Raw genomic sequence first — 49169 nt, 5'->3', positions numbered from 1 at the left:
CTACTGTTAATGCGAACGCGTCGCAATAGCATTTATTCGACAAGAGGAATCAAGCGCGTGAATCGGCCTCGGCGAGCCAGCCCGCACATCAAGCGTCTGATCGTAGTCTGGCATCTCTGGCTTGGGGTGGGACTCGGCGGCCTCTGGGCCTTGCAGGGGCTCACCGGGGCGATGCTGGTGTTCCATCGCGACCTCGACCGCGCAGGGCTCGCGGCCGTGTCCGGGCCGCAGCGCCCGCTCGATGAACTCGTCGCCGTGGCCGCGCGCGCATTCGAGGGAGAACCCGAGGCGATCGGCCTCTATTATCCCGACGGCTCGATCCTCGGGGTCACCTTCGGCGATGCCGCGACAGGCAAGCGAACGGTGCTAATGGAGGCCACCTCGGGCAGAATCCTCGGCTTTCGAGAGCGCTCGCCGGTCAGACCGGTCGGCGGGAATTTCTGGCGCTGGGTCTATCATATCCACCACTCGCTTCTGCTCGGAGAGCGCGGCGAATGGCTGCTGGGCCTGTCGGGCCTGCTGCTGCTGACGATGGCGGTCAGCGGCGTATGGCTAGGATGGCCGCGCCGCGGCCGGTGGCGCGCGGCGTACTCTGCAGGGCGCTGGCGTACCCGGATGCAGAAGTTGTTCGGCTGGCATCGCGCCATCGGTCTGGCCGCAACATTGGCAGTCGTGCTCCTGGCTGCCAGCGGGGCAATGATGGATTTCGGCAAACCGCTGCGCGCCTGGGCGGAACGCTACGCCGGTTATCAGCCACCCTATCGCCCCAGGCCGGGAGCGTTGCCGGAACGGACGATCGGCGCGGACCGGGCGCTGGCGCTGGCGATGAACGCGCTTCCGGATGCGGCGCTCACCTCGATGACCTTCCCAACGCCTAAGTCCCCCGTCTATCAGGTGCGCTTGCGCCGTCCCGCCGAATGGCGGACGTGGTCCGGCACCAGCCTTGTTGTGGTCGACGCGGCTGATGGCAGCAACCTCGCAACGTACGATGCGCTAAGCGGTCCCTTGGCCAACCGCATTCTCGACAGCGCCTTTCCGGTGCACAGCGGAGAGGTCGCATGGCTCCCTGGGCGGATCCTCGTATTCCTGGCAGGCCTGTCGCTGCCTGTCCTATATCTGACCGGACTTTGGGCCTGGCTGCGCCGACGGCATCGTCTGCGCGACCAGATTGCGCGAGGTTCGCTGGATTGTCAGAGAGCCTACAAGACACCTGCGCGAACGAAGGACAATTTTGTATCCTAGGATTATAAAACCGGACAGCCACGACCGTCCAATGTAGCGGACATTCGGTACTGCCAGCACCGCGTCAGCAGCCAAAGCATTAGCGCGAGAAGACTGCCCCATGAGGGGCACCTTCCCCAAACCAGCCATGCGGCCACTGACGACTGGTAAAGCTAAAGCCGGCTTTGCCGTCAATATCTCGGAACGTTTCGTCGATGGTGAGCGCTCCAGTCTTGTCATCGAGCATGAGCAAATAGAGGCGATCATCTTTCCTGCCCGAGGTGACGACGAGGCGTTTCGCCTTCTTGTCCCAGCCGGTCCAGTGAGGGCTGAACGTGTCACTGATGGTAAGTCGCGACACTTCGCGAACGTTCGCCGGGTCGCCAATATCCAGCACAGCAAAACCATGGAAATTGGGCACGCTTTGCACGAGGTAACGTCCTACGATGGTTGGAACGCCGCAGAAATCGCCAGGAAACTTGTAGACCAGCTTGGCGATCGGCTGCGGTGTGTCGAGAGCGGTAATTCGCTGGATGCCGCATGACAAGGTCTGGACATAGACCGAGCCATCGGCCGCGACACGCGCTTCTTCGGGCGCCACATTGCCGTTGCCTGTCGGACCTGGATCAAGGCGATAGGTGCCGAGCAACTTGAGGTCCGACAGGCGGAACAACTGATAAGTGTTGCTGGACAACAAGTAGGGATTCTGCATTGGACTGTTGGTGACGAGGACGCGGTCGATTTTGGGCAAGATGGCAAGGCTGTAAGGCAAGAGGCCATCGTCGGGGAGTGACGGGTCCGAGTTGCTGATTGATCGGATGACTTTTCCGCTGTCGTCGATCTCGACCAGCCCGCCGGTCTTACCGCTCATCATCGCTGCATGATCGGCATGGCCGCCAGCGTCGGCGAACTGGAACGAGGCGAGCACGTTCCCATTGGGCAAGCGCAGGAAGCTGTGTGGCATGCTGTAGCCGCCCATGCTCTGGAAACGCACGGCTACCTTGGGCGTGAGCGGATCACGCAGGTCGAAGACTACTGACTGATTGGGGTCGTGGTCGTTGGCAAACAGCATGCCGCTCGCGGGCATTTCATATTCCGTATGATGGATGCGCACAGACTTTATGTCAGTGCCGACGCTGGCAACGAGCTTGCCATAGGCGGGTGAGGCTGGGTCGGCATCGATCACCGCCAGGAAGTCGTTGCCCTGCTTCGCCTGGTCAGCAGTCCAAACGAACAGATAATGACCAGACCTAATGGGCGGCGGGGCTTGCGCGACCGCGCTCAGCGACAAGCCGGCGAGAATGGCAACTAGCAAGGCACGAAGCATCTGGCTTCCCCCCCGGTGAATTGACGACTTAACCCCGTAAAGGCGATTACGCCTGACTCTGCGTGTTCACAATGATGGCGTGTGCGTGTGTCCGCAGTATTCAACAACTCTGCCGCTGAAGTGGCGATATCCTATGCCGATGGATGTCCGCTGAAACCATTTCAATTTCGCGTGTGAACGATTGGGAAAAGGGCGCAAACCCATCATTCGATCGCCCATACCGCAATCCCCATTTTGCGTGCCTTATCGACCAGGTTGGCATTGATGCCATTGCCCGGGCAGGCGACCACGGCCTTGGGCAAAACCTCGAGCATCTGATCGTTGCGACGGAATGGTGCCGCCTTCTTGAACCGCTCCCAGTCGGGCCGGAACGGAACATGGGTGATCTTGCGTGCGCGCGCCCAAAGCGAAGCGATATGCTCGCCGCCGGTGGGATTGCCGCCGTGGAACAGGACCATGTCGGGGTATTTGGCGAGCACCTTGTCGAGAGCGGCCCAGATGCGACCGTGATCCTGATAGGCGGGGCCGGAGGTGAACGCGATGCGGGTTCCGGCGGGCAGTATCGGCTCGGTTTCCGAGCGGCGCTTGGCGGCCAGGAAGTCGCGGCTGTCGATCATCGCGGCGGTCAGGGTGCGATGGTTGACCAGTGAGCCGGTGCGCGGGAACCATGCCTTGCGGAAATGCGCCTCGAACTGGTCGGCGGCGGCTTCGCGCATGAACTCCATGGCGTTGCGCCGTTCGATCAGGCCGATCCCTTCGCGGATCTGCCTCTCGAGTTCGACCGATTTGACCTCGGAGCCATCTTGCTCGCGCTGGCTGCGCCGCTGGGCATCCTCGTTGTCGTCGAGCTCGCGCTGGACCCGGCTCTCGGCGCGGTGGAACAGGTTGGCGAGCGACCAGCACAGATCCTCAAGGTCGGGTTCAAGCCTGGTGTCGATCATGGTGGCGATGAGGGCATCGAACATGTCGGCGACAGCGCCAGCGGCGATGCGTTCTTCGGGCAGTGGCCGCGGGTCGGCTTCGTCCGAGAAAGGGCGATAGCCGTAGAGGGCCAATTCATCGAGAAGATGGGCGGTGTGCGAGACTTCGTGGTCGGGCTCTGCATCGGGCATGTCGGTCATGGCGCGTGTCCTTGGGGCCTAGGAACCGGGCACCTTGCCCGGCCTTCATAGGCGTCCCTCTGACCGGCTGCCGGGAGGGCGCACCCCCCGGGGTCCCCAAAAAGTAATACTTTTTGGGGTGGGCCTTCGGGCCGAAGCGCAGCGGAGGATGGCGGCCGGGCGGCTATTTTGGGTCGCGATGGAACGGCGCGGGTGTTGTTGGCTGTCGCATTGCGTGACGCGATGCCTCCTGCGCCGCCGGAAAATAGCCGGCCGGCCGCCATTGCGGCCTCCCGGCAGCCGGTCTCCCGGACGCTACCTGAGAGAAGGCCGGGCTTGACCGGGGAGCTGGCGCAGGCCGGTACGCGCCGTCACAACCCGATCCTCCGACCCCGTATCGGCTCTGTCATCAACCAATGGCGACGTGTGTCCGATCTTGCTCGTGCAGGAGAAGGCGAACCCGCTGACCCAGTGCCATTGAACCATGCTGGCGGAGATCGTCGTTGAAGTCGCCGAGGTCCGGCAGGAGCGGCAGCAATTCGATCCCAGCCGACTGGGCCCGGTCGGTCAGGATGCCGAACGCCGCGTCGCCCGCCGCATCCCGGTCGCGCGCGACATAGATGCGCCGGAGTGTTGGCGGGAACAGGATGGCCGCGAGATGGGCCGACGAAGTCGCGGCCGCCATCGGCATGGTCGGCAAGACCTCGCGCAAGGACAGCACGGTTTCGATACCTTCGCCTGCGATCAGTACCTTATCCGTAGTTCCGAACCGCACTGCGTTGCCGAGGATATTGCCCATAGCCCGGCGCGGCGATGCAACTCTGGCTTTCATCTCGTCCGATGGATCGAGCCAGGTCCGATGTGTTCCCGTGTGCCCACCGTCATTATCGGTGATCGCTGAAATCAGCGCCGGGAAGGCTTCAGGTGTTCCGGGAACGTCAACCTCATTGGGCTTGTAGTAGCAGCGCGGATGAAAGCGCAGGGCTGGCAAGTCGGCGACACGTGTGATGCCGCGTGAGCGCAGATAGCTGGCAGCCAGCGATCCACTCAGTGGCTTCGAGGCAGCGAACAGCCGCCTGGCGGCAGTCGGCGACCCTGCTCGTGCCGGATTGGCGAAAGCTGCGCCAGTGCGGTCGACGTGCGATACCGATGGTGGCAGGCTGAGGAAGCGTTCGGCCTCGTCGATGGTCTCGGCCAATCGACCATGCCGCTGGTTAAGCCGGATGAGATCGACGAGATCGCCATGTTCGCCGGTGGCGGCATCGACCCAGTTGCCGATCGCGCCACGCTCGGTCTCGAACAGGCGGACGTAGAGGCTGCGCCCAGGCGTGCCGGCAACATCGCCGACCATCCAGTAGCGACCTTCGCGCCTGCCAGCGGGCAAGTAGTAGCGGCAAACTCCTAACGCGCTTTGCGCAAGCCGCTCCGACAGTTCCGCCGCGCGCGTTGAAATCCTGCTCATGTCAGGCCGCCTTCCGGTCGGCGATGCGCGCCAAGGGGTGCCGTTCGAACAGCCGCTCGATCACCGCCGAACCTGCCAGCACATCGTCAGGGACGAACAGACGCAGCTTCCAGCTGACGATTTCGGAGAACAACCCCATCGCCTTCAGCCGGTCCACCGCCGTCGATCCGAACCCGGTGAGTTCGATCCGGTTCACTTGCATCAGCCGCGAGCGGCGCAGTTGCAGGCCGTCAGCAAGGTCGAGGACAGCATGTCCCTCACGAAGCATGGCAAGTGCCTGCGACGGCGACAGCACCGGAGCTTCTGCTTTCGCGGTTGTGCTCGCTGCCCATGCCGGGGAGACCCGGCGCCCGATGATGCCGGTGCCGTCGTCGGTCTGGAGCCGGTAGACGCGGGTCGATTCCTCGGGGAGCTGCTTCCAAATCGGCAGCAGCAGTCCGGTCACGATGTGCAGTTCGCTTGCCGTGAACTCGTCGACCTGCGCGACTTCGGCTTGCCAGACTGCCGCGAACGACCGCTCGTCCACTTGCTCCCAGCTGGTCTCCGCCAGATGGTTCAGCGCGAAGTTCAGCTTCTCCATCGGTCGGATCAGACGGATGCGCCGCTCCACCTCGCCATCGTCGAGCATGACGCTGCGCGCGGGCAATTGGACCGCCGCGCGCTTCGAGCGGGCGTTAATCAGCAACCGCGCCCCGGGCTCGCGATGCAGGTCGAGCGCCTTGTCGAGCGAAACCGGCTGGTTGCGCTCGCGCATGGCGATGGTGAGCAGCCTGGTCTCCGCCCCTGTTGCCGGGTGGACGTAGATCGGCTCGCTGCCAGTAACGGTGAAGCTGTCGGCCACCAGCGTTTCGAGGCCGATGTCGTATGCTCCGCACGCAATCGCGCTCTCGACCTTGGCGCCGAGCAACTGCTCGAACGCAGTGAACAACACGTTCTGCATCGCAATTGTCAGTGCCAACAGCCGGTTGAGGAAGGTCGTGATCGGCGGCAGTTCATCCTTCAAGCAGCCGCTGCCCTCGGTCAGCGACAGCCCGGTCATGCTCTCGAATGTGCCAAGCGAGCAGTGTTCGACCTTGCCCGCATAGATCAGCACATAGAGCTGGCGCAGGGCATCGCGAGCGTAGGGGCTTTCGAGGTTGTCTTCCGGGCGAAATAGCCCCTGGCCGCCTGTCTGGCGCTGCCCCCGCGTGATCGCTCCCAGCGTGTCGAGCCGTCGCGCGATGGTCGAGAGGAAGCGCTTCTCGGCCTGGACGTTGGAGGCAACCGGCCGGAACAGCGGCGGCTGCGCCTGATTGGTGCGGTTGGTGCGACCTAGTCCCTGAATCGCAGCGTCGGCCTTCCAGCCTGCTTCGAGCAGGTAGTGGTGGCGCAGCCGCTGGTTCCGGCTGCCAAGATCCGCATGGTAGCTGCGCCCGGTGCCCCCGGCATCGGAGAAGACGAGGATTTGCTTCCTGTCCTCCATGAATGCCTCGGCTTCGGCGAGGTTGGCATGGGCAGGCCGGTTCTCCACGGCGAGACGGTCGCCATTAGCATCGATCTTGCGCACGATCCGGCGCGAGCGCCCGGTGACTTCGGCCACGATGTCGGTCCCGAACCGCTGGACGATCTGGTCAAGTGCGCCTTGCACCGGTTCCATTGAGGCGAGTTGCTCGATCAGCCGGTCGCGTCGCTCGATCGCCTCGCGGCACTGCACGACATTGCCCTCGTCGTCATAGGCCGGCCGCGAAGCGAGATTGCCATCGCCGTCGGTGTAGCTCTGATGGAGTTGGGTCGGGAAGCTGTGGAGGAGATAGTCCAGGACATACTCGCGCGGCGTGATGTCGACCTGAACGTCATTCCATTCGCCCGGATCGATGTCTGCGAGGCGCCGCGAAAGCAGGGCTTCGCCGGTCGAAACGATCTGCACCACGGCGGCGTGGCCGTCAGCCAGCCCTTGGTCGATCGCCGCGATCAGCGTTGGCGTCTTCATCGCGGTGATCAGGTGATTGAAGAAGCGTTGCTTGGCGGATTCGAAGACCGACCGGGCCGCCGACTTGGCCTGCGCGTTCAAAGTGCCCTCGCTGCTGGTCACACCCGAAGCCTCCAGCGCGGCATCGAGGTTGTTGTGAATGACCTGAAAGGCCCCGGCATAGGCATCGTAGATGCAGACCTGGTCGGGGGTCAGCTGATGCTCGACCAGCTCGTATTCGACGCCTTCGTAGGAGAGAGAGCGGGCGGCATAGAGGCCGAGTGCCTTGAGGTCGCGCGCCAGCACTTCCATTGCTGCGACACCGCCTGCCTCGATGGCCGCGACAAAATCGGTGCGTTTGTCGAACGGGAAGTCGTCACCGCCCCAGAGGCCAAGCCGCTGGGCATAGGCGAGGTTCTCGACGGTCGTTGCTCCGGTCGCCGAGACGTAGAGCACGCGGGCATCGGGCAGCGCGTGTTGCAGGCGAAGTCCGGCACGCCCCTGCTGTGAGGGAGTGGAATCGCCCCGGTCGGATTTGCCGCCACCGGCATTTTGCATGGCATGGCTTTCGTCGAAGACAATGACCCCGTCGAAGTCGGTCCCGAGCCAATCGACGATCTGCTGGACCCGCGAAACCCGGTTCTCGCGGGCATCGGAGCGTAGCGTGGCATAGGTCGTAAAAAGGATGCCCTGCTCGAGGCTGATCGGCGTGCCCTGGCGGAAGCGGGCGAGCGGAGTGACGAGCAAAGGCTCCTGACCCAGGGCTTTCCAGTCGCGCTGGGCATCCTCGAGCAGCTTGTCGGACTTGGAAATCCAGACCGCCCGTCTGCGGCCCTTGAGCCAGTTGTCGAGCACGATGCCCGCAACCTGCCGGCCCTTGCCCGCGCCCGTGCCATCGCCGAGGAACCAGCCCTTGCGGAACCGGACCGCGGTGTCGCAGTCGTCGGGCGCGGCTTCGACCTTGTCCCAGGTGGCATCGACTGACCATTTGCCCGCGATATGGTCGGTATGGGCTTCGCCCGCATAGATCACCGATTCCAGCTGGGCATCGGACAGCAGCCCCTGTTCGACCAGACCTTCGGGCAGATGCGGACGATAGCTCGGCTTGGGCGGCGCGACCGTCGACATCGCCGCCGATTGCACCAGGCGCGTCGGATGTGTCTGGGCACCGGGAATGTGAAGCGATTGGAGCTTGTAGGGCTCATAGAGCGTGTCGGAAAGCTTGCCGTCGCTGGGCGATCGCCAGTCGATCAAGTCGTAGTCGAGCGGCACGCCGGATGGCTCGACTCGCTGGACCGGAGCAGGTCGCGACTTCGGACCCGCTGTCCTGATAGCGGGTAAGCAGGCGGCTTTGCTCGGCGGCTGGATCGCAGATGCCGCAATGGGCTGACGCGGCGGAAGCCTGCCCGTCAGCCAACGCAGCAAGGTCGCGAGATCGGGGGCCATGCCCGGCGATGCCGGAAACTGGGCTGGAGCGTCCGCAGGCACTTTGTCGATTACGGTCAACCGGGTTTCGACCGAAGTGCCGTGCGGCGCGAACACGCTGCCAGCGATCGTCGCGGTGAACACGACGCGTGCGCTTTCCTGCAACCGGACGAAGCCATCGCGCCACGCCTTGTGATCGGGCGCGCAGTTCGCGCCGGTGATCGCGACGAGCCGCCCGCCATCGGCAAGCCGGGCTAGCGCCGATGACAGATGCCGGAAGGCTGCGTCGGCCACGCGGGTCTCGACATGCAGCGCGGTCGAGAAGGGCGGGTTCATGACGATGCAGCTCGGCACCAGGTCGGCGTCGAGGCGGTCGTGTATCTGCGCGGCGTCGTGCATCGACACCTGCGAGCCTTCGAACAGACTGCCCAGCAGCGCCGCTCGAACCTCGGCGACTTCGTTCACGGCCAGTCTGCACCCGGCGAGTTCGGCCTGCACCGCGAGCAACCCGGTGCCCCCCGAAGGCTCGAGCACCAGCTCACCCGGGTTGAAACCCGCTGCGAACCCGGCCACCCATGCGAGGCCCAACGGGGTCGAGAATTGCTGAAAGTTGATCATCTCCTCGCTGCGCCGGGTCTGGGTCGGGGCGAGCCGGGCAATGCGTTCTACAAGCTTCAGCCGTTCGAAGGTGTCGGTGGTCCTGGCGTGGATCGCCGGGCCATAGCGCCGCATGAACAGCAACTGCGTGACCTCGACCGCTTCGTAGGCGGCCTTCCAGTCCCAGGCCCCGCTGGCATCGCTCGCGCCGAATGCGGATTGCATGGCGGTGCGGATCGCGGGGGTTTCAATCCGGCGGCCCGCGGCAAGATGGGCGAGCAGGTCGTGCGCCGCCGCGATAATCGCGGCAGCAGTCTGCTCCGGGCAGGCGGAAGCAAGCGGGCGCACGGATGCACCCGCCAGAGGGGAGTAGGTCATGTCGAAATCCTTCGATTGGAGGTGGGTGAGGCGCGCGCAGCTCAGGCCGGCAGGATGTAGGCCTCGTAGGGATTGCCGGGAGCGAGATGGCCAAACGGGGTCATTACGTAGTCCTGGTTGTCGCGACCGACGGCGCAGAGGACGTAGCGGGTCTCGCCGCTTTGGGTCTCGGTGCATTCCATCAGCGCGAGATCGCCAGCACGGGCGGCCTTGAGCAGCGTCTCGAAATTTGCGCGGGCATGGTCGGGAATGGCCATGGCATGGCTCCTTTGCGAATAGGGGATGGAGGCTGACGGGGCGACCTGAGCCGCCCCGCGCGTCCGCTCATTCGGCGGCGATCGCCATCGGATCGTGACCTGCTGCGTCAAGATTGAGGAAGTCGGGCAGCTCGGCGGCGTCGGCATCCGGGTTCACTCCGAGATCGTCCTCCGGCTCGGCAACTGGCAGTCTCAGTGGCTCGGGGAGCCAGCCGGTGCCGTCGAGCAGCCGTTCGGCTTCGCGCGCCATGTCGCCCTTCTTGAGGTGCTCGATCAGCACCGCGGTTGCATCGCCCTTCGCCTCGCGGACCGCCTCGACGATCCGGGGCTTGGTGACGCGGCCAAGGTAGTTGTCGGCCGTCGGCGTCCAGCCCGCTTCGGCCATGTCGAGCCCGACCACCGAAGCGAGGGCATCGGCGGCGGCGATCCGCTGCGCCACACCGTGCGCCGAGGTGCGACCGTCATAACCCCTGACTGGCTCGAACAGGGCGTTGACCCCAAGCGAGACACAGTGCGCGAGCAGCATCATCTGCTCCTCGAGCGCGAGTTCAGTCAGGGCAGACCACAGCGCACCGGGTTCGTCGGGAAGGCGTGTAGCCCACTGCTCGTGCCGTTCCTGGATCGCGACGCTCCAGGGGGTTTCGCGCAGATCCGGGGCGACATTGCCAAGCCAGGCCTGGGTCACGCCGATCTGCACGCAGCCCGCCTGCCCATGCGGACGGAATACAGACAAGGCGAGCGCATGCAGCACCGCGATGAACGCAGCGTCGGGATCGCGCGCAAGGGCATTGCGCAGCGCAACCGTGCGCACCGCGGTCAGTTCGGAAACGAGCCGGTCGGGCAGCGGCCGTATGGCGTCGTCCTCGTCTTCCGGTGCCTTTCCATTCTGCGCCTGCCCGCAGACGGTGATGGCCGGGCCCGCAGCCGGCTGACCGCCCTCGGCGTCGTTCGGAGCATCGCTCGCCTCGGCAACCGGCTCGTCCTCGGGCCGGACATAGCCGCGGTCAATGCGCAGCCGCCCGTCGTGGGCGAGCGAGACGAACACCCCCGCGCGTGCCTGCTCCTCCGGTTCGTAGCTCACGGGACGGCAGTTGAGCGTGGTCAGCTCTGCGTCGATCTCGGTCAGCCGGGCATCGACCTCGTCGGGCAGGTCGCAGCAATCGCGATATTCCTCGCCAATGCCGTCGTATTCCTCGACCAGCGCATCGCGCCGCGCCAGTTCGTCATCGGTCAGCGGAACGGTCGTGCCGACGATCCGGCGCTTGCCGCGTTCGCAGCCGTAAGGCAGGTCGATCGCAGCCTCGACCCATTTCCAGCCCTCGGCGCCGATCTCAGCTGCGGCAGTCGCGAGCTTGTCATTGACGAGTTGCTCGACCAGCTCCGGATCCTGCAGCCAGCCGTCCTCGCCGTTCGAGAACAGGTCGCGCATCACATAGCCGCCGGCCTCGGTGTAGGCATCGATGCCGATGAATCGGACGCGCCGGTCATTGGCGGCAATCGCGTCCTCAGTGAGCAGGCGGCGAATGTTGTACGCGGGAACGTGCTGGCCTGCATTGACCTGCTCCCAGACCTGCTCCTGGCGTGCATGGTTTTCAGTGACCGAGAACGCCATGAGCTGTTCGAGCGTCATGCCATCCTCGCCGTAAACGTCGAGCAGCGTGGGCGAGACCGAGGCAAGCCGCAGACGCTGGCGCACGGTCGAGAGCGAGACGAAGAAGCGCGCCGCGATGTCCTCTTCCGACAGACCGGCCTCGATCAGCGCGCTGAAGGCGCGGAACTGGTCGAGCGGGTGCAGGCCAACACGCATGACATTCTCGGCGAGCGAGTCCTCCTCGGCGATCCCGGCGTCGCGCACCACGCAGGGGACCGGCTGGTCCTTGGCCATCCGCTTCGATTTCACTAGCAGTTCGAGCGCGCGGAACCGCCGGCCGCCGGCCGGGACCTCGAACAGGCCGGTCTCCTGGCCGTCCTCGCCCACCATGGCGCGGACGTTGAGGCTCTGGAGCAGGGTGCGGCGATAGATGTCCTCGGCGAGATCCTCGATCGAGAGGCCCGCCTTCACGCGCCGGACGTTCTTCTGGCTCAGCACGAGCTGGTCGAAGGGGATGTCGCGCGAGGAACTGAGCACGAGCTTGGGCAATGTCCCGGACGATTTCTTGGTCATGGCAATTCTCCATGACGGGCGGCCGGGAGACTCTCTCTCGGCCCCGACCCGTCACGAAGCGAAGCGCCGCCCTCTCACTCTGAGAAGGCAGCGCGACGCTTGAGACACATCCGGGACCGCCAGATCCGATCGGGATGCTCAGTGGACCCGGTCGAGCAGCTTCTTCGCTTTGCCCTCCATGTCGAGGCGGGCGTCCTGGTGCGCCTTGTCGCGCGCCAAAGCAGTGATGCCCTGGACGAAGTCGAAGATTGATTCGGGCGGACGACCTTCCTCGGCCAGGACGGTCTCGATGATCCTGCCGGTCTCGGCCTTGGAGAACCCGCGTGCCCGCAGGAAGTCTTGGCGATCCTCGTCGCTGCGCGCGACGATCCGCTCGCGCGCCGCCTTGATCCCGTTGACGAACGGCTGGGGCGAGGAGTTCGCAAAGCCTTCCAGTGCGGGTGCGGCCTCGTGGGCGAAGCGATTGGCGGCATATTTGCTGTGACGGATGCTGATTTCCTCGAAGTCCTCGACGCCCCACAGATTGCGGTTCTGGCAGACCGCGCGCAGGTAGAAGCTCGCCATGCCGAGCGTCTTGGCGCCGACCTCGGAGTTCCAGCAATAGAACCCGCGGAAGTAGAGGTCGGGCGATCCGTCGGGCAGGCGTCCCGCCTCGATCGGGTTGAGATCGTCGACCAGGAACAGGAAGACATCGCGGTCCGAGGCATAGAGCGTGGTCGTGTCGCGGGTGATGTCGACGCGGGGGTTGTAGATGCCGGTTGACCAGTCGAGCACGCCCGGCACCTTCCAGCGGGTATCGCCCGTGCCGTTCCCGGCGATTTTCTGGACGGCTTCGATGAGTTCGTGATCGTAGATCCGCCCATAGTCAGGACCGGTCACGGCGCGCAGTTCCAGCCTGCCCCCTGTGACCGGATCGTCGGTTTCGAGGGTCTTGATCTGCTCGGCGCGATGCGAGGTCAGCCCGTATTGCAGATTGATCGCAGCAAGCGGCGCGGGAAGCTGGCGCAAATAGGCGGCGGGCGCACCGACCTGGCTCGCCAGCTGGCCGAAGCTCCAGTGGGTCGGAGTGACCGGCGCGTCGGCGCCGGGCAGGATCAGCGCCAGGCGCTCGGGATCGCTGCGGTTCGCCTCGACGTGGATCAGGGCGGTTTCGACCACCCGGGTGCGGCTGCGCTCGGAGCGCCCGCGCACCGACCGCGCCAGATCGCCAAGCGAGAGAAACCGCTCATCGTCGGGCCGCGAGAACCACTCCGACGAGACCCGGCCGACACGCTGGCCGCGCGTGACATCGACCTTGTAGCCACCGCTCGCATCGCGGTGGGATTCGAGAACCTGCATATCCATGGCAAAACCTCCATGACGGGCGGCCGGGAGCCTCTCTCGACCTCGACCCGTCACGGCGAAGCCCGCCATCCTCTCACTCTCACCTGCTCATGCTTGCTATCGCGCGCGCGGCCAGCGAGATCGCCACAGCCAGGAATCCGCCCCCTGAACAAAGGCGGCGATCGCTGACCCTGCCCGTGCAGGCGGAAAGCCGGGGCTTGTCGGCTTTCCGCCTGCACATGACACCATGACCGCCGGTTCAGAGTGCGCGCGGGGCCTTCCTCATCAAACGTCGCGCCCTCAGGAGCGCGCCGTCAGGCGGGCGGGACAGAGCGCGTCATCGGCCCCGCTCCGCTTCCCGGGGCGTTGCGGGGTGTCCCCGCATGAAGGGGTAGCCGGAGACGGCGCGGCGGCTCCGGTTCAGGGGAAGGCTTTCCCCGCAAGTCCAGCAAGAACATCCATTTGCGCACGAATTTCCTTCAAGAACTCCGCTGCCAAACCTTGTGTTTCGCGGGTCCGTGTTCTACAAAGGTTCTCTAAATCACAGATGGTGAATTCGATGGCGGAAGTCGTTTTCGATGCAGGTCTGATCGGCGACGGCGAACCTTTTTTCGTCGTTCATATCGACAAGCCGCGCGGGGTGGGAGGAACAATTGTCGGAGAACTGACGCTGGAGCAGGTTGGCCCGGTTTCCGCCGAGATTGCCTGGCCGCGCAGGTTGAGCGGCTTCGAACTCCCAGCTCTGGCGACGATGCATCTGGCTCGCGAACGCGCGCACGAGAAGGGCGTGACCAAGATCCTGCTGGTCGATCCCCAAGGCTTGCTGCCGCTGGCCAAGGCCAATCGGTATGCCAGACGGCGCTGATCTCCCAATGTTCCGGCTGCTGCAATCTCTGGTCCGATCGGAGAGCGGTGCAGAGTGAGCCACCAGCGCACCATCCTGATTGCCGATTTCGAGTTACCTCGCGGTGCGGTCGGTATCGAGCAGTTGATGGCCATGCCCCGCGCCGGCTGGGAGCATCTACGTGCGCAGATCAACCTGCGCCGGCGACAGGATCGCACCAGGTCATTGGCGAAGTGCAGGCTGTGCGAAGGCGGCGTGTTTATCCGATCCCAAGCTACACGTGACAGCCATGTTCCCTTGTACGCGCACTTCCCGGAAGCCAGCAAGGAATGCCCTTGGTACGACGGCAACAACCTGCGTCCCGACGATGCCCGGGCAGCCCAGTATCAGGGGCATCAGGAATCAGCGCTGCACCGGCGGCTTTGCGCGATCATCGAGGAAGTGACGAAAGCCGATCCGCGCTGTTCGCATTCGGCGATTGATACCTATCTGCGTCCTGCAATCCACCAGCGCGGGCGATGGCCTGACGTCTATGTGGAGATGGGCAGCCTTGGCCGGTTCGCCCTGGAAATCCAGCTCTCAAAACCGTTCGCGCCGGAAATAGCTGCACGTCATCTGCACTATGACCGTGAGGGGGTAGCACTGGTGTGGATTTTCAACATGCTCGAGCACCCTATGCCGCAGGGGTTCCACGACGTCGTCACCATGCAGCGCGGCAATGCATTCGTGTTTGACGAAGCGGCGGAAGCGGCCTCGCTGGAACGAGGCACCCTGATGCTCAACTGTCATCTGGAGGATGGCAAGGGCGGGTGGCTTGCGCCCCGACTTGTCACGCTCCATGACCTGCGGACGGAATCGGGGCGTTGCGTTTTCGTGGAAGACCGGCGCAGCGATCTCCTCGAGGCATGGAGCCGGACGGAACGGGACCGATGGTGGAAAGCGCTCCGCGAGGCGCGCAAGCAAAAGCCTGACTGGCCATTCTACCACGATGCCTTTGCCAATCCATGGGAAGCTCTTGGACATGAGGTGCCGGGACTCGCCGGATGGGAAGCCGAGTTCTGGGCGCAGCGTTCGGATCGAGCCAGGGCGCATAGCGCCATGCTGTTCGCGATCTTGTGTTCGGTCGCCCATAGCGCCGACAAGGGCATGCCGGTCCTCCATATCACCAAGTTCAAGGGCGAGACCGCGGTGCTGCAAATGCTCAACAGCAAGCTGATGGCGGCAGATTTCCGGCACTGCGGTCGCCTGATCGAGACCTTCATAGACCACAGTCGGCTGAGCCCACTCTTGGCGGTCGAGTCTCTCTCAAAAAAGATCTTCGAAGCCGTGCGCAGCGACGAACAGATAGACGAGGAGCATCCCCTGTGGCGGGCCATGGCCCGACTGTTCCCCGAAGCGCTCAACGGGGTGGTACGCGCCGAACTGAGCGATCTTGGCAGACTGCCGAAATGGGCGTCGGCCGCAGAGTAGCCCTGAACCCGATCAGGTGGACCCGGACCGGTTATGTGAGGCGTGGACGCTCCATTCGCACATCGTCGCTGCAGCTCGCAAACCGGTATCTAGCCGGTCAGTTGCGCGGACTGCATGGATAGCGGCGAACCATTTGACGCGGGTTTGACGGACTTCGATCCATCAAGCGTTGCCGCTTGTCACTCGCGGAATGCCTCAACGTCTCCTGGCTTGCGCAGCATCTTGTTGACTTCGTCCAGATGCAGCTCCTCGAGCATGATCATCTCGCGTGCATATTCCTCGAGCAGCACCGACTTGCCTTGTTCCGCCGCTGCCAGCAATTCGTAGTAGATCGCAAGCGCCAGCTTTTCATGTTCGAGGCTTTCGCGCAGGATGTCGCCAATGTCGTGCCTTGCCGTTTCGAGCAGCGGGCCGATCTGCAGCGAAGGGTGCCCGCCGAGCAGGGTGACAAGTTCGCCCGCCTTGCGGGCATGTGCCAGTCCCTCAGACGCATTGCCTTCCAGCCAGGATACGATCGGTATCCGGTTGTAGCCGTAGACCATCAGCGAATAATGCGTGTAGCGAACGACGCCCGCCAGCTCGGCTTCCATGATCCGGTTGAGTATCCCGATCGCCGTCTTCTTTTCGCTCTCTGTCATCGAAACCTCCTGAAGCCGCCGATGCCGCCGACGCATGGACTCGGCCAATACCTGCAATCCAGCGACCATAGTCCAATTCGGCCGCGAACACGATTGCGGCGATCGCGCGCCGCGGTTGATCGTTCAGCAGGAAGCGCAGCCGCCACCCTGCTGGATCGGCGGGCATTTGACCGTGCCGTAGGAGCAGAATACGCAGCAATCGCCCGGCAGTGGGCGCAACATGGTCCCGCAGCCCGCGCATTCATAGAAAAAGCGGCAAGCATCGGTGGGCATGGTTTCGGCGCTGGATGCGCTGCAAACGGGGCAGGTCAGGGTCGACTCGAGGACGATCGCCGGCTCAGGCATAGAGGTAGCCGGCCGCGAGCAAACCCATGCCAACCAGCAGGCCGGCCAACAGGCTCATCCGCTGCCACCGCGGCGTGCGGGCCGCCCCATCGCCGCAGCGGGTGACGTTTCGTTCGATCCGCCACAGTAGGGCCGCGGAAGCCAGCAGCGCGAGCAGGCTGATGATCATCAGCGCGTTTCGGTAGGGCAGAGAGACCATCGCGATACCGGTCAGCCAGGCTGTGCCGATTCCTGCGGTTGCCAGGAGCATGGGCAGGGCGCAGCAGGCCGCCACGCCGAAGGCAGAACCTATTGCTCCGAGGGTCAGGACCAGCGCGCCGCGCCGCTCGATTTTGTCCGATCCGCTCTGTACGCGATCTTCCACCGCCCTCTCCTTGCCAAATGCCTGACCTGTTCTACAGTCTGTAGCCGCTACAGACGCAAGGTCTTTTTTTGGAGAAGAAGCATGGCTCTGCCAGCGATCGCGATCGGCACGCTTTCGCGGATCTGCGAATGCAACATCGAGACGATCCGGTACTACGAACGGATCGCGCTCATGCCGCGGGCCGAACGCCGAGGCCGCTATCGGACTTATGCCGAGCCCGATATCGCTCGGCTGCGCTTTATTAAACGCGCACGCGGACTGGGTTTCTCGATCGAGGAGATTCGGAGCTTGCTCGACCTGTCGCGGTCCGACCCGGCGGCAAGCACGCAATCGTGCTCGGACGCACGACAGATCGCCGCCACCAATCTGCTCTCGGTTCGCGCCCGCCTCGACGATCTGAAACGGATCGAAGCGGCGCTATCCGCGTCCATTGCTGCTTGCGACCGCGACGAATTCACGGGCTGCCCGCTCCTCGATGCGCTAACCGGCACCGAAATCGAACTTTAGGACTGCAACGAACGAAGGAAGCTATGCGGATTGGGGAACCGGCAATGACCGCTGCGGCCGCCGGCTGCAGCGGTCATTGCTAGGCACTAACTTGCACACGTCCGACCCAACCAAGGATGTTCAATCCGGCCACCACAATCGACGCATATCCGCATCGGGCGGGTTCGCGAGTGATCGCTCCTCTATGGAACAAGGCTGGATCGCGTTGTCGCTCAGAAGCTGACCTGCAATCTTGCAACTCCTACCTTGTTGTCGATGCTCGGGACGATGCCGGGAAAATCGACATGCGAGTCGGTGTAGTCGACCATGACGCGGAGGTTGCGATTGAGGTACCAATTGGCTCCCGCCGTAATCGCACGGCCATCACCCCCAGCAATTGTGCCGTCAGTCAAGCCAAGCCGACTATAGCGCGCCGCGAGTTCGACCGCACCCTTGCCCTTGCGCAGGCGTGGGCCGTTGAAGACACCCTGGCTTTCCGAATAATCATACCGACCACCTGTGATCAGCCAGCTTGCCTGGACCGTCTGGCCATTGAAATTCAGATCGGAGCCAAGAACCCGATCGATTTTCACGCCCGTCGCGTACCCTTGCACCAACACCGGCCCGAAGGAAACGGCGGCTTCTCCAGTCCATGCGGTCAAGTTGTCGAGGTCGCCGATCCCGCCGCTCGCCATCAGGGTTGGGGCAAGTTTGCTGCCAGCGTCGGCCGAGAAACGGATCGATTCGGTTGCATTGAAGGTTCTATGTTCGCCGGCGACGCCGAAATGCAGCATTGTACCGCCGGACTTGACCGGCAAGAACGTCAGACGTCCTGCCACGCCATCGCCCCGTTCGGCAGTGCGTCCATCCTCGCTGTCGAGTGCATCGGTAAAATAGCCGGCGCTGGCCGACCAGCGATTGCCATGGGCCGAGAGTGAACCGCCAAGGCCGAAGCCCGGGGCCAGAGTGGAGGCAAGCGAACGCTCGGCAAATGGTATCGTATTGGAGCTTTGCAGATCTTCAGAGCTGAACGGGACCGTAAAATTGCCCCCTCTGATCACTACATTTTTGACTGGCTCGATCTGCAACCAGACGTTGCGCCAGCCTGCGGTGTTGCCGGCAAATTCACGATCGACCCGGAAACGCACGCTCTCACCGATCTGTCCGGACAGCTCTACCCTGGCTCTGCGAAAATCGGCGTCGGTTATGCGGCTTTCGCCAGTCGCTGGATTATCGAACACTGCCGCATCAACGTGAATTCGGCCACCAATATTGAGTTTGATCGGCCCGGTTTCGAGGGTGATGCCACGGTCATCGACCGTCACGTCGTCCTTGGCGAATGCCGGCGCTGCGGCAAAAACAAGAGTCGATAGCGACGCAACGCATATTGTTGTCTTTTTCAATTTTCTTCTCCTGAATCTGTTGCCGGATATCCCAGCAAATTGAATACCAATGGGCCCAGGCCGCGCCGGTGGGCGCTTTCGAAACTGTGTCGCGTCCTGGGCAGGACTGTGAACGAACTCTCGGCATTGACGTCCCAGCTTTGCATGGCGCGAAACCAGTTGCGCGCCCGCGCCAGGCGATTTGTTCCCTGGCTGCGGTCAAGACCTGGCGACCTTCGCAGCGCGGCGTCGTCGAGTGAATCGCGGCGTCCAACCATTACATGAAAGGTAACCGCGCGGATGGCAGCGCTGCTAAGCGCTTCCGGAGCCCCGGCCAGGCCATAGGGCCACCGTTTTGCAGGGTCTGGCATCGTGTACCAACCGGCGGAAACCGGGATGCAAGTCCGCACTTTCTCAGGATGGAGAAACGTGAACCTATGCGCAAATTGCGCCCCACCCGAAAAACCGAAGATGTCGATGCGATCGGCCGGGACGCCGAACTGAACGCTGACGTAATCAAGAATTGCCAACAATGTCAGATCGGATTGGGGACCAGATTTTCGGCTCCGAACCTGCTGATACTGATCGTAACTTGCGGTCGGAAAATAGGGTGCAATCAGCGGAATCCCGAGCAACCGGGCTGCCGGCGCGAACCGACAGAGAAGCTCGATCGCGTTGCGGGATATACCGTGGACCAGAACAAGCGGTGTCTGCTGGCCGGAATATGTCGAAGGGACGATGGCGTAGAACATCGCGTCGGGCGCGCCGGGCAGCCTGAAGAACTTCGGATTGTCGAACACTTTGCCGTCGCGATTGGCCGGAACGACTGAAAGCCGGACCGTCGTCATGTGTTCACCTCCCGTTGGTGTGGCGGGACCAGGCTCAAGGGGCCTTTCGGGGGCTGCGCCGTCTCCGTCAGGCCGCGCGGATCAATATCCCAGCGCTGCGTGGCAAGATTGCGCAGTTCGGCGTGATCTGTTGTCATCAGCACGACGCCCGGGTGATCGCCAACTTCCTTGATCAGCAATCGGTAGTCGTCGCGGTCCAGCTCGGCGCCGGACAATTCGAGAACCAGGATTGGCGGGGTGCCGAGCAGCGCACGTGCCAGCAAGATGCGAACTGTTGACTGATCGCGCGCATCCGGATCGAAGTCCAATCGCAATGCCAGTGAATGGACCTCCTCGCGGGTCGCCTGTGGTGCCCGGTAGCGAACGTTGTATCTTGTGCTTGCCCGCAGAAGCGGCAATTCCGGGCTGTAACAGCCGATTATTTGGCGTCGCCGCCGGGCGCTCATTTCAGAAAGGCAGTGATTGCCGTAAAGCAGCTTGCCGCGGTGCGGTTTTGCCCGGCCGGTCAGCGTTCGGAATAGCGCTCGGCGCAATTTCGCGTCGCCATCGACTAACACGATCTGGCCATTCTGGGCGGTTGCGCTGGCCGGACGCATACCGGGTAGCAACTCTACCCGATCGAGAGCGAGGTGGGCATCGACTGGCCTTTCAATCGGGCGATCCGGTCCAAACTGCATGCGGGGAAGCGAAAGTAACGCTTCGATACGCTCGCGCGAAACACGACCGGGGATCATCAGTTGCCCCGCGCGCGCCAGATCGCGCAGCACCAGCCCAAGCAGGCCAATCAGGACGAACTGTCCCGCAATCTGGCCAGATGAACTGCCTCCGGCCAGTTCCGCCACGACAAGCATCATCAGTGTGACTGCCAGAGCGGGAAGCCCATGTAGAAAGCCCGTTAGCCAGGCGCGGCTCAGCACGGCGGATGTCAACTTCCCGACACGATTGCGCAGTCGGGCCCTTTCGCTCGGAAGCCTGCCACTGGCCTGTACGGTTGCAATCGCCGCCAAACGTTCGGAGGCAAACCCGGCCACCCTGCCTCTGGCGCGCCGGACATCGCGCACCGCCCGATCAAGTGGCCGCAACAGCAGAACGCCGGCGGCAATCGCAGCCAGTACCGGGACAAGCAATGCGGCCGCAACGACCGGAGAGGCTGTTGCCATCCATGTCAGAAGTCCCGTGATGCCAAGCAGCGCGATGGCTCCGCGCATGATCCCTTCGCTGACCCAAAGCCGCAATGCAGTAAGATCGCCGACGAAGGCCTGGAGCATTGCACCGTGCCGGCGGCGTTGCAGGGTATCACTTTCAACAGAGAGAATGTGTTCGAACAGGGTGTCCCGCACCTCGTTGACGTAGGCTTGCCCAAGACCCTCGCAAAGCCGACGCTGGACCCCATCAAGCAGCAGGGCGCAAAGCGCAACTCCGGCAATCGCCGGCAAGGCCCAGCTTGCCTTGAGGCGTCCGTCAATCGCAAGGTGCATCCCGCGGGCAGCGAAAATGGCTGCCGCAAGCTGCGCGATCGCCACAACAAGGAGCGCGGCGAGCTGGCCGCCCCGCCCATTGGCCAGCAACCGAGGCAGAACTTTAGCCAACCAGACAGACCGGGTCTGCGGCAAAGGCTATTTGCGGGGCGATCTCGCGATTGCGCAAGCAGGCTTTGGTGTAGACGGGAAGGCCCAGCCTGGCTTCGGCTTCCCTGCTGGCCAGAGGCGAGGCGCTGACCTGGCCGGATATTCCAAGAATGCGATGTCCGCGAAGCTCCAGCCAATCGCGCCCGCCAACTGCGCTCAACGCGTCGCCCGCTGCGAATACTATGCCATCGATCGCCGCGCGAAACCTGGCTGATTCCAGAAGTGCCCCGGTTTCGCGCTGGAACAGTCCGTCGGCTACTTCGATCACCACGACATCGGGCCGGCTTGCGGCACAGTGGGCGATGAGTGACAGGGCAATACTTTCAATCGTAGTCAGGTCGAGTCCGGCGGTCGAGGCATGACCCATATCGGTAAAATCGTGAACCGATCGCGCGCCTGAATCGAGCATGCTCCAGACATCCAGTCCTGAACCGGTCCCGGTAACCTTTGCCGCCTCAACGATCAGCCCCGCCCGGGACAGGCCATAGATCAGGCTGGAAGCCGTTGTGGTCTTGCCGGCATTCATCGTGCTGCCGGCAATCACCACCACCCGGGGCGCGGACAGCGGAATTTCGCAGTCTGGCAGGGCGAACCGGGCAAGGTTGAGCACGTCGCCGTGCTTGTCGGCGATAAGGCCGATCGGCGCTATCCGGGTCGGACGGCCAGTTGCGGCATGACGCGCGATGACGTGGGCCGCCACGCCGCCGCTGGCAACAAGATCGCATTCACCAAGCCCATCGGGCACACTCGCCTCAAACTGGTCGGGGGCATAGCGAGCGCCATAGGCGACGATTATTTCGTCGCCTTCGTACAGGTGCATCCGCCGACCCTGGGGCGATTCCAGACGCGTGTGCTTGCCGATCGATGTTACCGCCGCGAGAACCAAATCGCCCGCTCGCGGCGTTCCATCGCGGACAAGGTTGGTCGCGACCGAGAAATCGACCCTGCGGGTCGTGAAGGCGCATTTTGCGGATTTGAGCCGCGAACGCCGAAGCAAGTTTCGAGGCCCCGCCTCTCTCTCGTCGCACTCAGTCGGCGCGGCGCGAACGCCCCCTATTACCTTGTACATCGCGACCCCTTTGCCTTTATAATCAACCCGCTTGCAGATCACGTTATGACCGAAGGGTTAACATCGATCTGAGCATTGAAGTTAAATTATTGCACTGCAATACGACCAGATGTGCATCGGCTAAGACGATTGCACTCGGTGCGGGATCGGCTGGAAAACCGAAGCGCGTTTCCTTTGGGCAAGTGGGAACGCACGGTGCGTACTCGAACATTCTGCAAATTTCAGATCTGTGCTCCCGGACTCGCAACGCGGTCTCGACCGCTTCCGGCCTTTCGCCGCCGCACGAGCAAGCCATTGAGGTAATGCCACAAGAAAACGGCTGGCAGGACTAGGCCGATGATCCAGTGAACCATGCTTGTCCAGTCGCGCACCAGTTCGTCGCCGACGTAATAGAGCATGTAGCCGCTGGCGATCAGCACGCCGAGGACCGCGCAAAGCGCGATGCCAGCGATCCGCTGGTGGACGTAGGCCCAGCCCTTGGGAATGTGCACGACCAGCATTCCGCCGATCCCGAGAAGCGCGGGTATCAGAACCAGACCGTGAAGCTTCATCATCCACGGTTCGAGCGGGTTCATCTCCGGCCCGAACTCGCCTGGTTGTTGACCATAGTAGTGAAGCAAGAGCCAAGCCGCGCCGCTCAGCCACAAGGCCACGCCGCTGAGGCTGAGTAGCCAGATCTGCCAGCCGGCAAGCTTGGCGGTGCGCCGATGAACCATCAGGCGGCCTTTTCGAGCGCGGATTCGCGCAGGATCCGCGCGCCGTAGCTTGCGGCAATCCACTGCGAGCTCGCGGGCGCCGCGATGGCAACCTTGGTCAGGGCGTCGGCGATCACGCAGCGATCCGCGATAACGCTGACCCGGGTGGGGACCGCCACCGGCGCGCGGCCCGCGCCGAAGTGCGGGGCGAAAAGGCGGCTCTGGCGCCGGTGGCTACTTCCGGCATTGGCGGAACTCGCGATGGCGCAATCGGCCAGAGCAATCCGTTCCCGCACCTTTCCATCACCGTCGCGCAGGCCCACGGTCCAGTCGCGCGCGCCGAACATCCGCAAGTCGCCGCCTGCATTGACCAGGCCTTCGGTGACACCAGCAGCCTCTAGTGCGGCAACTGCCCGGTCGACGGCAAATCCCTTGGCTATGCCGCCAAGGTCGATGAGCATCGGCTCATGGCAGCGGACCCGGCGGTCATCGACGATCTCAATGTCCGCCGACGTTCCCGAACAGTGCGAAGCCTCCGGCCCCTCCGGCTGGGGAAGAAATCCGTCACGAACCAGTTCCCGGCCGATCGTGACATCGAACAGACCGTTCGTGTTGCGATGCAGCTCGAGCGCGATCCCCAGCACTTCCAAGGTCTCGGGCGCGACTTCGACGGCTTCGCCGGGACCTGCGTTCCTGAGCATCGCCAGGTCGCTGTCCTCGTCGTGGAACGACATGCGGGTCTGCACCTGCGCAATCGCCGCAAATGCACCGTCGATCGCTCCCGCCCCTGCGTCCGGAACGGTGATCTCGACGAGCGTGCCGAGTAGGGGCTGGCAGCGGGTTTGCACGCCTATCGCACCTGCGCCAAAGCGACCGCGTGAATGGCGAGGAGCCTCTTCACTCCGTCGGTGATGTTGCGCGAGGAGAGCGTCGCTCCGGAAATGTTTGGGATGTCCTGATTGAGCTTGAACTTGTCGCGCACGGTTTTGCCCCGGAACAGGCTGCGCCACCGAACATCGCGGACCTGCCCGCCTTTGCTTTCGCGGTAGCTCAGAATTTCGACCCCGAGCACGTGTCCGTCGGGCGATATGCCGGTGGCATAGGTGATATACTCATGCTTGCCGATCACCTCATCGACGATCACCCAGCCAGCCAGCCTGCCGCCCGATGTTGCGCGCCACACGCGCGGTTGGGCGGTGCGCTGGGGAACCCCCGATATCTGACGGATTTGCGTCAGCTGCGCAGGAGACAGGGTCACCGGAAAGGCCGCGAAGGCGTCAGCCTGCGGAACGAGGATATGCTGTGCCTGCGCCACCGTCAGGTAATCGGCGGCGATCGCGCTCGACGAGGCGGCGAGCACCGGGACGGCGAACAGGCTGGCCCATGTGAAGCGTGTCATCGAAAGCTCCCAATCAGAAATTGATGCCCAGCTTGAACCGGAACTCGGTCTTGGTCTTCTCGATCAGATGCAACCCGGTGTCGGTCTGCCCGGGGTAGCGTTCGCCGCCGCCCTTGATCTGCGGGAACCAGGTGAGCGTGGCCCAGAACTTCTCGCCGCCATAGTGGATCGTCGGTCCGGCAAACAGCGACCAGCGTTCCTGACCGACTTCGGTCTCGTATTCCGAGGTATAGTGGGTTTCCGCACCGACGAACCAGCCCGGCGCGACGCGGTAGCTGAGGCCGGTTCCCGCGCTGAGCTCGATCTCCATCTCGGGCGTGGTCGGCCAGTCGAAGCCCGCCGGCAGGTTGGCAATTGGCGCCCGCGTTTCGTGGCCGGCCTTGAGGCCGAGATTGCCGACCCAGACGATCTGGCCCTGGCGGAAGTACTTCTGCGCGGCGATCACGACTTTGCCCTCGTACTCGGTCTTGAGCTGGCCGCTGTGCGGATCGAGCCGCTTCCATTCGGCCGAGGTAATGACGGCGAGCCCGAAGTCGTCGAGCGCGGGACTGAGTATGTTGAACTTCGACTTGACCTCGAGCCCCGAAAAACGCGGCCCCTTGTCGATCGGCGCTGGCAGATAGCCGTCGATCAGCAGGCCATTGGTTTTGATCGTGAGGAAGCTCGCGGCGGCCGAGACGGTGATCCGGTCGGTGACGCCATATTCGCCCTCGATCTCGGTATCGAGCGCCCGGTAGGTGCCTTGCCCCTTGTCCGAGCGCAGCGTGTTGAAGACATAGATCTCACCGGAACCCTTGGGCAGGGTTTCGGCGCCGGTGTTGTAGCCAAACAAGTTCTCGTCGGCATGGGCCGCGCCCGGAAACGCCGCGACAGCGCCCAACGCGAGGAAGCCGGAGAAGAGATTGCCGCCGAAACGGCCATGGAAGATATTCATGCTGGATTCGCCTCGTGGTCAGAACATGTAGCCAATGCCAAGATTGATCCGATCGTTGGCCTCGTTTTCGAAGAACTTCTGGTAGTCGATCTTGACCACCACCTCACGCAGCGGGTGAAACGAGAACCCACCGGTGAATATCCGGTCGCGGTTGACCGGATCGGAGGCCAGCCCCAGCGGCAGTCGCGCCTGGCTGTCGAACTGCTCGTAGCGCACGAACGGGTCGAGGGTGGCGACACTGCCCAGCGGGATGCTGTAGGCGCCCTGAATATACCAGCCGTAGAACGCCGAGGGAGCGACGGGCAGATCGGCGCCGGTGGCGGTGTTGTAGTTTTCGACCACAGTGCCGAGCGCGGCGGACCGGCTGATCGTGCCGTGCGCGTAAAGGGCCTGGAGATCGAATCCGCGGTGCTGCCAGCGGCCGTGGACATCCCACAGCGTGACCCGCGAGGTAACACCCGCGAAATCCGGCAGGCTGTTGTCGGCCTTGAAATCGGCGTTGTTGTGGGTGGCGTTGCCGGTGAAGGCCGCGCCGCCGAGCAGCAAGCCCGGAATGCCTTGGTACTCGAGCGAACCGTAGAATGACAAGCTCGACGCCTTGGCGAGCTGGAGTTCCTGGTGTGATCCTGCGAGCGGTGCGCCGGGATCGTCGAACCTGGCGACATTGAAGCCGGTCGTGACGCCGACATCGTAACTGAGGCCAAAGGGTGTAATGCCATATAGACCGATCCCGCCTTCGCGCCAGGTCGACGGGATGATCCGCGTCTCGACCTCGTTGCGCTCGACCCCGTAGAACACCGGCGGCTCGTGATTGCGGTTGAGGAACCCGAACGGCATCAGGAACAGGCCGGCCTTGAGGTTCGCCGCAGGGCTGAAGGAGTAATCAAGGTAGGCCTGCTCGATCGCGACCTCGCCCTGGTCACCCGAACTGGCGACGGCATGCTCGACCTCGATTTCGCTGGTGAAGCTCAACTTGTCGCTGAACTTGTGGCCAACGAACAACACCAGGCGCTTGAGATCGGCCTGGTTGCGGCTGCTGTCCTTGAGATAACCGTTGTAGGTGATCTCGCCGTAGCCACCGATGGTCGTGTCCGAACCAGACGCGGTGACCGGTCTCGTGTCGCCAACCGCAACCGTGGGCTGTGAGGCTGTGGACGGCGCAGCGCTTCCGGCTGCGGTCGTTGCCGAGATCGCCGCGGGTTGAGCCGGGGAAGCCGCCGGCGGTTGGATCGTCGCTTCGATGCGTTGCAGGCGGGCCTCCTGCGAAGCCAGTTGCGCTTCTTGAGCCGCCAGTTGCTCCTTTTGCTTGGCAACCTGCGCCCTCAGCGACAGGATTTCGGCATCCTGCGAGGCCTGGTCCGCCAGCGCGGGTGTAGCGCTCGACAGCGCGGTCGCCGCCAGAAGCATTGCAATTCTGCGCATTAGGTTCGCTCCCGAATGGTGTAAACGGGCGCTACGTTATATGAGAATGATTCGCAATAGCATTAATAGCGAAGTGGATCGCCGCTGGGCAGGAGCTCGGGCAAGATCAATCGCATGGTGTCCGGTCTTGCCCTATCCGAAGAATTGAACACCTGATTTCCGCGATTGATTGTGCCGGCACAGGAGAGGCCGATCTATCAGCCGTGTTCTAGCGGCACCGATGTCCACTGCAAACGAATGCGGAGCCAGCCACGCACGAAATCGATTGCATCAACACCAACATCGCAACAAGTGCGTCCTGGGCGATCGACGCCGGCTGCGTAGGGTTCCAATGCGCAAGCTTGTTCGGCGCTCTTTCATGCCGAGACACGCCGTTGCGCGCCTCATGGCATGCCATGTTGCAGCACCCACAAGGCTTTCGCCTGACCATCACGGAGGTCACCCATGAAGCGCCGCAGACTTGGCAAAACAGGACTGGACATATCAGTCGTTGGACTAGGCACCTGGCAGTTTGGCGGCGAATGGGGCCAGACCTTCGCGCCCAAAGACGTTGCGACGATCATCGACAAGGCAAAGGACCTGGGAATCAACTTCATCGATACGGCTGAGTGTTACGGTGACCACTTATCCGAATCGCTGGTCGGTCAAGCAATCGAGCGTGACCGCGCATCGTGGATCGTTGCAACCAAGTTCGGTCATCACTTTCACGGCCACCTCGACCGCAGCGAACGCTGGTCGCCGCAGCAGGTGATCGAGCAGCTTGACGCCTCGCTGCGGGCGCTGCGCACCGACTACATCGATCTCTACCAGTTTCACTCGGGCGACGATGCGGCTTTCGACCAGGACGAATTGTGGACGATGCTCGACAAACAAGTAAGCGCCGGCAAGATTCGTTATCTTGGCAATTCAATCGGTGACAATCGTAATGTCTACCAGACAGCGCGTTCAACGGACGTCGGCGTTTCGGTCATCCAGGTGGTCTACAATCGCCTCGATCGTGGCCCCGAGGACGATATCTTCCAGTCGGTCCGCGAACAGGACCTGGGGCTCCTGGCCAGAGAGCCTCTCTCAAATGGCCTGCTGTCGGGCAAGTACGCGCCTGGCTCCACATTCGGCGACTTGAGCGACTGGCGTTCAACTGCTTGGCAGGCCGATGTGCTGCGCGACAAACTTCGCGCCGTCGAGCGGATCCAACGCGAGGAAGTCCCCGCCGGCATGTCCGTCGCCGCCTGGGCCTTAGCATGGGCGATTAAGTCGCCAGTCGTTACAGCGGTTATTCCAGGCTGCAAATCTGTGGCGCAACTTCAAGCCAACGCGGAAGCCGCCGCACTTGAGTTAAGTCCGCTATCATAGCTCAAGGTGATTTCGCTACCTGACAAGACGAATTACGCAATTTGAACCCCATTCGGTTCGTGCAAACGCCGACCGGCAATTGCCACTTCGAGATCAACGGGGACTCTTGGTCATAAAGTCGGTGAACCCTGCCAGATATAGACGGAGTTGCTCGCGCATCTCGGGGTCGGAGATGGCCCCGTCTGCATCGAAGATCTGGCCGGCGCGCGAGACCATCAGGCGTCCGCCAGTCCATAGCTGTACCCCAAGGGTGCGCAGGACGGGCAACCAATGGTTCTGCGAGAGGATCGTTCCGAAACCTCCTGGTGAGGCACCCATCAGGGCAAAAGGGCGTCCCTTGAACACGCGGCCAGCGTCTCCGGGTGGGCGCGAGATCCAGTCGATCGCATTCTTGAATACGCCGGGGATTCCGTTGTTGTACTCGGGCGTCGCGAGAACCACGCCGTCCGCCGCCGCGATGGCCTCCTTGAGGCTAATAACGGCGGCAGGAATGCCATGCGCTGCCTCCTCGTCGCCATCGTAAAGCGGAATGCCGTGAAGGGTCCGTACCTCTAGCGACACCCCGTCAGGGAGAAGCTCCGCAATGTTGTTGAGCAAAGCGGTATTGTAGGACGCTCGGCGCAGGCTGCCAGTTATGCCGACCAGTCGAATCACGGCTCACATCCTTTCACAATGGCGGGCGTTTCCCCCGGAGCGACCGTCATGACGTCCTGCCACTCGGGATGCTTGATGTAACGTGCCCGAACATATGGACATATCGGAATAATGCGGAAGCCCGACTCTCGCGCGTCGCTGATCAGGTAGTCCACGAGAGCGGCGGTTGCACCGGTGCCTCTGAGCGCATCGGGAGCCTCGGTGTGGTCGACGCTAATCAAAGCAGGCCCACGGCGTGTGAACGTAAGCTCTGCGAAAGCATCGATACCATCGATTCGGGCGACGAAACGGCCATGGCGGCCGTCTTCTTTTTTTATGATGGCGATGGAACGCATATTCCAAGCCAGCTCTCCCCTGGACCGGGCGGTCTCGCTCCCGAACGAAGGTCCGCCACTGGGTGAGTCAAACTTAGCACACCATAGCAGTCAATTTCGCGCGAACAGCCTCGGTGACCGCAGAATCAGATGAATTGACTCGAACCCACAACGCCATGTTATAGCGGTACCCATGAAGCGTTGGCTTACCATGGCTCTGCTCCTGACTGCATTGTTTGGCCTGATCGGCCAAGCTACAGCCTTTGCGCATGCCATGCCGGCCGCGAAGTTCGACCGGGCCGTCGCCGCCGCGCCGATGGACCCCGATTGCGCTAAGATGGTGGGGCTGACCAAGCCGGCTCCGCAACCAGTGAAACCATGCAAGGGAATGACACCGGACTGCGCTGCCAAGATGGGCTGCGCCGTGCCTTTTGCACTAATGCCGCCAGTGGCGTCCGGTCCGGTACCTGATTTTCGCGCTGCACTCCTTGGCCTTGTCCCGGCAACGCCGCTAGTCGGCCGCGACACCGGTCCTGAGCCGGAACCACCCACACACCTTGGCTGAACCCCAGCGGCGCACTCGCGAACCCGTGTTCGCGGCGCGTCACCTCGCAGTTCAATCAAGGATTACCGACATGAAGACTATTTTGACGCTCGCTGCCGTTGCAGCGGCACTCGCAGGCGCTTCCGTTGCTTCGGCGCACCAAACCGCCGGTGGCCATTGGGAATGGCAATCCCGCCCGACTCCCGGACCCAACAAGTCCAACCTTCCGTCTCAGGTTCGCGTCTGGGTCAGGGACAGCGGCACCGCAATGGCGAACTGCAACTGCGCCATGATGAAGATGAGCGCGGCTGACTGCATGATGGATATGCCGGGTAAGCCCAAGGCTCCATCGGCCGGCTAAGGCGATTGCCTGGCCGATAACGAAAAGCAAGCTGGCCAGGCGCGTGTCGCCGGCGAGGTGTTTCCATGCTTCGCCGGCGCACGTTTGCCGCAGAATGCTCTCACGTTGCCGTCCGGGCTCTGCCGATCAGGAGGGCTCCATGCGAAAGATCTATCTGATGCCGCTGCTCGCGGCGCTTCCGGTGGCGGTGTTGGCCGAACCGCTGACGTTCGACGCCGCGCTTCAGCGCGCGACAACCACTGCACCGTCGGTGCAGGCTAGCGCGGCCGGTGTCGATGCCACCCGTTCGGCGTCGATTGCGGCCGGTCGGCTGCCCGATCCGACCTTGTCGGTGGGCGTAGACAATTTTCCGGTTTCGGGACCGCCCGCCTTCACCTTGAACGGCGACAGCATGACTATGGCGCGGATCGGTGTCGAACAGGGATTTCCCAATCCTGCCAAGCGCCGCGCTCAGCGCGGGCGCGCAGAGGCGGAGATCGGCGTGGCCGAGGCCGATCTGGCGGTCGAGACGCAAAATATTCGGCTCGAGACAGCGCTGGCGTGGATTGACCTGTATTATGCCAAGCGGCGGCTCGCCCAGCTTGACCTGCTCAACGACAGTCTGATCGACTTGCAGGCAACCATCAGTGCGCGTCTCGCTTCGGGCTCGGCTCGCCCCAGTCAGGCGCTTGAGCCCGAGCAATTGCGCGCGGCCGTTGCTGACCGGCGGGCTGAACTCCAGGCAGACGTCGCGAAAGCACGGGCCCGGCTTGCCCGTTTGACGGGGGATCCCGATGCCGATGTCCTCGGCGATGCCCCCGTTCTGGAGGTCGATGGCCCGGCATTACGGGCGCATGTCGCTTCACTGCCACGCCTGCAGGCGCTCGATGCCCGGGTCCGGACAGCCGATGCCGATGTCACACTGGCCCAGGCCGACAAGCGGCCCGACTGGCGGGTCGGCACATCTTATGGCCGACGCGATCCAGCCTATGGAGATATGGTGTCGGTCACGGTCACGGTTGATCTGCCGTTCTTCGGCAAGCGGCGGCAGGATCCCCTGATTGCAGCGCGCGAGAGCGATGCCCGCCGCGCCGGGCTGACCCGCGAGGCTGGGGAAAGGGACATTCTGGCCGATCTCGACGCCGACCTGGCTGACTATGCCCTGCATCTCCAGCGACTGAAGAACGCGCGCGAGACACTGGTTCCGCTCGCCAAGCGCCGGGCCGAACTCGACATGGCAAGCTATGGCGCAGGCAAGCTCGATCTTGGGAGCGCACTGCTCTCGACCCTCGCCTTGGCCGAAGCCGAGGTCGATGCCTTGTCGCGCGAGGCGGATGTCGCGCGCGATGCAATCCGGATCAATTATACCTATGGGGAGATGCGGCCATGAGCATGGACGCGACAACGGCGGTGCGCTGGCGCGCTGGATTGATGGCCGCGGTGCTGATCGCGGGCGGCGGCGGATACTGGCTCGGACAACGCGGCGGATCGGGTACCGAGACCGGTTCCGGCCAGACCGAACGCAAGGTTCTCTATTGGTACGATCCGATGGTTCCGGCCGAGCACTACGACAATCCCAATTCGCTGTCGTCGATGGGAATGAAGACCCAGCCCAAATATGCCGATGACGGTGCAGCCGCAGGCGCCACACCCGAAGTGACTATCGATCCGGCGGCTATGCAGAACCTCGGCATCCGTGTGGTTCCAGCAAAGGTCGGCAGCCTCGCCGGGGCGCTCAACGTAACCGGCAGCATCGACTTCAACCAACGCGATGTCGCAATCGTTCAGGCGCGCTCGGGTGGCTTCGTTGCCCGAGTCTATGCCCGCGCGCCCGGTGATGTCATCCGTGCCGGGGCGCCGATCGCCGATGTGCAACTGCCCGAATGGGGCGGCGCGCAGACCGAGTTCCTTGCGGTCAAGCGGCTTGGCAGGCCCGATCTCACCGCCGCAGCGCGCCAGCGGCTCAAGTTATTGGGCATGTCCGACGGCTTGATCGCCAGCGTCGAGCGCAGCGGGCGAACCAACAGCACGATCTCCATCACCTCACCGATGTCAGGGGTGATCCAGACGCTCGACGTCCGCGTCGGGATGACCCTGACTCAAGGCCAGACCCTGGCCCAGGTCACCGGCATCGGCACGGTGTGGCTCAATGCTGCCGTGCCCGAAGCGCAGGCAGGTCTGGTTCGGGTCGGTCAAAGTGCGAGCGCGACTCTCACTGCCTTTCCCGGCGAGGCCTTTGGTGGACGGATCATCGCGATCTTACCAGCTGCACAAACCGACAGCCGGACGATCACGGCCAGGATCGAACTCGCCAACCGAGGAGGACGTCTGCGTCCCGGCATGTTTGCGCAAGTCGCGCTCGGCGGAACGGGCAGCACGGCGCTGCTGGTGCCGAGCGAAGCAGTGATCCGCACCGGGACACGCACGATTGTTATGCTTGCAATCGGCAATGGTCGCTATCAGCCCGCAGAAGTCCGCACTGGCCGCGAAGGTGGCGGACAGACCGAGATCCTCGAGGGGCTGGCCGTCGGCGAGAAGGTGGTCGCCTCGGGGCAATTCCTGCTCGATTCGGAAGCGAGCCTGACCGGGATTCCTGCCCGCAAGCTAGGGGCGACCAAGTGATCGAATGGATCATCCGCGCCTCGGTCAAGGCACGTGGGCTCGTCGTCATCGCAGCGCTTGTGCTGACGGTGATTGGCATCGGTGCAGTGCGGACCACACCGGTCGATGCGCTACCGGATCTTTCCGATGTTCAGGTCATCATCCGCACAACATATCCGGGCCAGGCACCGCAGATTGTCGAGAATCAGGTCACCTATCCGATCACCTCGACGATGCTGTCGGTTCCCGGTGCGCGCGTGGTGCGCGGCTATTCGTTCGTTGGCGACAGCTTCGTCTATGTGCTGTTCGAGGATGGCACCGACCTATACTGGGCGCGCAGCCGGGTGCTGGAATATCTCAGTCAGGTGCAGGGGCGACTGCCGGCCGGTGCAACTGCTTCACTAGGACCCGATGCAACCGGCGTGGGCTGGATCTACGAATACGCGCTGGTCGACAAGACTGGCCAGCATGACCTCGCCCAGCTCCGTTCGATCCAGGACTGGTTCCTGCGCTACGAACTAAAATCGGTTCCGGGCGTGGCCGAAGTCGCCAGCATCGGCGGCATGGTCAAGCAGTATCAGGTCGTTGTCGATCCGCAGAAACTCGCCGCCTACGGTGTTACGGCGAATGATGTCGCCGACGCACTCAAGCGCGCCAATCAGGAGACGGGCGGCGCGGTCGTCGAAATGGCTGAGGCCGAATATATCGTCCGCGCCTCCGGCTACCTCAAGACACTCGAGGATTTTCGCGCCGTTCCGGTCCGCAGCGCGGCGGGCGGCATCCCCGTCACCATCGGCGATGTCGCGACCGTCCAGATCGGCCCCGACATGCGGCGCGGCATTGCCGAGCTCAATGGCGAGGGCGAAGTCGCGGGCGGCGTTATCGTCATGCGTCAGGGCAAGAATGCGCGCGAGGTGATCGAAGGCGTCCGTACCAAGCTCGCCGAACTCAAGGCAAGTCTGCCCCCCGGGGTCGAGGTCGTCACCACCTATGACCGCTCGGGCCTGATCGACCGCGCTGTCGAAAACCTTACCGGCAAGCTGTTCGAGGAATTCCTGATTGTCGCACTCGTCTGCGGCCTATTCCTGTGGCACGCCCGTTCGGCACTGGTTGCAATCCTGACCTTGCCGCTCGGTATCCTGATCGCGTTCATCGTCATGCGGGTCCAGGGCCTCAACGCCAACATCCTCTCGCTAGGCGGCATCGCCATCGCCATTGGCGCAATGGTCGATGCGGCGGTCGTGATGATCGAGAACGCCCACAAGCACCTCGAGCGCTGGCCGCACGACAATCCCGACCACGAACTGAATGGTGAAGCGCGTTGGCGCGTCATTACCGACGCGGCGGCAGAAGTCGGTCCGGCGCTGTTCCTCAGCCTGCTCATCATTACCTTCTCGTTCATCCCGGTCTTCTCGCTGCAAGGTCAGGAGGGGCGGCTGTTCGCGCCGCTGGCCTTCACCAAGACCTACGCGATGGCGGGCGCGGCGCTGCTGTCTATCACGCTGATCCCGGTGCTGATGGGCTGGCTGATCCGCGGGCGCATCCCGAGCGAGGACAGCAATCCGATCAACCGCTTCCTCACCCGCATCTACCGCCCTGCTCTCGATTGGGTGCTGGCCAAGCCCAAAAAGGCGCTAGTCATTGCCGGGCTGGTGTTCGCCTCCAGTCTCTGGCCGATCAGCCAGACCGGTGGCGAGTTCATGCCGCAGATGAACGAGGGCGATATGCTCTACATGCCCTCTGCGCTGCCGGGGATTTCGACGGCAAAGGCGGCCATGCTGCTCCAGCAGACCGACCGGCTGATCAAGACCGTTCCGGAGGTCGAAAGCGTGTTCGGCAAGGCGGGCCGCGCCGATACTGCCACAGACCCTGCGCCGCTCGAAATGTTCGAGACCACCATCCGCTTTAAGCCAACGAGCCAATGGCGCGCGGGCATGACGCAGGAACGCTTGATCGAGGAACTCGACGAGACCGTCAAAGTCCCCGGCCTCGCCAACTTCTGGATTCCGCCGATCCGCAACCGGATCGACATGCTGGCCACCGGCATCAAGAGCCCGATCGGGATCAAGGTCTCGGGGGCGAACCTCGACGACATCGACCGCACCGCGCGCGAAATCGAAACGGTAGCGAAGACCGTTCCCGGAATCAGCTCAGCGCTGGCCGAACGCCTCGCAGGCGGGCGCTTTATCGATGTGACAATCAATCGGGCAGCGGCAGCGCGCTACGGCCTCAACGTCGCCGATGTGCAGGCCGTGGTGTCCGGCGCGATCGGCGGCGAAGCGGTCGGCCAGACAGTCGAAGGGTTGGCCCGTTATCCGATTAACGTCCGCTATCCGCGCGAAATCCGCGACAGCGTGGATGACATCGTAAACCTGCCGGTCCTCACCCCCTCGCGTCAGCAGATCACGCTCGGCACGGTTGCCGATATCCGCGTCAGCAATGGCCCGCCGATGCTCCGCAGCGAGAACGGCCGGCCGGCCACCTGGGTCTATATCGATGGGCGGGGCCGCGCACTCACCGAGATCGTGGGTGACCTGCAGCGCACTGTCTCCCAAAAGGTCAAGCTGCCTCCCGGAATCAGCGTGGCCTATACCGGCCAGTTCGAGTTCCTCGAACGCGCGACCCAGCGCTTGAAGATCGTCGTTCCGGCAACGCTGCTTATCATCTTCGCGCTGCTCTATGCGACCTTCCGCCGCTGGGATGAAGCCGCGCTGATCATGGCGACGCTCCCGTTCGCGCTGACAGGCGGTGTTTGGCTGCTCTACCTGCTGGGGTTCAACCAGTCGGTCGCAACAGGCGTCGGGTTCATCGCGCTGGCAGGCGTGTCGGCAGAGTTCGGGGTGGTCATGCTGATCTACCTCAAATCGGCGCTGGCCGAGCATAGCGATGTCGAAACCGCCGTTCGCTCGGGCGCACTGCTGCGCGTCCGCCCCAAGGCGATGACGGTGGCGGTGATTCTTGCGGGCTTGTTCCCCATCCTCGTCGGCACCGGCACGGGATCAGAAGTAATGAGCCGGATCGCCGCGCCGATGGTCGGCGGGATGCTCTCCGCGCCCTTGCTTTCGATGCTCATCATCCCCGCCGCCTACCTGCTCATGCGGCGACGCACCCAAGTTCAACACCAAGGAGAAGCAACATGAAGAAGGCCATGATACTAACCGCGCTGATCGCGCTGCCGGTCGGCCTGTCCGGCTGCGACAAGAAGACCGAAGCACCGAAAGTCGAAGCACCCAAAGCCGAAGCGCCCAAGGCGGAAGCAACGACTGATAATATGTCGGGCATGACTATGCCTGCTGGCTCCATGATGGGCAAAGGTAGCGGAACCGTGACCGCCATCGATGCCGCAACCGGAAAGATCACCCTCGATCATGGCGCAATTCCTGGCGTTGGCTGGCCCGCAATGAAGATGGGATTTTCGGCCAAGCCTGAATTGCTCAAGAGCGTGGCCGTCGGCGAAAAGGTCGACTTCGATGTAACTGTTACAGGAACTGCCGGGGAGGTAACGGCGATCAGGAAGCAATAGGCCGGTTGGGAGTGCTTCTGCAGGTTGAGGCTGCCGGTGGAGCGTTCGCCTGAAACCGGCGAATCCCTTTGCCGGGATTCGCCGGTTCGCGGCGCGAAAGGGTCGGGGGCCGCGTGATCGAGGCGGGCGGTTCGTGCGCCATGCGAAACTGGTATGAGATGGTTTGGCGGTTGCACTCTGATTTCGTCATTGCGAGCAGTCGATGTCTGAAATTTGTATCCGTGTTCCGGACACAGTCTGGTTTTGATTTGTTACAAAACCTCTGATAAAAATGATTCAGCTTAGAGGATTTGTAACGTGCCTGGAGAGAGTGCCAACCAGCGGGAAAAGCTTCGCGCGCTGATCGGCGGGCACTCAATCCTGCGCGCGCAGGAACTGCGCAAAGGCGGAATAGCCGGCGTCACCATCCAGCGAGCGCTCGCAGATGGCGATCTCATCCGTATCGGCCGCGGCCTGTACCAGGACCCACATGCCGAAATCGACAGCGGGCTGTCGCTTGCAGAAGTCGCCAAACGTGTGCCCAAGGGTGTCATCGCGATGACCTCCGCGCTCGCCTTCCATGGCCTCACCGATCAGATGCCGCGCAAGACGTGGGTGGCGATCGGCGTCAGCGACTGGTCTCCCATATCGGGGATCCCGCCGGTCCGTATCGTCCGCTTTGCCGACAAGTATCTCGATCAGGGCGTCGAACTGCACCAGATCTCGGGGGTCGAGGTGCCGATCTACTCGGCCGCCAAGACCCTCGCCGACATGTTCCGCAACGGCCGCCTGGTCGACCGCTCGATCGCGGTCGAGGGACTGCGCGCGGCGCTGGAGGAACGCAAAGCCAGCCCGGGTGAAATCGCCGAGGCCGCCCGTGTCGGCGGCGCCTGGCGCATCATGCGGCCATATCTCGAGGCGCTGACGTTCAATGGCTGAACCTCCAAAGAACTTGGCCGCCTCGGTCAAGGCCCGTCTGCTCAATATGGCCCGCGAGCAAAGTCGCAACTTCGATATCCTGCTGGTGCGCTTCGCGCTCGAGCGCCTGCTCTTTCGCCTTGCGCAGTCCGAACATCGCGACCGTTACGTGCTGAAGGGAGGAATGCTCGTTACCCACTGGCTCGAGCACGACAATCGCGAAACCAAGGACATGGATTTCCTCGGCTTCGGCCCCGACGATGCGGAGGCCATCAAGCAGACCTTTGCCGGCATCATGGCGATGGAGGCCGAGGACGGCCTGATATTCGATGTCGATGGTCTTGCGGCGAGGCCGATCCGCGAAGAAATGGAGTACGGCGGGATACGTCTGCGCACCTACGCTTATCTTGAGCGCACCCGCATTTCGATCACCCTTGACATCGGGTTCGGCGACGCGCTGGCGGATGCCGGGCAGGTCATGGATTACCCTTCGCTGCTCGGAATGGAGCGTCCCAACATTCGCAGCTATCCGCCCGAAACGGTCATCGCCGAGAAGTTCCAGGCAGTGGTTGCGCTGGGTCTGGCCAACGGCCGGATGAAAGACTTCTACGACCTGTGGGCGTTACCGCGGACGCTCGCGCTGGACGAGGCCGCGCTCGACGCCGCGATCGCCGCAACCTTCGCCCGCCGCCAGACGGCGGTGCCGACACACTGTCCGCCCGGGCTGTCGGACGACATGTCCCGGGACCCGGCCGCCGCGCAGCGCTGGCGCGCCTACATTGCATCGCTCGATCATCCTGAGCTGTCATTTGCCGACGTATTGGGGGACATCTGGATTTCGCTGGCGCCGAACTGCGCGCGCCTTCTAGGTGCCAAATGATGCTACCGCGACCGCAATCCAGACTCATAGGCAGATGCACATCTGAGCCACGCACCTGGCGCCAACGTGGACAAGGCGCGCAAACGCTACAAGGTGCTTAGCCGGGTTCCACCTATGAAGTCCTGAAAGCCTTTTTGGGGCACGCGAACAGCAGAATATTGAACGTCGTGTCCAGCGCCTCGCCAATGAACTCGTGCTGATCGCCGTTGAGGTCGGTCAGGATGAAGGTGGTTGGCCGGGTAACGCGCCGGCCTCCAAGCGGGATCAGTGGCCAAAGCGCGTGCCCCGGAGTGATCAGTGTTGTCTGCGGCCGCCCGAACATCCGTTCATAGGATGGCGACACCTCGACCCGCCTGACCGGCGCGCAAATCCCCAACGCCGATCGAACCTCGGTCGGCTCCAGTGCGGCGACAAAACAGACTTGGTGATGGGTACGCGCATACTCGCGGATCGACGCATACATCGAGGTCTTGAACTGGGATTGCAGCTTTTTGATCGACGCGAAGGCCAGCGGCATGTCCGCCGCGCGTTGCTTGAAGGCATCTCCGTTGAACATGACGAACCGTGCGAAATTGTTGGCCTCGCGCTCGAACTGATCGGCGATGGATGGCTCTAGCTCCTGTTCGCTGTCCTCGAAGAAGCGGAACAATTTGCGCTGGTGTGGGAGCTCGAAGTGCCCGGTCTCATGGAGTGTCAGAAACAGCTGTTTGCCGGGAGTGAGCGAATCATCGATATGAATGATCTCTTCGGACGCATCCAGAATGCCGAAGATCTTTCCAATTGCCGACTTAATCGTCTTAGCGACCTGGGTACCCTTGACGGCGATATAGGCCTTGATCGAACGCGGATCGAAGACGCTGTATGGCGCTAGCTTCAGCTTTGCTGCGGCCAGAACATCGCCGAGCGGTAGCGGCACGGCACCCCAGGCGTCGGACCGGTGGAGAAGGTTTGTAGCGATTGTCTCAACCTTCAACAGCTCTCCCGAGCTTAGGGAGCTGTCGTCGGGACGCATCATTTATCGTCCTTCTGCGCTCGAAGAAATTTCAGGAACCGCAGCAACTCGGCTTCTTCGTCATCTGTAAGGCTGATCTCGGCGAACGTTGCCGCGCGCCCGTGTCGCTCGCCCGAGGCATGTTGTACCGGCGCGCGCAAATAGCCCGCTAACTCCATCAAGTGGGTGTAATCGACTTTATAGAGTTCGGCCAAGGCGTGCAGGACATGCGGGGACGGGGCGCCGACCTTGTCATTCTCGATTTGACTTAGATAGGCGTTGGACACTTCCTTCCCCGTTGCTTCCTCGACCTGCCGAAGCGTCAGTTTCCGATCGCTTCGAATCGCCGCCAGATGGACGCCCAGCGTCACCGGTGACTTGTTTAAGCCTGACATGAGTTGGGTCCTTGGGAGCTCCAGAGTGAGTGAATCTAAGCCACTCCGCGTGATTTATCAAGCGCGCTTGATCTGCTTGACATTTCAAGCACGCTAATCCTACAATGCAGAATGCGGCGGCAATTTCGCTCTCGCATCCAAGGAAATGCCCATGACCGCCGATAATGAAGACGAGCCGCCGCTCGATGAACTGGACATCGAAGCCTTCACGGCTGCCAATCCGCACGACAAGAAGCCCCGGGCCACGCGCTACGCGTTCCGGGTGAACAAGAAGCGGGTGACGACCACCGATCCTAATCCGACCCGCGAAGAGATCCTTACGCTGGCCGGCTTCGTTCCCGTCGAGGAATACCGTCTGCGTCTCAAGAGCGGCAAGGGAGACCCGGTGGAGATCCAGCCGGCCCAGCACGTCGATTTAACCCAGCCGGGCGTCGAGCGGTTCGTCGCCAACAAGCTGCATGTGCAGGACGGCCTTAGCGAACGACGCGAGTTCGCGTTGCCGGAAGAGGACACCGCGTTCTTGAACGGCCTGGGGCTGCACTGGGAGGCGGTCAACTGCGGACAGCTCTGGATCTTCGTGCGTGGTTGGAGCCCGCCGGAAGGGTTCGAGCCCGGACAAGTGGACATTGCCTTCGACGTTACCAGCTATCCGGCGGGCGTCATCGATATGGCGTATTTCAGTCCGGCGATCAGCCGTACCAGCGGGGCCAGCATTCCGCAGGCCGATGTTACCGTCGAAATCGACGGGGAACGCTGGCAGCGCTGGTCGCGGCACCGGGTCGAGGGCGTGAACAGCTGGAATCCGGAAAGCGACAGCATCGCTTCCCACTACGGTTACATGCTCGATTGGTTCAAGCGCGAGCTTGACCGGTGACACAGACTTTCACGCTGACGATGGCCGAAAAGGAACAGATGGAGCTGATGGCCCATCTGTTCCCGGGCGACAGCAAGGAATCGGCTGCGATCGGATTATGTTCGTTGGGCGCCAGCAAAAATCCCGTCCGCGTGCTCGTCAAGGAGATCGTTCCTGTCCCGGTCGAAGTCTGCACGCTGCGCACCCCGGTCGCGATCCAGTGGCCGTTCGAATGGCTGGACCCACTGTTGTCGCGCGCTGCGGCGGCCGGCCTTTCCGTTGTTAAGTTCCACTGCCACCCAGGCAACCAAGCGTACTTTTCCGAGATCGACGATGTCGGGGACGACATCTTCTTTGAAAATCTGCACGGATACCTCGACAACGATGCGCCCCATGCAAGTGTAGTTGTTATGCCGTCCGGGCAAATGTTGGGTAGGGTCGGCCTTCCCGATGGATCGCAGCGCGCCATTGCTCAGATTGGCATTGCTGGCCGGCAGCCGCAGTTTTGGTGGTGCGATACACAATCAGACAGCTCCACTACCCTGGGAACGGTCGGGCGGCATTCGCGCGGATTTGGCCAAGAGATGCGCAGCGAACTCAGGCGGCTGAGCATTGGCATCGTTGGGGTGTCAGGAACCGGCAGCATCGTCGCCGAGCAATGTGCCAGGCTAGGATTCGGCCGGATTATCCTTGTCGATCCCCAGCGCGTCGAAACCAGAAATCTCGACAGGATCGTGAGCGCGAACGCGGCAGATGCGCGTGCGGGCACGCACAAGGTCGTAGTCGCCAAGAGAGCGATCGACGCGCTAGGATTTGGCACCGAGGTGGTGGCCATCCCCGCGAATATCGTCGATCGCGATGCAGTGGTTGCGCTGGCTAGCTGTGATGTTCTGGGCGGTTGCGTCGATGGTGCCGAAGGCAGGGCTATCCTTGATCGACTGGTGGCCAGCCAGCTGCAACCACTCGTCGACGTCGGCGTTGGCGCTGTGGCTGACGACGACGGCGCGATCGATCAGATCGACACGGCTGTGAACTTCGTTGTCCCTGGAGGATCGAGCCTTCTTTCGAGGGGTGTCTACACGTCCGAGCAGGTCCACGCCGAAAACTTGGCAAGGGTCGCGCCGGAAGAATATGCACGGCAGCGAGCGGAAAAATACATCAAGGGCCGCGACGAGGAGCAGCCGGCCGTCATCAGCATCAACATGATTGCTGCGGCAAGCGCGGTGCTCGAGCTGATCGCGCGGCTTTACCCATTCCGGCATAACACCAATCTGGCTGCCTTCGATGCGGTGCGCATGAACTTGGCCGAAGTGGAATTCACCATAGAGACTTACGAAAAGCCATGCCCGGTCATGGGCAAATTGCTAGCAATTGGCGGCCGCGAACCGCTGCTCAACATGCCGCAGCTTTCGAGGAAAAGCTAATGTCAAAGCGCAAATCGCTGCCAAGGCGCGTGGGTCTTTGGCTGCAGGACAAGTATTTTGCCCGCTGGGGGAGTTACCGCGTGGTCGAAGACGAGGATCTGCCCGACGAGGCCACACCAGGTAAGCTTTACCTCGTTGGCGAGGATGGCAGGTACTGGATTGCCGCTATGCGATGTCCCTGCGGATGCGGTAACTTGCTCGAAATGAACCTTTTGGCCGATAGCGAGCCAGTGTGGTTGCTCAGGGTCGTCGCGGACGTACCGACCTTACATCCATCCGTTTGGCGCAAGGACGGATGCAGGGCGCACTTCCTGTTACGCAATGGCCGGATCATCTGGTGCTGATACAGATTCTGGAGGGAAAAGCATGCCGGCACGGAATGGTCCACGAGGCGAAATCACTGCGACAGAAGCCAACGGAGAGCCTGTCCTCATCCCGGTCTACTGGAAGCGGGGCTCGACCTATCTTTCGCTCCGCGGTCATGAGCATCTTGTCCACCCATCGAACCTGCGCCGAGCGAACGGTTTCGCGATAGTAGCCGATTTGGTTTATCATGTCTCGGACCCCGTTTACCGTCCACGGTAGGCGAGCAGCACGAAGCAGGCTCGCTAATCAGTGCCGAATCCGTCGCCTTCGGGTCGACGCGCCACCAGCCTGCTTCGAGGTAAGCGTAGCAGAGGTTGGGCGACGTCCTGACCGCAACTTGGTGATTACCCGGTGATTGCTGGAGCAGATATTGGATCCAATTCGGAGGTGAAAAGCGAATGAACATCAGCAAGTTACTTGGATTACGCCATAAAATGTGGTATTTCCGATTCCGGCGGCGTTAGCTACCGCACGAAAGGTGCGCTTCGGCGCGCGTTGAAAGAACTTTCTCGCTCGGGCTGCGTTGAAACTCTATCAAACCAGTCGACTATCGCGCGAATCGAGCTTTCATGGATTTCTCCACTTTCAATCTCGAAGCCCTGCTGCCGTTCATCGGCGTCGGCTTTGCCGCGCAACTGGTCGACGGAGCGCTGGGCATGGCCTTCGGGGTCATTTCGAACACCCTGCTGGTCGGCGTCATGGGCGTGCCGCCCGCGCTGGCCTCGCAGCGGGTTCACATCGTCGAATGCTTCACCACGGCAACTTCGGGCATCAGCCACCTGCTCCACGGCAACATCGACCGGAAGCTGTTTTTCCGCCTGCTGCTGCCCGGCGTCGTCGGCGGCGTCCTTGGCGCCTATGTCCTCTCGAACCTCGATGCGGGGGTGGTGAAGCCGTTCGTGCTGCTCTACCTCACCGCGATCGGCCTCTATATCCTGGTGCGCGGGCTGCTCTATCCGCCGCAACTGAAGGAAGCCAAGTTCATCGCCCCGCTAGGCCTGTTCGGTGGGTTCCTCGACGCGGCGGGCGGCGGCGGCTGGGGCCCGGTGGTCACTTCGAACCTGCTGATTCAGGGCGCCGATCCGCGCAAGGTGGTCGGCACGGTCAACGCGGTCGAGTTCTTCCTGACTCTGACCGTCTCGGCGGCCTTCATCTATCACCTGGGCATCGCCGACCTTGCCGGGGCGACGCTGGGCCTGCTGATCGGCGGGATCGTGGCCGCGCCCATCGGGGCCTGGGCGGCGAAGCACTTCAATCCCAAGGTGATGCTGATCCTGGTGGGCGTGGTGCTGACCCTGACTAGCGCCTACGGCGTCTACCGCGCCTGGGGCTGACCTGACGCGCCGGGCCTAGCGGCCTTCGATCTGCGCCGCGATGGCCAGGATCTGTTGCGCCTGGGCGTGGTGCAGCAATTCGACCATCTTGCCATCGACGCGCAACGCGCCCTTGCCGGCGGCCTCGGGCAGGCCGAAGGCGTCGACCACGCTCTGCGCCCAGGCAATTTCCTCGGCGCTTGGGGAGAAGGCAGCGTTGCAGATCTCGACCTGTGCGGGATGGATCGCGCTTTTGCCGTCGAAGCCGAACTCGACCCCTTGCGCCGCCTCGGCGGCCAGCAGGTCGGCATCGTGGATCGCGTTGCACACCCCGTCGATCGCGACGAGGCCGTGGGCCCGCGCGGCCGCGACGGTCAGCGTCAGGATCGGCAGGAACGGCGCGCGCCCGGGCAGCAGGCGAGCGCGCATTTCCTTGGCAAGATCGTTGGTACCCATGACGAAGGTGCTGAGCCGCGTGGACGCGGCAAGGGCGGCCACGTCGAACAGGCGCGGCACGACGGCGCAGGTTTCGATCATGACCCACAGCCGGGTGTTTGCCGGCGCGCCGGCGAGCGCGGCATCATAGGCTTGGACATCGTCGGCCGATGCGATCTTGGGCACCAGCACCCCATCGGGACCGGCAGCGGCAGCGGCGGCAAGGTCATCCGCGCCCCACGGCGTGTCGAGTGCGTTGCAGCGGATCACCACTTCGCGCCGGCCGAAGCCGCCTTCGCGCACGGCGGCCACCGCCGCTTCGCGCGCCTCTGCCTTCATGTCCGGCGCAACGGCATCCTCGAGGTCGAGAACGATCGCATCGGCCGGCAGGCTACGCGCCTTGGACACGGCCTTGGCGTTGCTGGCCGGCATGTAAAGGACCGAGCGGCGCGGACGCGACGGCGGCTGCACGGCGCCTAGCCCGCGACGCCAGCGGCCGCGAGCACGGCCAGCGTCAGGACGTCGGGCGCGATCGCGGTCATCGGAATGATCTGGACCGGCTTCTCCATGCCGATCAGCATCGGGCCGATCGTGGCATTGCCGGCCAGTTCGCGCAGCAGCTTGGCCGAAATGTTGGCCGATTGCAGGCCGGGCATGACCAGCACGTTGGCTGGCCCCGACAGGCGGCTGAAGGGATAGTTCTTCATCACCGTCGGGTTGAGCGCGGCATCGGGCGCCAGCTCGCCTTCATATTCGAAATCGGCGTTCTGCTCGTCGAGGATCGCCACCGCATCGCGCAGCGGCTCGAGCCACCGGCCCGACGGGTTGCCGAATGTCGAATAGGACAGGAAGGCGACTCGCGGTTCGTGGCCCAGCCGCCGGGCGACGGCGGCAGTTTCGGTCGCGATGCGGGCAAGGTCCTGGGCTCCGGGGCGCTCGTTCACCGTCGTGTCGGCAAGGAACACGGTGTAGTTCTTGCCGATCATCAGATGGATTCCGAAGGGCAACTGGCCAGCCTTCGGGTCGAGAACCTGGCGCACTTCGCGCATGGTCTGCGCAAAGGTGCGGGTGATGCCGGTCACCAGCGCATCGCCGACGCCCAGCTTGAGCAGGGCCGAGGCGAAGATGTTGCGATCCTGGTTGACCATGCGGCGCACGTCGCGCTCCATGAAGCCGCGGCGCTGCAGTTTTTCATAGAGCAGCGCAATCATCGCGGGCACGTGGACGCTGCTGGCCGAGTTCTCGATCTGCCAGTCGTCCGGGTTGCTGACCCCCAGCTCTTGCAGCTTGGTGCGCACGGCCTCGGTCCGGCCGACCAGCACCGGCTCGCCATAGCCGTAGTCGCGGTACTGGATCGCGGCGCGCAGGACGATCTCGTTCTCCGCCTCGGCAAAGATGACCCGCCTGGGATTGGCCTTCACCGTCTCGTAAACCTGGGTCAGGACCGATGTGGTCGGGTTGAGCCGGGCCTTGAGGCTGGTTCGATAGGCGTCGAAGTCCTCGATCGGCTTCTGCGCCACGCCGGTGTCCATCGCAGCCTTGGCCACGGCCGAGGACACGACCTCCATCAGGCGGGGGTCGAACGGTGCGGGGATGATGTATTCGGGCCCGAACTGGTGGCTCTTGCCATAGGCGGCGGCCACTTCGTCGGGCACGCTCTCACGGGCCAGTTCGGCAATGGCCGTGGCCGCGGCGATCTTCATCTCCTCGTTGATCGCGGTCGCCCGCACGTCGAGCGCGCCGCGGAAGATGAAGGGGAAACCAAGGACATTGTTGACCTGGTTGGGATAGTCCGAACGCCCGGTCGCGACGATGGCATCGGGGCGCACGGCCTTGGCCGCCGGCGGGGTGATTTCCGGGTCCGGGTTGGCCATGGCGAAGATGATCGGCGAAGGCGCCATCTTTTCCACCCATTCGGGCTTCAGCGCGCCGGCCGCCGACAGGCCGAGGAAGATGTCCGCGCCGACCAGCGCCTCTTCCAGGGTGCGGTGGGTTGTGTCGATCGCGTGCGCGCTCTTCCACTGGTCCATGCCGCCTTCGCGGCCGCGGTAGATCACGCCCGAGCGATCGCAGACGGTGACGTTCTCGTGGCGCACGCCCATCGACTTGATCAGCGCGGTGCAGGCGAGCGCCGAAGCGCCAGCGCCGTTGACCACGACCTTCACGTCCTCGAACCTGCGGCCGGTCAGGAAGCAGGCGTTGGCCAGGCCCGCCGCGGCGATGATCGCGGTGCCGTGCTGGTCATCGTGCATCACCGGGATCTTCATCCGCTCGCGCAGCGCCTGCTCGATCACGAAGCATTCGGGGGCCTTGATGTCCTCGAGGTTGATGCCGCCGAAGCTGGGTTCGAGCAGGGCGACGGCCTCGATGAACTTGTCGGGGTCTTCAGTCGCCACTTCGATGTCGATCGAATCGACATCGGCAAAGCGCTTGAACAGCACCGCTTTGCCTTCCATCACCGGCTTGGAGGCCAGCGCGCCGAGGTTGCCCATGCCGAGAATCGCCGTGCCGTTTGAAATCACCGCCACCAGGTTGCCCCTGGCGGTGTATTCGTAAGCGGCGGCCGGATTGTCGGCGATGGCCTGGACGGGGACCGCGACGCCCGGCGAATAGGCCAGCGACAGGTCGCGCTGGGTCGCCATGGGCTTGGAGGCGATGATCTCGATCTTACCGGGGCGGATCGTGCTGTGGTAGAACAGCGCCTCGCGTTCTGTGAAACGCACATTGCTTTCGCTGGTCTGGGTCAGGTCTTCGGCCACGCGGTAACTCCCCTTGTCGGCCCGCCCCTAACGCAGCATTGCGCCACGCGATAGGGGAAAGCTGCGCCGTTCCTCTCCCGAATCGGGCTCACTGCCGTTACGGCAGCACCGCATGTCAACGCCCGCAACGCCGATGATGACCCAGTACCTCGCGCTCAAGGCCGAAGCGGGGGATTGCATGCTGTTCTACCGCATGGGCGATTTCTTCGAACTGTTCTTCGACGATGCCAAGCAGGCGGCACAGATCCTCGACATCGCGCTGACCAGCCGGGGCGAACATTTGGGCGTGCCGATCCCGATGTGCGGGGTCCCGGTCCATTCGGCAGAAGGCTATCTGGCGCGGCTGATCAAGGCCGGGTGCCGGGTGGCCATCGCCGAACAGATCGAAAGCCCGGAGCAGGCGAAGACGCGCGGCGGATCGAAAGCCCTGGTGGCGCGCGACATCGTCCGCTTCGTCACCGCTGGCACGCTGACCGAGGAGGCCCTGCTCGAACCGCGCCGCGCCAACCTGCTGGTCGCGCTCTGCGCCGTGCGGGGTCAGATCGGCATCGCCGCCTGCGACATTTCGACCGGCCGGATGGAACTGGAGGAATGTTCTGCCGACCGCGTCGGGGCCGCGCTCGCTCGGCTTGGCGCCAGCGAAGTCGTCGCGCCCGAGGACTGGACCGACGCACCACTCGACGCCATTGCGCGCCCGGCGCGCGACTTTGCCAGCGACAAGGGCGAGGCTGGGTTGAAAGAGATCCACGGCGTCGGGACGCTGGATGGCTTCGGCTTGTTCACCCGCGCCATGCTGGCCGCGGCGGGCGGACTGGTCGCCTATCTCCACCACGTCGGGCGCGGCAAGTTGCCGCTGCTGCTGCCCCCCGTGGCGCGGGCCAGGGAAGCGCACCTCGCGATGGACGAGGCGACGCGGGCCAGCCTCGAGATCCTGGTGGCGAGCGGGGGCACCCGGCGCGGCAGCCTGGTCGAGGCGGTCGACCGCTGCGTTACCGGCGCCGGAGCGCGGCAACTGGCCGACGACCTGTCCGCGCCGTTGACCGACCGCAAGGGGATCGAAGAACGGCTGGCACTGGTCGCCTGGCTCCACGACGATGCCCTGCTGCGCGGCGATCTGCGCGCCGTGTTGCGCGGTCTGCCCGACCTTGGACGGGCGCTGGGCCGGATCGTCGCCGGGCGGGGCAGTCCGCGCGATCTTGGCCAATTGCGCGACGGGCTGTCCGAGGCGCGGCGGATCCATGATCACCTGGCCAAGACAGCGGACCGCCCGGACCTGCTCGAGGCGCTGCTCCCCTATCTTACCGGACACGGAGCGCTGACCGATCTCTACGCCCGTGCGCTGGTGCCGAGCCCGCCGACCGAACGCGGACAGGGCGGCTATATCGCCGAAGGCTACGATGCCGCGCTCGACGAGCTGCGCCGCATATCGGGCGATGCCCGCCGGGCGATCGCCGCGCTCGAGGCGAAATACCGCGACCAGACCGGAATTGCCGCGCTCAAGGTGCGGCACAACGGCGTGCTGGGCTATTTCATCGAGGTCCCGGCCGGCCGCGCGGACGCACTGATGGCGCCGGACAGTGGTTTTACCCATCGCCAGACGATGGCAGGCGCGGTGCGTTTCAACGCCTTGGCGCTGCACGAGGAAGCCAGCCGCATCGCCGAGGCCGGAGGCCATGCCCTGGCCGCCGAGGAGTCTCACTTCGAGGACCTCGTCGCCCGGGCCGTGGCGGCGCGACACGCGATCGCTGCTACCGCCCAGGCCCTGGCCAGGATCGACGTTGCCGCCGGGCAGGCCGAACGCGCGGCCGAGGGCGGCTGGTGCCGCCCGGCCATTGTCGACGAGGCGGTGCTCGACATCGAAGGCGGCCGCCATCCGGTGGTCGAGGCGGCCCTTGCGGCCGGCGGCAGGGGCGGGGGCGACCGTTTCGTCGCCAACGATTGCCACCTCATCCCGCAGGACCGGCTGTGGCTGGTCGGCGGGCCGAACATGGGCGGCAAATCGACCTTCCTGCGGCAGAATGCGCTGATCGTCCTCCTAGCCCAGGCCGGCGGCTTCGTGCCCGCCGCGCGCGCCACGGTCGGGCTGGTCGACCGGCTGTTCAGCCGGGTCGGCGCCTCGGACAACCTGGCGCGGGGGCGCTCGACCTTCATGGTCGAGATGGTCGAAACCGCGGCGATCCTGGCCCAGGCAAGCGAGCGCAGCTTCGTCATCCTTGACGAGGTCGGGCGCGGCACCTCGACCTACGATGGACTGGCGCTGGCCTGGGCGGTGGTCGAGGCAGTCCATGGCTCCAACCGGTGCCGCTGCCTGTTCGCGACGCATTATCACGAACTGACCCGGCTGGCGCAAAGCTGCGAGGCATTGTCGCTCCACCACGTCCGCGCGCGCGAATGGAAGGGCGAACTGGTCCTGCTGCACGAGGTGGCCGACGGACCGGCCGACCGGTCCTATGGCCTCGCCGTTGCCAAGCTGGCCGGTGTTCCGGCACCGGTCGTCGCGCGAGCGCGGGCCGTGCTCGACCGGCTGGAAAAAACCCGCGCGGAAAGCGGCGGGCTGGCTGCGGGACTTGGCGACCTGCCGCTGTTCGCCGCGGCGATGGAACACCAGGAGGAAGTGGTCGATGCGCTTCGTGAACGGCTTTTCGCGCTGGACATCGATGCGCTCACCCCGCGCGAGGCGATAGACCTCCTCTACGAGCTCAAGCGCGAGGCGCAGAGCCTTTCTTAAGGGCTGCGGAGTAGAACGGGGCCATGTTCGGCCCGTCGATCTTTTCGGTGTTCCGCAGCCGCTGGCGCGCGCT

General features: G+C 63.5%; 42 protein-coding genes (1 of these 42 only partly in view). 17 read left to right on the top strand and 25 right to left on the bottom strand.

Features of this window, described 5'->3' with window-relative positions; translation table 11 throughout:
- The first annotated feature begins 57 nt into the window (after positions 1-57).
- The gene (locus B0I00_RS12690) at positions 58-1242 is read left to right on the top strand and encodes a PepSY-associated TM helix domain-containing protein (protein ID WP_157812563.1); all 1185 of its coding nucleotides are present in this window, start codon (positions 58-60) and stop codon (positions 1240-1242) included.
- A 79-nt stretch (positions 1243-1321) separates the two neighbouring features.
- Here B0I00_RS12690 and B0I00_RS12685 read toward each other — a convergent pair whose 3' ends face one another.
- The 7 genes from B0I00_RS12685 to B0I00_RS12655 all read right to left on the bottom strand — a co-directional run bounded on the left by B0I00_RS12685 (position 1322) and on the right by B0I00_RS12655 (position 13223).
- Positions 1322-2548: an LVIVD repeat-containing protein gene (locus B0I00_RS12685; RefSeq protein WP_100867726.1), complete on the bottom strand. Its 1227-nt coding sequence runs from the start codon at positions 2546-2548 to the stop codon at positions 1322-1324.
- Positions 2549-2751: 203 nt separating this feature from the next.
- Entirely contained in the window at positions 2752-3669 is a 918-nt protein-coding gene (locus B0I00_RS12680) for a DUF2493 domain-containing protein (protein ID WP_100867725.1), read from the bottom strand.
- Between the two features lie 388 nt (positions 3670-4057).
- Entirely contained in the window at positions 4058-4999 is a 942-nt protein-coding gene (locus B0I00_RS12675; protein ID WP_232730230.1) for a DUF7146 domain-containing protein, read from the bottom strand.
- Between the two features lie 112 nt (positions 5000-5111).
- Positions 5112-9458, bottom strand: a complete 4347-nt coding sequence (locus B0I00_RS12670) for a strawberry notch-like NTP hydrolase domain-containing protein (RefSeq protein ID WP_100867723.1) — start codon at positions 9456-9458, stop codon at positions 5112-5114.
- Between the two features lie 41 nt (positions 9459-9499).
- Positions 9500-9715, bottom strand: a complete 216-nt coding sequence (locus B0I00_RS12665) for a DUF6117 family protein (protein WP_100867722.1) — start codon at positions 9713-9715, stop codon at positions 9500-9502.
- Between the two features lie 67 nt (positions 9716-9782).
- Positions 9783-11879: a ParB/RepB/Spo0J family partition protein gene (locus B0I00_RS12660; RefSeq protein ID WP_100867721.1), complete on the bottom strand. Its 2097-nt coding sequence runs from the start codon at positions 11877-11879 to the stop codon at positions 9783-9785.
- Positions 11880-12017: 138 nt separating this feature from the next.
- Positions 12018-13223: a DUF932 domain-containing protein gene (locus tag B0I00_RS12655; RefSeq protein WP_100867720.1), complete on the bottom strand. Its 1206-nt coding sequence runs from the start codon at positions 13221-13223 to the stop codon at positions 12018-12020.
- Positions 13224-13749: 526 nt separating this feature from the next.
- On the opposite strand from B0I00_RS12655, the gene B0I00_RS12650 reads away from it, so the two are divergent.
- Together B0I00_RS12650 and B0I00_RS12645 are read left to right on the top strand one after the other, a co-directional pair.
- On the top strand, positions 13750-14067 hold the full coding sequence (locus B0I00_RS12650; RefSeq protein ID WP_100867719.1) for a hypothetical protein: 318 nt from the start codon (positions 13750-13752) through the stop codon (positions 14065-14067).
- A 54-nt stretch (positions 14068-14121) separates the two neighbouring features.
- Positions 14122-15516 carry a competence protein CoiA family protein gene (locus tag B0I00_RS12645; RefSeq protein WP_157812562.1) on the top strand — a complete coding sequence of 465 codons (1395 nt, stop codon included), beginning with the start codon at positions 14122-14124 and terminating at the stop codon, positions 15514-15516.
- 179 nt (positions 15517-15695) lie between these two features.
- Here the strand turns inward: B0I00_RS12645 and B0I00_RS12640 are convergent, their stop codons facing one another.
- The 3 genes from B0I00_RS12640 to B0I00_RS12630 form a co-directional block, all read right to left on the bottom strand.
- Positions 15696-16154, bottom strand: a complete 459-nt coding sequence (locus B0I00_RS12640; RefSeq protein ID WP_100867799.1) for a ferritin-like domain-containing protein — start codon at positions 16152-16154, stop codon at positions 15696-15698.
- 123 nt (positions 16155-16277) lie between these two features.
- A complete protein-coding gene (locus B0I00_RS17365; RefSeq protein WP_100867717.1) occupies positions 16278-16499 on the bottom strand; it encodes a GDCCVxC domain-containing (seleno)protein in 222 nt (73 codons plus the stop codon).
- Entirely contained in the window at positions 16492-16863 is a 372-nt protein-coding gene (locus B0I00_RS12630; RefSeq protein ID WP_232730229.1) for a mercuric reductase, read from the bottom strand. Before B0I00_RS12630 ends, B0I00_RS17365 begins: the two co-directional genes overlap by 8 nt.
- Positions 16864-16944: 81 nt before the next feature.
- Here B0I00_RS12630 and B0I00_RS12625 point away from each other — a divergent pair, with 81 nt between their 5' ends.
- Positions 16945-17370, top strand: coding sequence for a MerR family transcriptional regulator (locus tag B0I00_RS12625; protein ID WP_100867716.1), 426 nt, complete (start codon positions 16945-16947; stop codon positions 17368-17370).
- A gap of 212 nt (positions 17371-17582) precedes the next feature.
- Here B0I00_RS12625 and B0I00_RS12620 read toward each other — a convergent pair whose 3' ends face one another.
- The 9 genes from B0I00_RS12620 to B0I00_RS12585 form a co-directional block, all read right to left on the bottom strand.
- A complete protein-coding gene (locus B0I00_RS12620; protein ID WP_157812561.1) occupies positions 17583-18752 on the bottom strand; it encodes an OprO/OprP family phosphate-selective porin in 1170 nt (389 codons plus the stop codon).
- Positions 18749-19579 (bottom strand): alpha/beta fold hydrolase, encoded by an 831-nt coding sequence (locus tag B0I00_RS17070; RefSeq protein WP_157812560.1) that lies wholly within the window; start codon positions 19577-19579, stop codon positions 18749-18751. The genes B0I00_RS12620 and B0I00_RS17070 overlap by 4 nt, the downstream gene beginning before the upstream one ends.
- The gene (locus tag B0I00_RS12615) at positions 19576-21102 is read right to left on the bottom strand and encodes an ABC transporter transmembrane domain-containing protein (protein WP_269800243.1); all 1527 of its coding nucleotides are present in this window, start codon (positions 21100-21102) and stop codon (positions 19576-19578) included. Before B0I00_RS12615 ends, B0I00_RS17070 begins: the two co-directional genes overlap by 4 nt.
- A gap of 58 nt (positions 21103-21160) precedes the next feature.
- Positions 21161-22204 (bottom strand): P-loop NTPase family protein, encoded by a 1044-nt coding sequence (locus B0I00_RS12610; RefSeq protein ID WP_100867713.1) that lies wholly within the window; start codon positions 22202-22204, stop codon positions 21161-21163.
- A gap of 293 nt (positions 22205-22497) precedes the next feature.
- Positions 22498-22992 carry a hypothetical protein gene (locus tag B0I00_RS12605; protein ID WP_100867712.1) on the bottom strand — a complete coding sequence of 165 codons (495 nt, stop codon included), beginning with the start codon at positions 22990-22992 and terminating at the stop codon, positions 22498-22500.
- Positions 22992-23819: an FAD:protein FMN transferase gene (locus B0I00_RS12600; RefSeq protein WP_157812558.1), complete on the bottom strand. Its 828-nt coding sequence runs from the start codon at positions 23817-23819 to the stop codon at positions 22992-22994. Before B0I00_RS12600 ends, B0I00_RS12605 begins: the two co-directional genes overlap by 1 nt.
- A gap of 2 nt (positions 23820-23821) precedes the next feature.
- Positions 23822-24370, bottom strand: a complete 549-nt coding sequence (locus tag B0I00_RS12595) for an FMN-binding protein (RefSeq protein ID WP_100867711.1) — start codon at positions 24368-24370, stop codon at positions 23822-23824.
- Between the two features lie 13 nt (positions 24371-24383).
- Complete coding sequence (locus tag B0I00_RS12590; protein ID WP_198519232.1) at positions 24384-25304, bottom strand: DUF6662 family protein; 921 nt, start codon at positions 25302-25304, stop codon at positions 24384-24386.
- Positions 25305-25322: 18 nt separating this feature from the next.
- Positions 25323-26726, bottom strand: a complete 1404-nt coding sequence (locus B0I00_RS12585) for a porin (protein ID WP_157812557.1) — start codon at positions 26724-26726, stop codon at positions 25323-25325.
- A 444-nt stretch (positions 26727-27170) separates the two neighbouring features.
- Between B0I00_RS12585 and B0I00_RS12580 the strand changes: the two genes are divergently transcribed.
- A complete protein-coding gene (locus B0I00_RS12580; RefSeq protein ID WP_100867709.1) occupies positions 27171-28079 on the top strand; it encodes an aldo/keto reductase in 909 nt (302 codons plus the stop codon).
- A gap of 93 nt (positions 28080-28172) precedes the next feature.
- Here B0I00_RS12580 and B0I00_RS12575 read toward each other — a convergent pair whose 3' ends face one another.
- Positions 28173-28733, bottom strand: a complete 561-nt coding sequence (locus B0I00_RS12575; protein ID WP_100867708.1) for an NADPH-dependent FMN reductase — start codon at positions 28731-28733, stop codon at positions 28173-28175.
- Complete coding sequence (locus tag B0I00_RS12570; protein ID WP_100867707.1) at positions 28730-29068, bottom strand: GNAT family N-acetyltransferase; 339 nt, start codon at positions 29066-29068, stop codon at positions 28730-28732. The genes B0I00_RS12575 and B0I00_RS12570 overlap by 4 nt, the downstream gene beginning before the upstream one ends.
- A 1023-nt stretch (positions 29069-30091) precedes the next feature.
- On the opposite strand from B0I00_RS12570, the gene B0I00_RS12560 reads away from it, so the two are divergent.
- The 6 genes from B0I00_RS12560 to B0I00_RS12535 all read left to right on the top strand — a co-directional run bounded on the left by B0I00_RS12560 (position 30092) and on the right by B0I00_RS12535 (position 37832).
- Positions 30092-31321: a TolC family protein gene (locus B0I00_RS12560; RefSeq protein WP_100867706.1), complete on the top strand. Its 1230-nt coding sequence runs from the start codon at positions 30092-30094 to the stop codon at positions 31319-31321.
- Entirely contained in the window at positions 31318-32553 is a 1236-nt protein-coding gene (locus B0I00_RS12555; protein WP_100867705.1) for an efflux RND transporter periplasmic adaptor subunit, read from the top strand. The genes B0I00_RS12560 and B0I00_RS12555 overlap by 4 nt, the downstream gene beginning before the upstream one ends.
- The gene (locus B0I00_RS12550; RefSeq protein WP_100867704.1) at positions 32550-35672 is read left to right on the top strand and encodes an efflux RND transporter permease subunit; all 3123 of its coding nucleotides are present in this window, start codon (positions 32550-32552) and stop codon (positions 35670-35672) included. Before B0I00_RS12555 ends, B0I00_RS12550 begins: the two co-directional genes overlap by 4 nt.
- Positions 35669-36055: a copper-binding protein gene (locus B0I00_RS12545; protein ID WP_100867703.1), complete on the top strand. Its 387-nt coding sequence runs from the start codon at positions 35669-35671 to the stop codon at positions 36053-36055. The genes B0I00_RS12550 and B0I00_RS12545 overlap by 4 nt, the downstream gene beginning before the upstream one ends.
- A 297-nt stretch (positions 36056-36352) precedes the next feature.
- Entirely contained in the window at positions 36353-36973 is a 621-nt protein-coding gene (locus B0I00_RS12540; protein WP_100867702.1) for a type IV toxin-antitoxin system AbiEi family antitoxin domain-containing protein, read from the top strand.
- Positions 36974-36986: 13 nt separating this feature from the next.
- Positions 36987-37832 carry a nucleotidyl transferase AbiEii/AbiGii toxin family protein gene (locus tag B0I00_RS12535; RefSeq protein ID WP_198519231.1) on the top strand — a complete coding sequence of 282 codons (846 nt, stop codon included), beginning with the start codon at positions 36987-36989 and terminating at the stop codon, positions 37830-37832.
- Positions 37833-37944: 112 nt separating this feature from the next.
- On the opposite strand, the gene B0I00_RS12530 is transcribed toward B0I00_RS12535, so the two are convergent.
- The gene (locus B0I00_RS12530; protein WP_100867700.1) at positions 37945-38847 is read right to left on the bottom strand and encodes an ImmA/IrrE family metallo-endopeptidase; all 903 of its coding nucleotides are present in this window, start codon (positions 38845-38847) and stop codon (positions 37945-37947) included.
- On the bottom strand, positions 38844-39218 hold the full coding sequence (locus B0I00_RS12525) for a helix-turn-helix domain-containing protein (protein WP_100867699.1): 375 nt from the start codon (positions 39216-39218) through the stop codon (positions 38844-38846). Before B0I00_RS12525 ends, B0I00_RS12530 begins: the two co-directional genes overlap by 4 nt.
- Before the next feature lie 151 nt (positions 39219-39369).
- Here B0I00_RS12525 and B0I00_RS12520 point away from each other — a divergent pair, with 151 nt between their 5' ends.
- The 4 genes from B0I00_RS12520 (at position 39370) to B0I00_RS12505 (ending at position 43195) form a co-directional block, all read left to right on the top strand.
- Entirely contained in the window at positions 39370-40092 is a 723-nt protein-coding gene (locus B0I00_RS12520) for a multiubiquitin domain-containing protein (RefSeq protein WP_198519230.1), read from the top strand.
- Between the two features lie 20 nt (positions 40093-40112).
- Complete coding sequence (locus B0I00_RS12515) at positions 40113-41495, top strand: ThiF family adenylyltransferase (RefSeq protein WP_100867697.1); 1383 nt, start codon at positions 40113-40115, stop codon at positions 41493-41495.
- Entirely contained in the window at positions 41495-41839 is a 345-nt protein-coding gene (locus B0I00_RS12510) for a DUF6527 family protein (RefSeq protein ID WP_100867696.1), read from the top strand. Before B0I00_RS12515 ends, B0I00_RS12510 begins: the two co-directional genes overlap by 1 nt.
- A gap of 591 nt (positions 41840-42430) precedes the next feature.
- A complete protein-coding gene (locus B0I00_RS12505; RefSeq protein WP_100867695.1) occupies positions 42431-43195 on the top strand; it encodes a sulfite exporter TauE/SafE family protein in 765 nt (254 codons plus the stop codon).
- A 15-nt stretch (positions 43196-43210) separates the two neighbouring features.
- Here the strand turns inward: B0I00_RS12505 and B0I00_RS12500 are convergent, their stop codons facing one another.
- Both B0I00_RS12500 and B0I00_RS12495 read right to left on the bottom strand, forming a co-directional pair.
- Positions 43211-44080, bottom strand: coding sequence for an HpcH/HpaI aldolase/citrate lyase family protein (locus B0I00_RS12500; RefSeq protein ID WP_269800241.1), 870 nt, complete (start codon positions 44078-44080; stop codon positions 43211-43213).
- A gap of 5 nt (positions 44081-44085) precedes the next feature.
- Positions 44086-46368 (bottom strand): NADP-dependent malic enzyme, encoded by a 2283-nt coding sequence (locus B0I00_RS12495; protein ID WP_232730227.1) that lies wholly within the window; start codon positions 46366-46368, stop codon positions 44086-44088.
- A 112-nt stretch (positions 46369-46480) separates the two neighbouring features.
- On the opposite strand from B0I00_RS12495, the gene mutS reads away from it, so the two are divergent.
- Positions 46481-49096, top strand: coding sequence for a DNA mismatch repair protein MutS (gene mutS, locus B0I00_RS12490; RefSeq protein WP_232730226.1), 2616 nt, complete (start codon positions 46481-46483; stop codon positions 49094-49096).
- 23 nt (positions 49097-49119) lie between these two features.
- Positions 49120-49169 carry the start of a hypothetical protein gene (locus B0I00_RS12485; protein ID WP_100867692.1) on the top strand. 142 nt of this gene lie beyond the right edge of the window, so the window shows 50 of its 192 coding nt (coding positions 1-50); the start codon lies at positions 49120-49122; the stop codon falls past the right edge of the window.

Source organism: Novosphingobium kunmingense, from assembly GCF_002813245.1.
Lineage (GTDB): Bacteria > Pseudomonadota > Alphaproteobacteria > Sphingomonadales > Sphingomonadaceae > Novosphingobium > Novosphingobium kunmingense.
This window is presented reverse-complemented; position numbering and strand designations above follow the sequence as displayed.

Bases quoted from the DNA above. Each gene is read 5' to 3' on its own strand.
- B0I00_RS12685 (WP_100867726.1), bottom strand. From the start codon at position 2,548: ATGCTTCGTGCCTTGCTAGTTGCCATTCTCGCCGGCTTGTCGCTGAGC.
- B0I00_RS12680 (WP_100867725.1), bottom strand. From the start codon at position 3,669: ATGACCGACATGCCCGATGCAGAGCCCGACCACGAAGTCTCGCACACC.
- B0I00_RS12675 (WP_232730230.1), bottom strand. From the start codon at position 4,999: ATGGTCGGCGATGTTGCCGGCACGCCTGGGCGCAGCCTCTACGTCCGC.
- B0I00_RS12670 (WP_100867723.1), bottom strand. From the start codon at position 9,458: ATGACCTACTCCCCTCTGGCGGGTGCATCCGTGCGCCCGCTTGCTTCC.
- B0I00_RS12665 (WP_100867722.1), bottom strand. From the start codon at position 9,715: ATGGCCATTCCCGACCATGCCCGCGCAAATTTCGAGACGCTGCTCAAG.
- B0I00_RS12660 (WP_100867721.1), bottom strand. From the start codon at position 11,879: ATGACCAAGAAATCGTCCGGGACATTGCCCAAGCTCGTGCTCAGTTCC.
- B0I00_RS12655 (WP_100867720.1), bottom strand. From the start codon at position 13,223: ATGGATATGCAGGTTCTCGAATCCCACCGCGATGCGAGCGGTGGCTAC.
- B0I00_RS12650 (WP_100867719.1), top strand. From the start codon at position 13,750: ATGGTGAATTCGATGGCGGAAGTCGTTTTCGATGCAGGTCTGATCGGC.
- B0I00_RS12640 (WP_100867799.1), bottom strand. From the start codon at position 16,154: ATGACAGAGAGCGAAAAGAAGACGGCGATCGGGATACTCAACCGGATC.
- B0I00_RS17365 (WP_100867717.1), bottom strand. From the start codon at position 16,499: ATGCCTGAGCCGGCGATCGTCCTCGAGTCGACCCTGACCTGCCCCGTT.
- B0I00_RS12625 (WP_100867716.1), top strand. From the start codon at position 16,945: ATGGCTCTGCCAGCGATCGCGATCGGCACGCTTTCGCGGATCTGCGAA.
- B0I00_RS17070 (WP_157812560.1), bottom strand. From the start codon at position 19,579: ATGACGACGGTCCGGCTTTCAGTCGTTCCGGCCAATCGCGACGGCAAA.
- B0I00_RS12605 (WP_100867712.1), bottom strand. From the start codon at position 22,992: ATGGTTCATCGGCGCACCGCCAAGCTTGCCGGCTGGCAGATCTGGCTA.
- B0I00_RS12595 (WP_100867711.1), bottom strand. From the start codon at position 24,370: ATGACACGCTTCACATGGGCCAGCCTGTTCGCCGTCCCGGTGCTCGCC.
- B0I00_RS12590 (WP_198519232.1), bottom strand. From the start codon at position 25,304: ATGAATATCTTCCATGGCCGTTTCGGCGGCAATCTCTTCTCCGGCTTC.
- B0I00_RS12585 (WP_157812557.1), bottom strand. From the start codon at position 26,726: ATGCGCAGAATTGCAATGCTTCTGGCGGCGACCGCGCTGTCGAGCGCT.
- B0I00_RS12580 (WP_100867709.1), top strand. From the start codon at position 27,171: ATGAAGCGCCGCAGACTTGGCAAAACAGGACTGGACATATCAGTCGTT.
- B0I00_RS12570 (WP_100867707.1), bottom strand. From the start codon at position 29,068: ATGCGTTCCATCGCCATCATAAAAAAAGAAGACGGCCGCCATGGCCGT.
- B0I00_RS12560 (WP_100867706.1), top strand. From the start codon at position 30,092: ATGCGAAAGATCTATCTGATGCCGCTGCTCGCGGCGCTTCCGGTGGCG.
- B0I00_RS12555 (WP_100867705.1), top strand. From the start codon at position 31,318: ATGAGCATGGACGCGACAACGGCGGTGCGCTGGCGCGCTGGATTGATG.
- B0I00_RS12545 (WP_100867703.1), top strand. From the start codon at position 35,669: ATGAAGAAGGCCATGATACTAACCGCGCTGATCGCGCTGCCGGTCGGC.
- B0I00_RS12530 (WP_100867700.1), bottom strand. From the start codon at position 38,847: ATGATGCGTCCCGACGACAGCTCCCTAAGCTCGGGAGAGCTGTTGAAG.
- B0I00_RS12525 (WP_100867699.1), bottom strand. From the start codon at position 39,218: ATGTCAGGCTTAAACAAGTCACCGGTGACGCTGGGCGTCCATCTGGCG.
- B0I00_RS12520 (WP_198519230.1), top strand. From the start codon at position 39,370: ATGACCGCCGATAATGAAGACGAGCCGCCGCTCGATGAACTGGACATC.
- B0I00_RS12515 (WP_100867697.1), top strand. From the start codon at position 40,113: ATGGCCGAAAAGGAACAGATGGAGCTGATGGCCCATCTGTTCCCGGGC.
- B0I00_RS12510 (WP_100867696.1), top strand. From the start codon at position 41,495: ATGTCAAAGCGCAAATCGCTGCCAAGGCGCGTGGGTCTTTGGCTGCAG.
- B0I00_RS12505 (WP_100867695.1), top strand. From the start codon at position 42,431: ATGGATTTCTCCACTTTCAATCTCGAAGCCCTGCTGCCGTTCATCGGC.
- mutS (WP_232730226.1), top strand. From the start codon at position 46,481: ATGTCAACGCCCGCAACGCCGATGATGACCCAGTACCTCGCGCTCAAG.